Genomic DNA, 43,118 nt, shown 5'->3' on the forward strand with positions numbered 1-43,118 from the left:
TGGAGCCGTTCGACGCGCTGGTCGGTTTCCGGCCGCTGGACCGGACGGTCGCGCTGCTCGACGCGCTCGGTGCTCCTGCGTTGGAGGAGCTGACCGCCGCGCTGCGCGACGGCAAGCTGCGGGAGGCGTTCACGGACTTCATGGGCAGCGACCGGGACTCGATCCGTCCCTTGGTCGCCGCGCTGGCCGAAGCTTGTGAGCGGTACACCGGACAAGAGTTCGCACTCGAGGTGGAAACGCTCGCTCGGCTTGCGGTCGACTTCCCCGACGACCCGGGCGTCCTGGCGGCGCTGCTGCTCAACCGGGTGCGGCTGGAGCGGTTCGAGTCGGTGTACCTGCCGGCGGGCAACGTGCACGCCTACCTGCGCGGGACCGGGTTCGAGGTGATGGCGAACTCCGACAACGTGCTGCGCGGCGGGCTGACCAGCAAGCACATCGACGTACCGGAGCTGGTGTCGGTGGTCGACTTCGAACCGCTGGCCGATCCTGTGCTGCACGGTGTTGCCGTCGCGCCGGGCGTCACGGCGTACGAGACCGGTAGTCCGTACTTCGCGGTCCGGCGGGTGGACCTGACCGGCGGGGCTGTCGTCGTACCGGCCGAGGGTGCCCGGATCGTTGCGGTGGTGGACGGCGACGTGACGGTGGGTGCCGAGGGCACCGACGAGACCGAAGCGTTGTCCGGTGGTCAGTCGGCGTTCCTTCGAGGACCCGAAGGACCCTGTAGCCTGCGTGGTTCCGGCACGGCCTTCGTCGTGTCCGCTCGCTGAACCACTTCGGCGAAATCTTTGGCCCCCCTGAGTTGCTGGAGGACTGACCCACATGGCTGGTGGCGGTAACAAGGCCGTCGTCGCGGCACTGCTGGCGAACACCGGAATCGCGATCACCAAGTTCGCCGCCTGGGGCCTGACCCAGTCGGCCTCGATGCTGGCCGAGGCGATCCACTCGCTGGCCGACGCCGGCAACCAGGTGCTGCTGCTGGTCGGCGCCAAGCGCGCCAAGCGGCAGGCCGACGAGCTGCACCAGTTCGGCTTCGGCCGGGAACGCTACGTGTACTCGTTCATCGTGGCGATCGTGCTGTTCAGCGTCGGTGGGCTGTTCGCGCTGTACGAGGGGTACCACAAGATCCACGACCCGCACGGGATCGACGACTGGAAGTGGGTCCCGGTCGCCGTCCTGGTGGCCGCGATCATCATGGAGTCGTTCTCGTTCCGGACCGCGATCGTCGAGGCGAACAAGGTCCGCGGGCACGTGTCCTGGTCGCGGTTCATCCGCAACGCGCGCTCGCCGGAGCTGCCGGTGATCCTGCTCGAGGATTTCGCCGCGTTGACCGGTCTGGTGCTGGCGCTGATCGGCGTCGTCCTGACCCTTGCCACCGGCAACGGTGTGTTCGACGGCGCGGGCTCGATGGCGATCGGCGCGCTGCTGGTCGTGGTCGCGATCTTCCTGGCGATCGAGATGAAGTCCCTGCTGCTCGGCGAGTCCGCGACGCGGGAGGCCCAGCAGAAGATCATCGCCGCGATCGAGAGCGTGCCCGGCGTACAGAAGCTGATCCACATCAAGACGCTGCACCTGGGCCCGGAGGAGGTCCTGGTCGCCGCGAAGGTCGCGGTCGAGCCCGGCTCCGACGCCGCCGGTGTCGCGGCGACGATCAACGCGGCCGAGGCCGCGGTGCGCGAAGCCGAGCCGATGTCGCAGCACATCTACCTGGAGCCCGACATCTACGTCGAGGGCTACGTCCGCGAAGAGCGCCCGGCTGTCCCCGAGGCGCCCTCCCACTAGCTCCAGCGCGGAACCGGTCACCCCGGACACCAACTGGGGGCCTTGAACACGAAATATCGTGTCCGAGGCCCCCAGTTGGTGTCCGAGGTACCGGTTGGGTGCCGAGCAGGTGGGTCAGCGAGGGCGCTGGGCCGGGGGTGGGAGGACGCCGGAGCGGCCCAGCCACCTGAGAGCCCGCTCGCGGTCGATCTCGGCGGGGCTCGGGGGTGTGGTCAGGCGGCCGGTGCGGTAGCCGAGGTTGCGGAGGTCGGCGGCGACCGAGGGTTCGGCCAGGGCTTTCAGGGCGAACGCGAGGGCGGCCGGGGTCACGTCGTAGCGGTGCTCGAGCTCGAGGGCGAGCTTGACCGCGGCGAGGTCGCGGTCGTCGTACTGGCGCTGGGCCGAGCGGCTGGTGCGGGTGCGCGGGAGCAGGCCCAGGGTCTCGCGGTAGCGCAGCATCCGTGCGGTGGTGCCCAGCAGTTTGGCGGCCTCGGTGATGCGCATGCCGACATCTTGACATTTCGGTGTCAGGAACCGCCACTCGGTGGGTCACGCAGGGTCGCCTTACCGCTAGCCTCGTCGGCGAAGACCTCACCAACCGACACCCTCAGGGAGCGGCAACCGCATGACGTTCGACTACAAGGTGGCAGACCTCGGACTGGCCGAGTTCGGTCGCAAGGAGATCCGGCTCGCCGAGCACGAGATGCCGGGTCTGATGGCGATGCGCGCCCAGTACGGCGAGAGCAAGCCGCTGGCCGGCGCGAAGATCATGGGCTCGCTGCACATGACCATCCAGACCGCCGTGCTGATCGAGACGCTGACGGCCCTCGGCGCCGAGGTGCGCTGGGTCTCCTGCAACATCTTCTCCACCCAGGACCACGCGGCCGCCGCGGTCGTCGTCGGCCCCGAGGGCACCGCGGACGCCCCGGCCGGTGTCCCGGTCTTCGCCTGGAAGGGCGAGACGCTGGAGGAGTACTGGTGGTGCACCGAGCAGGCGCTGACCTGGCCGGACGGTGACGCCCCGAACATGATCCTGGACGACGGCGGCGACGCCACCATGCTCGTCCACAAGGGCACCGAGTTCGAGAAGGCCGGCGCCGTGCCGGACCCGTCGACCGCGGAGTCCGAGGAGTTCGCCGTCGTCCTGGCGCTGCTGACCCGCTCGCTGGAGCAGAGCAAGGACAAGTGGACCACGATCGGCGCCGGCATCAAGGGTGTCACCGAGGAGACCACCACCGGCGTGCACCGGCTGTACGAGATGCACAAGGCCGGCCAGCTGCTGTTCCCGGCGATCAACGTCAACGACTCGGTCACCAAGTCGAAGTTCGACAACAAGTACGGCTGCCGGCACTCGCTGATCGACGGCATCAACCGCGCCACCGACGTCCTGATCGGCGGCAAGGTCGCCGTCGTCGCGGGCTACGGCGACGTCGGCAAGGGCTGCGCGGAGTCGCTGCGCGGCCAGGGCGCCCGGGTCATCGTCACCGAGATCGACCCGATCTGCGCGCTGCAGGCCGCGATGGACGGCTACCAGGTCACCACGCTCGAGGACGTCGTCGGGATCGCCGACATCTTCGTCACCACGACCGGTAACAAGGACGTCATCACCGCCGACCACATGGCGCAGATGAAGCACCAGGCGATCGTCGGCAACATCGGCCACTTCGACAACGAGATCGACATGGCCGGCCTGTACAAGCTGGACGGTGTCGAGCGGGTCACCATCAAGCCGCAGGTCGACGAGTTCCGCTTCGCCGACGGTCACACCATCATCATCCTGTCCGAGGGCCGCCTGCTGAACCTGGGCAACGCGACCGGTCACCCGTCGTTCGTGATGTCGAACTCCTTCACCAACCAGGTGCTGGCGCAGATCGAGCTGTTCGTGAAGACCGCCGAGTACCCGACCGACGTCTACGTGCTGCCCAAGCACCTCGACGAGATGGTCGCCCGGCTGCACCTCGACGCGCTCGGCGTGAAGCTGACCGAGCTGACCAAGGAGCAGGCCGAGTACCTGGGCCTCCCGGTCGAGGGCCCGTACAAGTCGGACCACTACCGCTACTGAGTTCCTCCAGTACGCCGTAGCTCGAGGCGCCTCACCCTCCGGGGTGGGGCGCCTTCGCGCTGCCTGGCGTGGTCAGCGGCGCGAGTGGTCCACTGCCGGTCGCCCGGATTGGACCTTCTGCCGGCCGCCGGTCCGGCGCAGGCTGAGCACATCCGCGGCGCGCTCGCGCCGTACGAAAGGAGCTTGGCCGTGGCCGCATCGGTGCTCGACATGTCGGTGTCCCTGGACGGGTACATCGCGGATCTCAACGACTACCTCGGTGGCGAGGACGACCACCGGCTGCACAACTGGCCGGAGGGGGAGTTCCTCGACGAGTGGACTTCGTGCGGTGCGGTGGTCGCCGGGCGCCGGACCGCCGAGCTGATGGACCACTGGGGTGGGGACCACAACGGCGTACCGATCTTCGTGCCGAGCCACCGGCCGCCGAGTCCGGCGGCGCGCTGGGGGTACCCGCTGGTGACCTACGTGCAGGACGGGATCGTCAGCGCGATGGAGCAGGCGAAGGCGGCCGCGGGTGGGAAGGACGTGCAGGTCCGCGGCGGCTACACGGCGTCGCGCGCGTTGGAGGCGGGCGTGCTGGACGAGATCCAGCTGCACCAGATCCCGGTACTGCTCGGTCAGGGGCGGCGGTTGTTCGACGTACTGCCGGAGCTGATCGAGCTGGAGATCGTTCGGGTCATCGACACACCGGAGGCGACTCATCTGCGGTACCGGGTACGACGGTGACGTCGGGCAGATCCGGTACGGCGGCCGACGCGCTGGTCAGCGTGAAGCGGTCGTCGTCCTCGTCCATCGCGGCCAGCAGACGGGTGCCGTCGGCAAGGATCACCGTCCACAGGCCCGGGGGTTCGGTGTCGCCGTACAGGACCATCGCCCGGAAGTGCGCGGCGAAGCGGGTGGCGAAGTCCAGGTGGTCGAGGTGGCGGGTGCGGTCGGCGTCGACGCCGAGGGTGAGGCTGGCCGCGAAGTGGCCCTGGACGGGTTCCCAGGTGCAGAAGGCGGCGAAGACCAGGTCCGGCGGGACGCCCGCGAGCTCGTCGTCGACGCGGTCGGCGGGGGCGACGAACAGGTCGGCGTCGGTGACCGCGAAGGTGTCGCGCAGGAACGGCCGGAGCTCCGCCCCGTCGACCGGGCGGGAGATCAGCAGGTCGTAGCCGCCGCAGCTCATCGGATCGCGGCGAACAGGTGCTTGTCGGCGACCTGGCCCAGGACCGCGACCTCGGCGAAGCCGGCCTTGCGGAACGCCTCGACGGTGTCGGTGAGGGTGATGTCGCGGCCCTTGTGGCGGTCGGCGAAGCGGGTCTCGCGCTCGGTCAGCAGGGCGGTGAACGCGGGCTCGGCGGCGGCTGCCTTCCACCAGGTCTCCCAGTCCTCGACGCCGTTCGCGTGCGAGGTGGACCAGATCTGGTCGCGCAGTTCGACCGCGAGGGCGTCGAGGCGCGGGACCTCGGTCGGGCCGAGGCGCATCGTGTCCGCGTTCAGGAAGATGCCGCCGGGGCGGATGCGCTGGGCCAGGGTCTGGGCCAGCGTGGTCAGGTCCGCGGGGTCGAGCCAGTGCAGGGCCGTGGCCGAGCAGACGGCGTCGAGCGACTGATCACCCAGTACGCCGTCCCAGCCGGGCGCGCGCAGGTCGGCCTCGGCGAAGCTCACCCGGTCGGAGGCGACGGCCTGCCGGGCGATCTCCAGCAGGAACGGGTCGAGGTCGACGCCGGTGATCTCCGCAGCCGGGAAGCGTTCAGCCGCCCGGGCGGAGATCGAGCCGGGGCCGCAGGCGAGGTCGAGGAAGCGGGCCGGCGTACCGGTGATCCGTTCCACGACGTCGAGCATCAGCGCGAACTGCTCCTCGCGGTCGGGCAGGTAGCCGGCCTGCTGGTCGTCCCACCGCGCGAGCCAACCGGTCCAGTCGATTCGTTGCTGCGACATGGTCGCAAGACTAGAACCACTGGCTCGATTCCCCGCTGCCGGGGGCGTGCCAGCCTTGGGGGTTCACCTGCTCACCACGAGGAGGTACGGGCGGAGGAACAACTACTTGAGGTGGTCCGCCGTACGCAGGTTGGTACTGGGTGTAGGGGTTCGGCGGTGCGAACGGTCCAGTGTGTGCAGCCGGACGATGAGCCGCCAAGCGATCCAGCTCTCGGCGCCGGCGTTCGGCCAGTACTGCGGACAGGAACGCCGGGGACGAGATCGGCACCGGCGGCGCTGGTGCGGTCAGGCCGCCGACCTTGAACGCCAGCGCATCGCCCAGCGCGACCTGCGCCGCGGGCTCCAGCTCCTTGTAGCGCGCCAGGTACTCGCGCGACGTGTTGGCCAGATCGTCGGACAGCCGCGAGAGCTCCAGCGACTGCGCCCACTGCACCAGATGACCCGGCACGAACAGCGGCGGCGACGCCATCGGCTGGTGGCGCTCGCGAATCACGACCGTCCCGGCGACCATGTCGCCGATCCGCTTGCCCTGCTTGTTCATCAAGCTCGCGACGATCCCCGGGCCGGCCGCGAACCACGGCGCGAAGTCGACGAAGATCCACAGCAGCGACCTGACCAGCGCGTGCCGGAAGCGGATCGACGAGCCGTCGTCGCGGACCACGCGCAGACCGAGCAGCATCTTGCCGACCGTCCGGCCGCGGGTCAGCGTCTCCATCACCACGCGGTAGCCGACCAGGACCAGCAGCAGTACGACGAACACCAGCGCCACCCCGAGCGCCTCGCTCGCGCCGCCGAGCAGGAAGCCGAACAGCGTCAGGAACAGGACGACGAGCACGATCACCTGCAGGGTGAAGTCGATCGCGCAGGCCAGCGCCCGGGTCGGCATCCGGGCGATCCGCACCTGCAGGACAACCGCTTCCCCCGTGACCAGCTCAGCCACCCTCGCCCCCTCCCACATCTCCCGAGACAGCTTAGTGCCCTGCGTCGGGGATTCTTTGGCGCTTGCGGCGCCCAGGCACGCACCTCGCGGCACTGGCCGAGCATCCACGATGCTTCGCATCGAGGACGCCCGTCCAGCACCGCGATGCACGCACCTGAACACCGCAATCGCTCAAACAATCCCCGACGCAGGGCACTAGTGTCGCCTATCCCAGGTCATCCGACCCCGAAATGCGGGACACTCGACCGACCACGGGTACGCCGGGGCGACACGGACAGGAAGGCCGGGGGATGGACGTCGAAGCCTACGTGTCGGTCCACCAGCCGCAGTGGGACCGGCTGGCCGCGCTCACCCGCCGGCAGCGCCGCCTGACCGGCGCCGAGGCCGAGGAGCTGGTCCAGCTCTACCAGCGCGTCGGCACCCACATGGCCGCGCTCCGGGCGGCCGGTGCCGACCCGGTGACCGTCGGTCGCCTCTCCGGCCTGATCGCCGACGCCCGCGGCGCGGTGACGGGTGCGCAGGCTCCGGTCTGGCGCGACATCTCGCGGTACTTCCTGGTCAGCTTCCCCGCGGCTCTCTACGTCTCCCGCCGCTGGTGGCTCACGATCGGGTTGCTGTTCTACCTGGTCGCCGCCTGGGTCGCGTGGCGGATCCTGGTGAACCCCGATGTGCTCGACTCGGTCGCGCCGCCGGAGGCGATCCAGCAGCTGGTCGACAAGGACTTCGCGTCGTACTACTCCGAGAACCCGGCGCAGGACTTCGCGCTCCGGGTCTGGATCAACAACGCGACGATCTCCGCCGCCGTGCTGGCGATCGGCGTACTGATCGTGCCGGTGGCGTTCGTGCTGTGGAGCAACGCGACCAACCTCGGGGTCAGCGCCGGCGTGATGATCGGCCACGACAAGGGCGACGTGTTCTTCGGCCTGATCACCCCGCACGGCCTGCTCGAGCTGACCGCCGTGTTCGTGGCGTCGGCCGCGGGTCTGAGGCTCGGGTGGTCATGGATCGCGCCCGGTCCACGGACCCGCATGCAGGCACTGGCCCAGACCGGTCGCGCGACGGTCGGGATGGCGATCGGCCTGGCGGTGATCCTGCTGATCACCGGGATGATCGAGGCCTTCGTGACACCGTCGCCGCTGCCGACCGCTGTGCGGGTGGGGGTCGGCATCGTCGTCGAGGTCGCGTTCTTCGTCTACGTGTGGACGCTGGGTCGCCGGGCGGTCCGGCTCGGCGAGTACGGCGACGTCGAGGAAGCCGACCGCGAGGCGACCGCTCCAGTCTCGGCCTGATCGTTTAGGGCGGGGTACGTGATCCGCAGGACGGGGACCGCCAGCCACGTCGTGAGGAGCAGGATGAGCACCGCCAGTCAGGCCCAGAACAGCCGGGTGTACGACTATGCGATCACCGTGGGGCTGATCGCGTACGGCGTCGTCTACCTGCTGGTCGCGTGGATCGCGCTCCAGCTCGCTTTCGGGAAGTCGTCGGAGGAAGCCTCGCAGCAGGGCGCGTTGCAGGAGCTCGCCGACAAACCGCTCGGTGGCGTGCTGCTCTGGGTGGTCGCGCTGGGACTCTTCGCGCTCGTGGTCTGGAAGGGGCTCGAGCTCGCGTACGGGCACCTGGACACCGAGAAGAAGGTCTCGTCGGCCGGTCGTCTCGGGATGTACCTCGTGCTCGGCGTCAGCGCGATCAGGGTCGCGGTCGGGTCGGGTGGCGGCGGCAAGTCCAACCAGCAGTCGATGACCGCGAAGCTGATGGAGAACGGCGCCGGCCGGGTGCTCGTCGTACTGATCGGGCTGGTCATCATCGGCGTCGGTGTTCGCCAGCTGTACAAGGCGTACACGACGAAGTTCACCGAGGACCTGGTCGGTGGCGTCTCGCGCACCACGATCCGGCTCGGCCGGGTCGGGTACGCCGCCAAGGGCGTCGCGTTCTTCGTCGTCGGCGCGCTGTTCGCCTGGGCCGCGATCGACTACGACCCGAGCAAGGCCGGCGGCCTCGACACCGCGATGCGCACGATCAAGGACCAGCCGTTCGGCACCGTGCTGCTGACCGTGATGGCGCTCGGCCTGGCCTGCTTCGGTGTCTACTGCTTCAGCTGGTCACGCAACGCCAAGCACTAAAGGGTCCCTCCCGTGGTCTGGTGGGCGAGGTTGGACGCCGGGCCACGGTAGAACGCCCTGATCCGGTACGACGCCTTGCGCTCGGACGGGAGCGTGCTCAGCTCGGTGAAGGTCGTGCCGGGGTCGATGAAACCCGCCACCCGGTACGCCGGTTGCCCGTCGGGCTTGATCTCCAGCAGGAAGCCTTCCTCGTCGGTGGCGTTGTCCTTCCAGGTCACCCGGACCAGGTCGCCGCCGGCCGACTTCACGGCCACGTCGGTCGGCGTACCGGCCTCTGCGCGCACCGATCCCGGCTGGGCCTGCTTGCTCTCGGCCCGGAAGATCGTTGTCGAGGGCAACTGAACGGCGACCGCTTCGGAGGCCGGGCCGAGCACCGGCGTGACCCGGTAGTAGAACGGCGTCTTCGGCATCAGGTCCGGGTGCTGGAAGGTGTGCTGATCCGGCCCGAGGAAGTTGAGGATCGTGTACTGCCCGTCCTGCTCGGTCGCGAACTCGACGATCGTGCTGGTCGCGGCGTCCGGCGTACCGGACCAGTCGAGCGTGATGTCGACCGGTGAGGTGAGGGTGGCGGTGAGCTGGAGACCGGTGGCGGCCGGCTGACCGGTTGCCGAGCAACCGGTCAGCGCAGCCACCGCCAGTGCAGCGACGGCGAGTCGGAGCACTACTTCCGCCAGAACTTCACGCCGCTCCAGACCGTGGTGATCGGGCCGGAGCCGCTGTCGGTCCGGTAGGAGCCGAACTTGTCGTAGAAGTTGCCGCCGGGGCTGCCCATGCTGTGCCGCTGCGACCCGTTGATGTAGGTCCGGTGGCCGCTGCCGACGACGTGCACGGTGTTCACCCGGACCGTCGTCCCGACCGGGGCCGCGCCGTTCTGGATGGTGTCGCCGCCGACCCGGTAGAGCCGGCCGCCGCGCTCGACGGCGAGCATGAAGAACGGCCCGGCGGCGCTCTCGTTGAAGGTCTGCTTCAGCGAGATCCGGGTGCCGCCCATCGAGCTGATCCGGAAGTAGCCCTCGAACTGGCGGGATCCGCTGGAGTAGGTGGCGTAGCGGCGCTCGGCGCGCTGGTCGCCGCTGCCGGTCGAGCAGGTGAGCTGGAAGGTCAGCCCGTTGATCTGGCCGCAGCCGCGTTCCTGCTCGGTGAACGACGGCGAGTAGCTGGTCCAGCCGCCGGGCTCGACCTCGGCGGAGGCGGTCGGCACCGCGATCGCCGTACCGGCCACGACGGCGGCGGTTGCGCAGAGCGCGCGAAGGGTTCGTCTCATGGGGGCACCTCATCGGATAGTCATTCGGGGCGGTAATCACTGTCCGCATGCGTTGGCTCACCATAGGGCAAACGTTTACCAGTCCAACAGTGGTCTGGATGGGAATTTATGGAACTTGGTTCCATCTCAGCTCGGGAACGAACCTAGGTAACTTGTTGACAGTGAACCTCGAATTGGTGTGGCTTTCTCTCTAACACAAGCGCTTCTGGGTGGAAGGTGCGTGGCAGATGAGGAAGTGGTTCGCGGGGCTGGCGGCGGTGGCGCTGCTGGCGATCGGGACGGCGCCGGCGCAGGCGGCCGAACCGGGCAAGGCCAAGGTCGTGCGGGTCGGCGCGACCCAGTCGATGGACTCGATGAACCCGTTCCTCGGGGTCCGGCTGGTGTCGACCTCGATCTTCCGGTGGACCTACGGGTTCCTCACCGTGCCGGACGCCAAGACGCTGCAGCCGAGCGCCGACCTGGCCGAGTCCTGGACGACGTCGCCGGACGGGCTGACCTGGACGTTCAAGATCCGCCAGGCGAAGTGGTCCGACGGGCAGCCGATCACCGCCGACGACGCGGCCTGGACGTTCAACAAGATGATGACCGACGACGGCGCGAAGACCGCGAACGGCCCGGCGGTGGAGAACTTCGCGAGCGTCACGGCGTCCGGCCAGGACCTCACCATCAAGCTGAAGTCGCCGCAGGCCTCGATGCTGGAGAACCCGGTCCCGATCATGCCCAAGCACGTCTGGGAGAAGGTCGGCGACATCGGCAAGTTCGACGCCGAGACCTACCCGGCGGTGAGCAGCGGCCCGTACGTCGCGGTCGAGCACAAGAAGGACCAGTACGTGAAGCTGAAGGCGAACCCGGAGTACTGGCGGGGTGCGCCGAAGATCGACGAGCTGCAGGTGATCTTCTACGACAACCCGGCGGCCGCGGTGGTCGGCCTGAAGAAGGGTGACATCGACCTGCTCGGCCGGCTCGCGCCGCCGGACTTCGAGGCGCTCAAGGGCGACCCGAACGTGGTGCAGTGGAACAACGAGGGCCGGCGGTCGTCGTACCTGCAGATCAACCACGGCGCGACCACCAGCGACAACAAGCCGATCGGTGACGGGCACCCGGCGCTGAAGGACCCGAAGGTCCGGCAGGCGCTGCACTACGCGATCGACAAGCAGAAACTGGTCGACGAGGTGCAGAACGGGCTGGCCAAGCCGGCCGACGGCTCGATCGTGCCGCCGATGTACAAGGACTTCTTCTGGCAGGCCGAGGGCGACAAGAAGATCAGCTTCGACCTGGCCAAGGCCAACGGGATCCTCGATGCCGCGGGCTACAAGAAGGGGGCCGATGGCATCAGAACGATGCCGGACGGCTCGCGCAAGCTGCAGTTCCGGTTCAGCATCCACACCGACACCCCGATCGAGGACAAGCTCGCGGAGTACCTGACCGGGTGGTTCAAGGAGCTCGGCATCACGCTGACCACCAAGCGGCTGGACTCCAGCAAGTTCACCGAGGAGACCGGTACGACGGCCCTGTTCGACATCGCCATCAGCGGCTGGTCGGTCAACCCCGACCCGGAGGAGGTGCTGGCCACGCACCTGTGCAGCCGGCGCCCGACCGCGTCCGGTGAGGGCGGCGGCACCGAGTCGTTCTACTGCGACCCGCAGTTCGAGCAGCTCTACCAGCAGCAGCTCAAGGAGCTGGACCGGACCAAGCGGGCCGGGATCATCAAGCAGATGGAGGAGCGGCTCTACACCGACGCTCCGGTCATCGCGCTCTACTACCCGAACGACCTCGAGGGCTACCGCAAGGACCGGATCGCCAGCATCACGCCGATCCCGGAGGTCAACGGCATCCTGTACGGCGGCAGCGGCTACTGGCCGTTCTACACGGTCGAGGCGGTGACCGCCGACACCGCGGAAGAGGGCGGGACCAACACGGGTCTGATCGTCGGCGCAGGCATCGGTGTCGTCGTACTCGCCGGCGTCGTGCTGCTCTTCCTGCGCCGCAACGGCAAGGCCGCGGACGACCGCGAATGACAGTCGCCCCTTCGGCCACCCAGGAACTGGAGGAGAGCCCTGCCCGCCACGGCATGCTGCGGTACGCCCTGAGCAAGGCGGGTGGGGCTCTGCTCAGCATCTCGATGGTGATCGTGGCGACGTTCTTCCTGTTCCGGCTGCTGCCGGGGGACCCGGTCCGTGCGCTCGCGCAGGGCCGGAACATGACCCCGGAGCAGCTGGACCTGGAGCGGCACCGGCTCGGGCTGGACAAGTCGCTGCCCGAGCAGTTCTTCCAGTTCGTCAAGCAGACGGTGCAGTTCGACCTCGGGACGTCGTACGAGTACAAGCGGCCGGTGCTCGACCTGATCGGGGAGCGGATCGGCTCGACGCTGCTGCTCACCGGGACCGCGCTGGTGATGGCGGTCAGCCTGGGGATCTGGCAGGGCGCCCGCGCGGGCTGGAAGCCGGGGAGCAGGTTCGACAAGTTCTCCACGGCGATCTCGCTGGTGCTGTGGTCGGTGCCGACGTTCTGGCTCGGGCTCCTGCTGCTGATGGTGTTCGCGGCCGGCGTCGGCCCGATCCCGGGAATCTTCCCGACCCGCGGCATCGAGAGCGTCGACGCGCCGGACGGTTTCGCCTACATCCTCGACGTGGCCAAGCACATGGTGCTGCCGTGCCTCACGATGGTCGCGGTCGTGTACGCCCAGTACCTGCTGGTGATGCGGTCCTCGGTGCTCGACGAGGTCGGCCAGGACTACGTCACCACGGCCCGCGCGAAGGGCCTCAAGGACGACGACGTACGCCGTAAGCACGCCGTACCGAACGCGCTGCTGCCGACCGTGACGCTGGTCTTCATGCGGATCGGCTTCGTCGTCGGCGGCGCGGTCACGGTCGAGGCGATCTTCAGCTGGCCGGGCCTCGGGCAGCTGTTCTACGAGGCGATCCGGGTGCCGGACTTCACGCTGATGCAGGGCACCTTCCTGCTGATCACGGTCTCGGTGATCGTGATGAACACGCTCGCCGACGTCGTCTACCACCTGCTCGACCCGAGGGTGAGGTCCGCATGAGTGTCACCTGGACCCGGCGGAAGCGTTCCCTGCAACGGTTCTGGGCCGATTTCCGGCACCACCGGGCCGGTGTGGCCGGCCTGGCGATTCTGGTCGTGGCCGTCCTGCTCGCGCTGATCGCGCCGCTGTTCATCGACTCCGGCGTGACCAACGTGGTCAGCGGGACCGGCGAGAAGATGGCGCCGCCGAGCTGGGACGCGCCGCTCGGCACCGACGAGTCCGGCCGGTCGGTGCTGCTGATGATCTGGTGGGGATCGCGGACGTCGCTGCTGATCGGCTTCCTCGCGGCCCTGCTGAGCATGGTGATCGGGACCGTGCTGGGCATCGTCGCCGGGCACTTCCGGGGCTGGATCGGCGCGGTCGTACTGCGGATCACCGACTGGTTCCTGGTGCTGCCGTCGCTGGTCACCGCGCTCGTGCTGGCCGCGATCCTCGGCGGCAGTACGGCGACGATCGTGGTCGCGATCGGTGTCACCTCGTGGCCGTCGACCGCGCGCCTGATCCGCGCCCAGACCCTCGCGGTGGAGGCCCGGCCGTACATCGAACGCTCGACCGCGCTCGGCGGCGGGCACTGGCACATCGCCACCCGGCACGTGCTGCCGAACGTGGCGCCGCTGCTGCTGGCCAGCACCACGCTGGAGGTGGCGAGCGCGATCGTCACCGAGTCCACGCTGGCCTTTCTCGGGATCAGCGCCAACAAGACCTCCTGGGGGACCATGCTGCGCGGCTCGTACGACTGGGGCGCGGCGACATCGGGCGCGTGGTGGTACATCCTCGTACCGGGTCTGTGCATCGTCGCGGTGGTGATGGCGTTCACGCTCTGCGGGCGAGCGCTGGAGACGGTGCTGAACCCGCGGCTGCGGGGTGCCCGATGAGCCTCCTCGAACTCGACGAGCTGTCGGTCACCTACCGAATTTCTGGTGGTGGTGAAGTTCCTGCTGTCCGAGGTGTCTCGCTGGATCTCAACGCCGGCGAGGCTCTCGGCGTCGTCGGCGAGTCCGGCTCCGGCAAGTCCTCGCTGGCGATGGCCATCCTCCGCCTCCTCCCTCGCGACGCGCGGGTCGGCGGCAAGATCCTGCTCGACGGCGACGACGTCCTGACCATGTCCTGGGGCAAGCTCCGCGCGGTCCGCTGGGCCGAGGCGTCGATCGTCTTCCAGGGCGCCCAGCACGGCCTCAACCCGGTCCGCCGGGTCGGCGAGCAGATCGCCGAACCGCTGCTCGTCCACAAGCTCGCGGCCCCCGAGAAGGCCCGCAAGCGCGTCGCCGAGCTGCTCGACCAGGTCGGCCTTCCGGCCTGGCGCGCGAAGAGCTACCCGCACGAGCTGAGTGGTGGCCAACGGCAACGAGTGATGATCGCGATGGCGCTGGCCTGCGAGCCGCGCCTGATCATCGCCGACGAGCCGACCACCGCTCTGGATGTCATGGTCCAGGCGCAGGTCCTGACGCTGATCCGCGAGCTGGTCGCCGCCGAGGACATCGCGCTGCTGATGATCTCCCACGACCTGTCCGTACTCGCCGATCTCTGCGACCGGCTCGCGGTCATGTACGCCGGCCGCGTGGTCGAGGCCGGTCCGTCGAGCGGTGCGTTCGCGCACCCGTACAGCCGGGCCCTGTCGGCGGCGTTCCCGACGATCGGCGACCCGGCGTCGCGGCTCGCCCCGAAGGGACTCGGCGGCGATCCACCGGACCCGGCCGCGCTGCCGCCGGGCTGCGTCTTCCACCCGCGCTGCGCGGTGGCGCTGGAGACGTGCTCGACGGTCGAGGTCGAGCTGCGGCCGGCGGGCGACCGGCGTACGGCGGCGTGCGTGCTGGTCGGGGAGGCCTGATGCTCGAGGCAAGGAACCTGTCGGTCGAGTTCGCGGCCCGCGGACGGCGCGCGCGGGCCGTCGACGGGGTGAACCTGGCCGTCGGCGCGGGCGAGATCGTCGCGCTGGTCGGCGAGTCCGGCTGCGGCAAGACGACGCTCGCGCGGACGCTGCTCGGGCTGGAAAGGCCGGCCGGCGGCCAGGTCCTCTACAACGACGAGCCCCTGAGCTACCGGCCTCGCGACCTCAAGTCCTACCGGCGTCAGGTCCAGCTCGTCCTCCAGGATCCCACCGGTTCCCTCAACCCGCGGCAGACCGTGTACGAAGCCGTTGCCGAGGGCCCGCGAATCCACAAGCTGCCGGACGAGGAGAAGGTGGTCGCCGACGCGCTCTCCCGTGCCGGTCTGCGGCCGCCGGAGCGGTTCTTCCTGCGCTACCCGCACGAGCTGTCCGGCGGTCAGCGCCAGCGGGTGGTGATCGCGGGCGCGCTTGCTCTGAACCCTCAGGTCCTGATCGCCGACGAGCCCGTCGCGTCCCTCGACGCTTCGGTCCGCGGCGAGATCCTCGCGCTGCTGCTCAAGCTGCGCGACGAGCTCGGGCTGTCCGCGCTGGTCGTCACCCATGACCTCGGGCTGGCCTGGAACATCGCCGACCGGGTCGCGGTGATGTACCTGGGCCGGATCGTCGAGTCCGGGCCGACCGAGCAAGTCCTGCAGAACCCGCAGCACCCGTACACCAAGGCGCTGCTGTCGGTGCTGCCCGAGTCGCCGGAGAAGATCGTGCTCACCGGCGAGCCGCCGGACCCGACCCGGATCCCGTCCGGCTGCCGCTTCCACCCGCGCTGCCAGGTGGTCGTCGCGGAGTGCCGCACGGAGCCGCTGGAGATCCTGCCCGCCGCTGTGTCGCAGCAGGCGGCGTGCCATCTCCTTAAGCTGGACGGGTGAGAGTCCACTCGGTCAACCACGACACCCGGCACCGGTTCAGCAAGCCGCCGGTGCCCGAGATCACGCTGATCGAGGGCATCGGCGTCGAAGGCGACGCGCACTCGGGCGCCACCGTCCAGCACCTGCACCTGATCAAGCTCGACGCCTCGGCGCCCAACCTGCGCCAGGTCCACCTGATCCAGGCCGAGCTGTTCGCCGTACTGGCTGAAGCCGGCTACGAGGTCGGCCCGGGCGATCTCGGCGAGAACGTCACGACGGACGGCGTCGACCTGCTCAACCTGCCCACCGGCACCGAGCTCCACCTGGGCGACACCGCCGTCGTCACCCTCACCGGCCTGCGCAACCCGTGCACGCAGATCAACAAGTTCCGCAAGGGGCTGCTGAAGACGATGCTCCACAAGGACGCTGCCGGCGAGGTCGTGCGCCTGACCGGCGTGATGTCCGTGGTGAACCAAGGCGGAGTGGTCCGGCCGGGCGACCAGCTGAAGGTCGTCTACCCGTCCGAACCGCACCAGCCGCTCGATCTGGTCTGACCCAAGCTCTGTCACTCGTTGCGGCTAGAGGCGGCCGGCTTTCTTCAGCGCCAGGTAGGTGTCGGCCAGCGCCGGGGCGATCTGGTCCGGGTTCTCGTCGACGACCGTGACGCCGGCTCGGGTGAGTACCGCGGTGACGCGTTCGCGGTCGAGCCGCGAGCGGGCGGCCGAGGCAGCGCCGTACAGCTCGATCAGGTCGGCGCGGGCGGCTTCGAGCTCGTCGAGGCGCGGGTCGGCGACCGAGGCCAGTACGACGACGTGGCGGCGCAGCAGCGGGCCGATGACGGGGAGCAGGGACTCCTCGATGACGGCCGGCTCGAGGCCGGTCAGTAGGACGACGAGGGAGCGCTGGCCCAACCGCTCCAGCGTCTGCGAGACGACGACGCGGAAGTCCGTCTGCACCAGCTCGGCGTCGACGTTGGCCAGCGCGTTGACGAACGACGGCAGCACGTCCTCCGGCGCCGGACGCCGTACATCGGCCCGGACCGCGGAATCGCAAGCCAGCAACGAAACCCGGTCACCAGCCCGCGTCGCCAGCGCCGCGAGCAGCAGCGCGGCGTCCATCGCGTGGTCGAGCCGCGGCGCGTCACCAACACGACCCGCGGACATCCGCCCGGAGTCGATCACGATCGCCACCTGCCGGTCCCGCTCCGGCCGCCAGGTCCGCAGTACGACGCTGCTGCGCCGCGCGGTCGCCCGCCAGTCGATGCTGCGCACGTCGTCGCCCGGCACGTAGTCGCGCAGCGAGTCGAACTCCGTCCCCTGCCCGCGGACGAGCAGCGCGGTCCGCCCGTCCAGCTCCCGCAGCCGGGCCAGCCGTGACGGCAGGTGCTTGCGGCTGTTGAACGGTGGCAGTGCCCGCACAGTCCACGGCACGTCGTGCGACCCCTGCCGTCCAGCAAACCCCAGCGGCCCAACAGACCGCACAGTCACCCGATAGGCCTTCCGGTCACCACGCCGCGTCGGCACCAGATGCGTCATCAGTCGCCGCCGCTCACCACCTGGTAGATCCAGCTTGTGCGGAGGATCCAGTACGCCGGCCGAAGGCGGCCAAGCGTCCCGAAGCAACCCCCTCACCCGCCGACCCGGATTGGCGACCAGCAACGTCACAACAGCCTGCTGCCCGAGCCGCACCGCCGTGTCCCCGTCCCTGCTGAGCTGCAGCCGCCGCGGCGACCCAGCGAGCAGCAGGTCGACCAGGCACACCACCAGGACGACAGCAACGACCAGACCGACACCGGACCAGTTCGGCATCGCCAGAGCGACGAAGACGACTCCCAAGCCGGCCAGCAGACCGGCCCGGCCCGTGACGACCATCAGCGTGGAACCGGAACGGTGGCGAGCACGCTCTCCAGTACGGCGTCCGCCGTGACGCCCTCCAGCTCGGCCTCCGGCCGGATCTGCACCCGGTGCCGCAGGCAAGGACGAGCCATCGCCTTCACGTCGTCCGGGATCACGTAGTCACGTCCGGACAGCCAGGCCCAGGCCCTGGCGACCGCCAGCAGCGCGGTGGCACCACGCGGCGACACCCCGAGCTGCAACGACGGCGACTGCCTGGTCGCCCGGCACAGGTCCACGACGTACGCCAACAGGTCCTCCCGTACGGCGACCCGGCGTACGGCGGCCTGCCCGGCGAGCAGGTCCTCCGGCCCGGCCACCGGGCGGATCCCGGCGGCGACCAGGTCCCGCGGGTCGAACCCCTGCGCGTGCCGGGCCAGTACGGCGATCTCGGCGTCCCGCGGCGGGATGTCCAGCGTCACCTTGAGCAGGAACCGGTCGAGCTGGGCCTCCGGCAACGGGTACGTGCCCTCGTACTCGATCGGGTTCTGCGTCGCGGCGACGACGAACGGCGACGGCAGCTTGCGCGGCTCGCCGTCGACGGTGACCTGCCGCTCCTCCATCGCCTCCAGCAGCGCGGCCTGGGTCTTCGGCGGCGTCCGGTTGATCTCGTCGGCGAGCAGGATGTTGGTGAACACCGGGCCGGGCCGGAACTCGAACTCGCTGGTCTTCGCGTCGTACACCAGCGACCCGGTGACGTCACCGGGCATCAGGTCCGGGGTGAACTGGACCCGCTTGGTGTCCAGCCGCATCGCCATCGACAGCGCCCGCACCATCAGCGTCTTCGCCGTACCGGGGACGCCCTCGAGCAGGACGTGGCCACGGCAGAGCAGGGCGAGCACCAAGGCGGTGACGGCGGTGTCCTGGCCGACGACGGCCTTGCCGATCTCCGTGCGCAGCTCGACCAGAGCCTGGCGGGCCCGCTCCGGGGTCACCTCAGCGGTCCGTTGTGCTTCCGCCGTCACGGGCTACCTCCTGGGTCAGTACTTGCAGAGCGTCGGACAGAGAAATGAGTGCGGCGTCGTCGACCGGAGGCCCGCCGTAGAGGATGTCGTACAGCATCGCCGGGTCCAGACTGGTCCGGGCAGCGAGCGCACTGACCACTGCGGTCGGGTCGGCCCGGCGGGGGATGCCGTGGACCTTGTAGATCTTGCCGAGCGCCGACTCGCGCAGCGCGGCAGCAGCGCGGTCCCTGGCGCGTGAGCGCCGGTAGAGCCGGGCCCGGCCCTCGGTGGTCTCAGCAGCGTGTACGACGACCGGCAGCGGCTCCGGCACGACCGGACCGAGCCGGCGGCCTCGCCAGAGCGCGACGACGAACACCGCGAAGGCCAGCGCCCAGGCGATGTACCGGACGTCCGGCGGGATCAGCGGCGGCCCGTCGCCGGTGCCGGCGTCGTCGAAGTCCGACGACTCGTACTGCGGGAGGTACCAGACCAGCTCCGAGTGGGTGCCGAGCAGGTTGAGCGCGAGCGCCGCGTTGCCGTCGTCGGCCAGCTCGGCGTTCGTGAACGACTGCTGGGTGCCGACCACGTCGACGGTCCGGCCGGCGCGCTCGATCCGGACCAGCGTGGAGTTGATGCCGTCGCCGTAGCAGGACTGGGCCTGCCGAGGGGCTGTGTACGTCGTACCGCGGACCGTCACCGTGCCGGCCTTGAGCGCCGCCGGCAGGTCGCAGCCGGGGGAGCGGCTGCCGGCGGGCAGCGTGGAGCTGGCGTTCTCGATGCCGGGAGCAAGCGTCTCCAGCGCCTCGCGGCCGGGCCGGACCAGGATCAGGTGCTCCCAGCCCGACGCGTCGATCCGGCGCCAGTCGCTGCTGCTCAGGTTCCCCGACGGGCCGATCAGCAAGGCCCGGTCGGCTCCGCTGCCCACCGCGTCGTCCAGGTTCTCCGTGCCGGTCACCTGGACGCCGTGGTCCTCCAGCAGCGTCGCCAGCGCCTTGGCGCCACTGCCCTCGGCCGAGTCCGGGCTGAACGGACCAGAGGTCCGAGCAGCCGTCAGAACCATCAGCACGACCACACCGAGCACGATCACGGCTGTCGCCAGCAGGGGGATCCGGAGCGCTCGCCAGCCTTCGCCGACGCTCCGGCCGACCGGTGTGCTCATCCCTGGACCAGCGCCCTGGTGGAGACCCGGCGGGCCGCCTCGTCGGCAGCCACCACCTTGGCGTAGCGCTCCGGCGTACCGGGGCGGTTGCCGTAGACAACCTCCGTGAACGCGTCAGCCGCTGGGTGCAGCGGGTCGCGCAGCGCAGGCACGGCGCGACCGGCGTCGGCTGCTGCCTCGTACGCCGTACGCCCGGCTCTCTCGTCGAGCACTGTGCGTTCCGTCAGCTCGGCAACACAAGCGCGGAACCTGCTGCGTACTGCCGACCTGTAGTCACCCGCAGCGGCCTCCTGCTCTGCCTGCGCGCGGTACTGGGCAGCACTGCGTGGACGCTCGGTGTCGAACACTGTCTGGCTGGCCTTGCCTCCTGACGTCCGCAGCACACCAGCGCGCCACAGCACGACCACCACGACCAGGGCGATCAGTCCGAACAGCAGGATCAGCCCGGTGCGCCCGTTGGTGCTGGGACTCACCAGACCGTCCAGCAGGTCGGCGATCCACTCGAACACCTTCTGGACCGCCCTGCTGACCAGGGAGTCGCCCGCCTGGCCGTAGACCGGCTTGGACAGCTCCCGGGCCGCCTCGGCGGCCGCGTCTTCCCGGCTGATGTCCACCGGGGGCTCGAAAGGAATCAACGTTGCCACTCCGTCGGTCCGGGCACGGTCGGCCGCAGCGAGGGCCGCATCCACAGGTCGAGCCCCTCACGGCGGACGCGGAGGTCCAGGTAGATCAGCGCCTGGACGGCGGACATGAAGGCCAGGCTGGCGATCAGCGTGGCCACGGTCGCCGTACCGGCAGCGGCCGCGACGGCGATCCCGACGATCAGCGCGGCGTCGCCCTCGCTGCTGTCGACCCAGCTGCCCAGCGTCAGCACCAGCGTCGTCACGCCGAACTGCAGCGCGTAGCTGACAATGTTGACCACAACACCGCCGAACAGCAGCACACCGAAGACCCGCCAGAACCTGCCCTTGACCAGGTACCAGGAACGCTTCAGCGCGCCCCAGACGCCAACCCTGGCAGGGACGTAGAGGCCGATGTCGGGCGCGTGCTTGCCCTCCATCAGCACCACGGTCCCGGACAGCACCAGCCGGATGCCGAAGATGATCACCAGCACAGCGCCGATCAGGATCATCGCCAGTGCGACGAGTCCGGCCACGTCCGAGGAGATCGCGGCGTCGGCGCCGAGCCCGACACCGAAGACACTCAGCCCCCAGCCCGCCAGCAGTACGACGAACGACAGCGACTGCAGCAGCCCGACACCGGCCAGCGCCGGCAGCGCCGGCCGGACCAGCCGCAGCAGCTCCCGCGGCCCGAGCCGCCGGCCCAGCTGACTGCGGACCGCGGCCAGCGCGATGATCCCGGCCAGCATGCTCGACACCACCGCGAACAGCACCAGCTGCACGCCGTACATCAACAGGAGCGCGGCGCCGGCCTGCTCCAGCGGGTCGTCCTCGCCGAACAGGGCGCCGATCCCCCCGGGCACCGTCAGCTGGGTCAGACCGGCCTGTACGGCGGCCAGCGCGATCCCCGCCAGCACCGGCAGGCCCAGCATGATCGCCTTGTTCTCCGAGATCGTCCGGGCCGCGTTGTCCAGCAGGTCGGCCGGCAGCCAGGGCCGCAGCGGGTCCCCGCCGCCGTCGCGCACCCCGAGGTCGTCGCGCACGCCGTACCTCCCCTCGCGTCCCCGCCCCGGGTTGTCCCCCGGGCACGACTTGCACCATGATCACCCCCCGGGCGGTCCACGGACCCGCATTGCCGGGGGCTCGCCCGGCGATCCGGCGTGTGCACTACCTGGGGAATGGGACACTATCCGTAGTGCGGCCCCGAGTCGCACCACCTGATTCGACGAACCGGACCGGCAGACGGCAAGCGGCAACGGCAGGCAGGGAGCAGGGCGTGGCAGAAGGCAACCGGACGATGCGAGGACGCGTTCTCATCGTCGACGACGACACGGCGTTGTCGGAGATGCTCAGCATCGTGCTGCGCAACGAGGGCTACGACACCTATCTGTGTGCGACCGGTGACAAAGCGGTACCGGCGTTCCGGGAGTTCAAGCCCGACCTGCTGCTGCTCGACCTGATGCTGCCCGGCATGGACGGGATCGACGTCTGCCGCGCGATCCGGGCCGAGTCCGGCGTCCCGATCGTGATGCTGACCGCCAAGAGCGACACCGTCGACGTGGTGCTCGGACTGGAGTCCGGCGCCGACGACTACGTGGTGAAGCCGTTCAAGCCCAAGGAGCTGGTGGCCCGGATCCGGGCCCGGCTGCGCCGGATGGACGAGCCCGGCCCGGAGTCGCTGACCATCGGCGACCTCACCATCGACGTCGCCGGGCACTCGGTGAAGCGCAGCGGCGAGACCATCCAGCTCACCCCGCTGGAGTTCGACCTGCTGGTCTGCCTGGCCTCCAAGCCCTGGCAGGTGTTCACCCGTGAGGTTCTGCTCGAGCAGGTCTGGGGGTACCGGCACGCCGCCGACACCCGGCTGGTCAACGTGCACGTCCAGCGGCTGCGCTCCAAGATCGAGAAGGACCCCGAGCACCCGGAGATCGTGGTGACCGTCCGCGGCGTCGGCTACAAGGCGGGTGCGGACTGATCGAGTACGGCCGCGACGACGCGTCGCAGGCGGACAAGCCGGACACCGCACCGGAGCCTCGCGGGACCGAGATCGAGCTCACCGCCGCCGGGCTGGACTGGCACGCCCAGCCGGCGCCGTTCTGGCGCACCCACCCGGCCCGCTGGCCGGACATCTGGCGGCGCTCGATCCAGGCCCGGATCGTCACCGGCACGCTGCTGATGTCGACCGTCGTCCTGATCCTGGTCGGCTGGGTGATGATGAGCCAGGTCACCGACGGCGTCCTGGAGTCGCGCCGGACCAGCGCCCAGACCGAGGCCGCCGCGCAGCTGAACGCGCTGTCCAGCTCGATCAACGCCGCCGACCCGGCGACGATCACCCAGAAGCTGACCGAGCTCGTCCAGAACTCCAACCGGGCCGGCCTGTACGACGTGGTCCTGATGCCCACCGACAACTCCGGCTCGGTCCTGATCCAGCAGACCGGCGGCGTGGTCAGCAACTCGGTGCCCCAGGAGCTGCAGTCGTCGGTCGGCAGCGACCCCACCGTGCTGTGGGACACCTACACGCTGATCAACTACGAGGGCAGGCCGAGCGCACCGGGCCTGGCGATCGGTTCCCAGGTCCGCGTCGACTCCACCGGCGAGCGGTACGAGGTGTACTTCCTGTTCCCGCTCACGGCCCAGCAGGAGACGCTGGACGTCGTACAGCGGGCTCTGCTCACCGCTGGTCTGCTGCTGGTCGTGCTGCTGGGTGCGGTCGCCTGGCTGGTCACCCGGCAGGTCGTGACCCCGGTGCGGATGGCCCGGCGGATCGCTGAGCGGCTGGCGGCCGGCAAGCTCGAGGAGCGGATGCAGGTCCGCGGTACCGACGACCTGGCCCGGCTGGCGGTCTCCTTCAACAAGATGGCCAGCAACCTGCAGCAGCAGATCCGCCGCCTGGAGGAGCTGTCCCGGCTGCAGCGCCGGTTCGTCTCCGACGTCTCCCACGAGCTGCGCACACCGCTGACCACCGTCCGGATGGCCGCCGACCTGCTGCACGAGACCCGCGACGAGTTCGACCCGATCAGCCGCCGCTCGGTCGAGCTCCTGCAGAACGAGCTGAACCGCTTCGAGGAGCTGCTCGCCGACCTGCTCGAGATCAGCCGGTTCGACGCCGGCGCAGCCGCCCTCGACCTCGAGGACGTCGACCTGCGCGACATCGTCGCCCGGGTGCTGGAGAACCACGAGACCCTGCTCGAGCGCAAGGGCTGCGAGGTCCAGCTCGACATGCCCGAACCGTGCCGCGCCCAGGTCGACGCCCGCCGGATCGAGCGGATCCTGCGCAACCTGATCGGCAACGCGATCGAGCACAGCGAAGGCCGGCCGATCCTGATCAGTACGGCGACCGACGACGACGCCGCCGCGGTCGCCGTCCGCGACCACGGCATCGGCTTCCGCGCCGAGGAGGCCGAGATGGTGTTCAGCCGGTTCTGGCGGGCCGACCCGGCCCGCGCCCGGACCACCGGCGGGACCGGTCTCGGCCTGTCGATCGCGCTCGAGGACGCCCGGCTGCACGGCGGCCGCCTCGACGCCTGGGGTGCGCCCGGCGACGGCGCGTACTTCCGCCTCACCCTGCCCCGCCGCCCGGACGTCACCCTGTCCGGCTCCCCGCTGCCCGCGCGCCCCTCCGACGCGTCCCGGGTGGTCCCGGAGATGCTGGTCGACGTCGGAGCGCCGTACCAGAAGCTGACCGGTGGTGACGACCTGTGAAGCGACGAGCGACGCCAGCAGCGCGTACGGCGAGCCGGCGTTGGTCGGCGCCGGGATCCGCTGCTCGGGTGCTGGGCGCTGGGCTGGCCGTCGTACTGGTGGCTGCCGGGTGCGCGTCCGTGCCCACCGAGGGCCAGATCCGCAACGGCAGCAAGAACGCGGCCGCCGCGTCCGGCGGCCGGGTCGGCGTCGAGGCGCAGGTGCCGCGGACGAACGCGAAACCCGCCGCGCTGGTCAGTGGGTTCGTCGAGGCGATGTCCGACTTCAGCAACTACGACACCGCGCGCCAGTACATGACGCCGGCCGCGGCGGCGAAGTGGGAGCCGGAGAAGGGGATCACGGTCTACGACCAGTCCTCGACCAAGGCCCTCACCCAGGTCCCCGGCACCAACACGATCCGGCTCCGCGCCCCGATGGTCGGCACCATCGACGCCCGCGGCAGCTGGTCGTCCGCGCCCCGCGGCGCGATGGTCGACTTCAACTTCACCGTCCAGCAGGCCGACGGGCAGTTCCGCGTCTCCAGCGTCCCCAACGGGACCTTCCTGCCCAACAACCAGCTCGAGTCGCGGCTCGAGCCGTACGCGCTGTACTTCGCCAACCGCGACCGCGACATGCTCGTCCCCGACCCGATCTTCCTGCCCCAGCTGCCGCCCGGCCAGGTCGCGACCCGGCTCGTCCAGGAGCTGCTCAAGGGCCCGACCAACCGGCTCGGCAACGGCGTCGGCACGGCCGCGCCGCCCGGTACGCAGGTCAACGTCTCGGTACCGGTCGAGCTCGGTGAGGCGACCGTCGAGCTGAGCAAGTCCGCCGCGGGCCTGTCCGCCGCCGACCGCGGCGTACTGGCCGCGCAGATCATGTGGACGCTGCGCCCGATCAGCACCCGGGTGCGGATCACCGTCGACGGCGCAGGCCTGGTCGAGAACAGCACCGACGCGCTCCAGTTCGCCAACTACGCCCAATTCGACCCGACGGTGCCGATCCCGCAGATGAAGGAGCTGTACGGCGTCGTCAACCAGAAGATCGTCCGCGCCAACCTCGACAGCGCCACCACCATCGGCATCACCCGCCTCGACGACAGCCTGCTCTACCGGTACGCCGCCGAGAGCTTCGCCGTCGACCCCCGCGGCGAGACCGGCGCCGTGGTGACCGAGACCGGCGGCGAGAAAGTCGTTGCCATCGGCCCGTTGGATGCCGCCACCGACGACGACGACAAGGTCGACCTGGTCCCGACCGACGGCACCGTCCTGCGCCCCAGCTTCGACAGCCAGGACAACCTGTGGATCCTCGACCGCGCCGCCGGCGACACCCCGCGGCTGCGGGTCCGCTTCAAGGACGGCAAGCTCGCCGAGGTCCGCACCACCTTCCAGGGGCGCACACCGGTCCAGCTCCGGATGGCGCCGGACGGCGTACGGGCGCTGCTGGTGATCCGCGAGAAGAACGGCCAGAACACGGTCGAGACCGCGACCGTCACCACCGACGACGCCAAGCGCCTGCAACTGAGCCAGCCGCGACCGCTGCAGGTCCCGCTCTACGACATCACCGACGCCACCTGGAACCAGCTCGGCGTCCTCGTCTCCGGCCGCCCCACCCCGACCGGCGCCCGCCAACCCTGGCTCGTCAACGTCGACGGCTCCGCGCCTCGCATCATCCCCGGCTCCCCGAACAACGCCTTCCAGTCGGACGTCCTGGCATCGAACCCGAACATCGACACGCTCCCGGTCGTCCGCGACACCGAGGGTGTCACCCACTGGCAAAGCAAAGACCTCAACTGGTCAGAACTCGAGGAAAACGACCAGCCGATCAAGATCACCCCGATCTACCCGGGCTGATCCCTGTCGGGATTTGCCCCCATGCGGTCGGTGGGCGGGTGCTTCGAGCCCACCCGCCCCCTCTGTCTCAGGCTGCGTGGTTCGTGGTGATCCCTGTCAGGTGGCGCCTCCACGGAGTTGGTGGCTGGACGTGAGCGAGCCCGCGCGCCTGCCCGCCCCCTCTGCGTCGCGGTGCGTGGTTGCGGGTGATCCCCGTCGGCTTCTGCCCCACGCGGTCGGTGGGTGTGGGCGTGTCCACGTCGACACCCACCACCGACTAACCACCACCAGCCACGGCGTGTCGCGCCGACACGCCGGTGCTGCGGGAGGTTGGACAGTGGTGGGCGTCGGCGTTCGGTCCGAGGCACGCCGAAACGCAAGGGCCGACGTCGATCTGGTTCGACGTCCGGTCCGAGGCGCGCCGAAACGCACGGGCCTGCGGGATCATCGATGCTGCCGTCAGGATCAGCAGCATGATCTTGCAGACGAATCGCCTCGAACTGGTGCCGCTCGGGCCCGAGCACGCAGACGACCTGTGGAGTGTCTACTCCGACCCCCAGGTCGCGCGGTACGTCGGCGGTGACTCCCTGACCCCGGAGTCCACCCGTGCGCAGACCGAGCGGTGCGCGCGGGAGTGGGCGGAGCGCGGGTACGGGCAGAGTGCGGTGATCGTGAAGGAGACCGGGCAGCTGGTGGGTCGCATCGGGCTCAGTCATTGGCCCGAGTGGCAGGAGGTCGAGCTCGGCTACGCGCTGCGGCAATCGGCTCAGGGGCAGGGGTTGGCCCGCGAGGGTGCGAGGGCCTGGATCGAGTGGGCGAGGGGGAATCTCGCCGACGACCACCTGACCGCCGTCATCCATCCCGACAACGCTCCGAGCGCTCGCCTGGCCGAACACCTCGGGTTCACGCTCGGGCGCCAGGACACCGTCAACGGCATCAAGGTGAACGTCTTCTGTCTCCCGCTTCGGTGATTCAGGCTGGAGAAGGAAAGGTTCGGCGCGGCTCCTGACACAGGGAGACATGTCAATCGAACGAGGTACGAAGCTGCCGCCCTGGGCGGGTGCCTGATGGCTGTCACCAGGGGGTTCGTCGGGCGGCGCTCGGCGGAGTCGTCGCGGGTGCCGCCGGGGCAGTACGAGACGCGGGACTTTCCGGTGCTGTCGGCCGGGCCGACGCCGACCACGCGGCTGGAGGACTGGGACTTCACGATTCGCGGTGCGGTGGACGAGCCGGTGTCGTGGTCGTGGGCGGAGTTCCAGGCGTTGCCGCGGGAGAAGATCACCGTCGACATCCACTGCGTGACGAAGTGGACGCGGCTCGACATGATGTGGTCGGGGGTGCCGATCGACACGTTCCTCGACGGGGTGTCGACGCCGGCGGTGCATGCGCTGGCGTTCTCCGACGGTGGCTACACCACGAACGTTCCGCTCGCGGACCTTCGCGGAGGGAAGGCCTGGATCGTCGACCAGTACGACGGGAAGGCGCTCGACCCCGAGCACGGTGGGCCGGCCCGGCTGCTCGTGCCGCACCTGTACTTCTGGAAGAGCGCGAAGTGGGTCCGCGGGCTGACGCTGATGACCGAGGACCAGCCGGGATTCTGGGAGAGGTACGGCTATCACAACTATGGAGACCCGTGGAAAGAGCAGCGGTACTACGGCGACTGAGCTGGCAGACCGGAACGGTGGTCGGGTCGAGCTTCGAGACGCCACGGGTGAAGACCATCACGCTGGCTGTCCCGGGCTGGCCCGGGCATCGCGCGGGGCAGCATCTCGACGTACGGCTGACCGCGCCGGACGGTTACCGGACCGAGCGGAGCTACTCGATCGCGTCCGGGCCGGAGGACGAGAACGTGTCGATCACCGTCGAGCGGCTCGACGACGGTGAGGTCTCGCCGTTCCTGGTCGACGAGCTGCGCGCGGGCGACGAGCTCGAGTTCCGCGGGCCGATCGGCGGGCACTTCGTCTGGGACGGCGACACCGCGGCGCCGTTGTTCCTGATCGGTGGGGGATCGGGCGTGGCGCCGTTGCGGGCGATGCTGCGGCACCACCGGGCGCGGAACAGCGAGGCGCCGGTTCGATTGCTGTACTCCGCGCGCTCGCGCGAACTCCTGATCTACCGTACGGAGCTCAGCGAGCTGGGCGCCGATGACCTGATCGACGTCGCGATCACGCTCACGCGGGAGGCGCCGGACGACTGGGACGGGCACCGCGGCCGCATCGATCCGGCGCTGCTGGCCGAGACGGGCTGGCCGGTCGGCGTACAGCCGCTCACCTACATCTGCGGGCCGACCGCGTTCGTCGAGACGGCGGCCCGCGGCCTGGTGGGCCTGGGCCACGATCCAGCCCGCATCCGCACCGAACGCTTCGGCGGGACAGGAGGCTGACCACGATGGAACCCGTTGACGGCAACGCCATCGCCGGTGTCATGCACGACCTTTTCGCGCACGACATGACCACGGTGGAGTACCGGTGCGCAGGCTGCGGCAATGCTGGGGTGATAGCCGAGCTGGTCGTGTACAGGTCCGGCCCCGGCACTGTCGCGCGGTGCCGGGGCTGCGACGCGATCCTGCTGATACTCACCGAGCGGCGCGGGATGCACTGCCTCGACCTGCCCGCAATGACGATCCAGGAAGGTGCTCATGGCTGAACAGCTGCAGGGAATCGAAGCGGAGGACGGCGGGATCGTTGCCGCCGGCGACATTCCGGGGGCGGTGACCGCCGGCCGGCTGCGGTACGCCGACGGCGCGACCCAGGTCTTCACCAGCGACGGACGGACGACGTACTCCGAACGCGGTGGCGACAGCGCCGGGGAGTGGTCGGTCGACGGCGACGGGCGGTTCTGCTCGTTCTGGCCGCCGTCGTACCGGGCCTGCTACACGCTGCGCTGGATCGTCGAGGACCGGCGGATCGTCGGGCTCGCCTTCACCGGGCTGAACGACGGGGTGACGTTCGAAGGCCGCTACACAGTGGACTAGATCGACCAGTTAACTCCTCGGCGACGAGTAGACTATGGCTGAAATGGACGGTATCGTCCATCTTGTTCTTGTATCAGCCGCTACGGACGATCTCTGGAGAGCGAAGTGGTCGAGTCCCTGCCCCAGACGCGGTCCGTCTCCGCCGAGGCGGCGGCGGAGAACCGCGCCTGGGTCAGCGACCTGAGCAGCACCGGCGACCGGCGCGAGCTCGCCAGCCGGCGCCTGTACGACGTACTCCTGCGCGCGGCCCGCTCCGAGGCGGGCCGCCGGGCCGCGCGGCTGCGGCTGGCCGGTCCCGAACTGGACGACATCGCCCACCAGGCGGCCGCGGACGCGCTGCTCGCGATCTGCGGCAAGGTCGAGACGTTCCGCGGCGACTGCAAGTTCACCACCTGGGCGTACAAGTTCGTGATCTTCGACGTCGGGGCCAAGGTGAACCGGCACTTCTGGCAGCGCGCCGGGGTCGCCTTCGACGAGGAGGACTGGGAGCGCCTTCCGGCCCGGCTCGGGGTCGGGCCGGAGGCGCACGCCGAGAGCCGCGACCTGATGGCCGCCGTACGCCGTGCTGTCGACGAGACGCTGACGGCCAAGCAGCGCACGGTCTTCGTCGCCCTGGTCCTGAACGGCATGCCGACCGACGTGCTCGCCGAGCAGCTCGGCGCGACCCAGAACGCGATCTACAAGACGATGTTCGACGCCCGCCGCAAACTCCGCACCGCCCTGATCGCCGCGGGCTACCTGCAGGAGCACCAGCCCGCGTGAGAACATCGCGACACAGGGCGGGAGGTTCAGATGGCAGTCGTCAACCGCGGCTTCGAGGGACGAGGTAACTCCGGCGAGCGCGAGCTTCCGCCCGGGCAGCATCTCACCACTGACTTCCCGGTGCTCTCCACGAGCGTCACCCCGCTGATCCCGAAGGACAAGTGGGAGCTGACGCTCACCTCGGAAACCGGCGCCGAGCGCCGGTGGACGTGGCGCGACCTGCGCGCGCTTCCCACCGAGTCGGTGGTCGCCGACATCCACTGCGTCACCCGGTGGTCCAAGCTCGACACCACCTGGGAAGGCGTCTCCGTCGACACACTGCTCGCCGACGTGAGCACGGAGGCGACGCACGTCCTGGCGAGCTCGTACGGCGGCTACACGACCAACCTTCCGCTGACCGACCTCCTGGGCGGGAAGGCCTGGATCGTCCACCGGTACGACGGGAAGGACCTCCCCGCGTTGCACGGTGGTCCGGTCCGGCTGCTCGTGCCGCATCTGTACTTCTGGAAGTCGGCCAAGTGGCTCAACGGTCTGCGGTTGCTGCGGCGCGACGAGCCCGGTTTCTGGGAGCGGGCCGGGTACCACAACCACGGCGACCCGTGGCGCGAGGAACGCTACGAGTTCGACTGAGCTACCTGATCACGTCGTGGTAGAAGCTCTTGATCTCGGCAACGATCTCCTGGAGGCGGTCCTCGAGGGCGTAGTGGCCGGAGTCGAGGCGGATCAGGCGGGCGTCGGGGAGATCGCGGAGGTAGGCCTCGCCGCCGGCCGGGGTGAAGAAGTAGTCGCCCTGGCCCCAGAGGACCAGGGTCTTCGGTTGGTCGCGGCGGAACCGGCGCTGCCAGGCGGCGTACCGGGCGGCGTTCGTGCGGTAGTCGTACAAGAGGTCGAGCTGTACCTCGCGGGCCCACGGTCGGGTGAGGTGACGCAGCTCGAGGTTCCAGCTGTCGGGGCTGATCCTGGCCGGGTCCGGATGGCCGGTGAGGTGGACCGACTTGAGTGTCTGTGGGGCGAGCAACGCCTCGACCGGCGCGGTGTCGCGGGTGGTCCAGAAGCCGTTCCGCACGTGCTCCCAGATCGGAGTGAACCCCTCGTCGTAGCTGTTGGCGTTCTGGATGATCTGCCACTGCAGCCAGTCGGGGTGCAGGGAGATCAGCCGGTTGCCGATCGGGCCGCCGTGGCCCTGCAGGTACAGGCCCATCGGGCCGGTGAAGCCGATCGCGAGCAGCGCCTCGTCGACGATCTCGGTGAGGCTGTCGAAGGTGTAGTCCCAGCCGGCCGGATCCGGGCTCTCGGAGTTGCCGAAGCCGGGGTAGTCGACCGCGAGCAGATGGAATCGATCAGCCAGCGCCGGCAACAGACACCGGAACTGGTACGACGCCGCGGCCGACCCGCCGAGCAGCAGTACCTTCGGCGCACCCGGCCGGCCCGCTTCGCGGTAGAAGATCTCGAGCCCGCCCGCGGACACGGTCCGAAAACTCGTCATCGGCACTCCCCAGACTCCGTACGCCGTCCTCAGGAGACTTGGTGTCGGTGCGGCGCGGAGGCTTACCTCGCTCGCGCGGTTACGGTCCGAGGAGGAAAGGCCCGAAGCGGAGGCGCCCGCCGCCTGACCCGGATAGGCTCGTCGTGTGCCCGGGACCGTGCAGGACGCCGACCGCCGTCTCACGGCGCGCGGCGCGGCCACGCGGGCCCGGATCGTCGCGGCCGCCGACGAGCTGATGTCGCTCAAGGGCGCCACCGCGACCACGCTCGACGACGTGATCGCGGCGAGCGGGACCAGCAAGTCGCAGCTCTACCGGCACTTCCCCGACAAGAGCGCGCTGGCCCTGGCCGTTGTCGCGCGGCGTGGCGGCCGGGTGCTCGAGCGGGAGGAGCAGTACCTGCAGCGGGTCGACTCGTTCAGTGGGCTCGACCGCTGGTGCCGGGCGATTCTCCAGCGCGTCACCGTACGCCGGGGAGCCCGTGGCTGCGAGCTCGGCGCCCTGTCGACCGAGGTCTCCGACCACGACGAGGCGGCCCGGATCGATCTCGACGAGCACCTGACCACCTGGATCTCTCTGCTGACCGCGGTGCTGGAGCGGATGCGGGCGAACGGCATGCTCGCCGAGGACGCCGATCCGCGCACGCTGGCGACCGGGATCATGGCCGCGCTGCAGGGCGGGTACGTGCTGGCGCAGGCCGCCCGCGACCCGGGGCCGATGCGGATCGCGCTCGAGCTGGCGATGGACTCGGTCCGGGTGCACGCGAAGGTACCGGCGCGTAGGTAAGAAGCGGTCGCCGTCCGTGCTCCAACAAGCATGTTCACAGGCGAGAGACCCCGAAGACCGTTCGATGGCCGAGTCGCCCTGGTCACCGGGGCCGGCGGCGCCGTCGAGCGGGCGATCGCCGAGCAGCTGGGGGCGGCCGGTGCGGCGGTGGCGGTCGTCGCGCAGTCGCCGGCCCGGGTGGACGCCACGGTCGCGGCGGTCCGCGGGGCCGGTGGCGAGGCCGACGGGTTCATTGCGGACCTGAGCGATCCCGAGTCGGTGCCGGCGCTCGTCCAGGGCGTCGGGCAGGTGTTCGGCGAGGTCGACATCCTGGTCAACCACGCGGCGACGGTCGCGCCGCTCGGCGGGGTCAGCGCCCTCGAGCCGGCCGCCGTCCTGCACGCGTTCACCGTCAACGTCGCGAGTGTCGTGGTGCTCGCGGGGGCGGTGATCCCGCCGATGCTCGATCGGGGCTGGGGCCGGATCGTCAACGTGTGCGGTTCGGTCGGCGACCTGGTCTCCTGGCCCGGTGGCAACATCTACGCGGCCTGCGTCGCCGCGGTCGAGGCCCACACGGTCAACCTGGCCGCGGAGCTGGCCGGTACCGGGATCACCGTGAACGCACTGCGGGCTCAACGACCCGGTACCGCGCTGCAGAGATGGCTGGGCGGTGTCGATCCCGAGGCGGTCGACGATCCGCTGATCCGGCGCTTCATCGTCAGTGTCACCGAGCAGGGGACGGGCGAGTTCGCCGTACCGCTGGTGGATCACCTGGTCACGGCACAGACCGGCCGCATCTGGAGCTAGAGCCACCCGGCTCGCCGGAAACCGGCGTACAGGGCCGAGCATCCGGCGGCGATCAGCCCGAGGACCACGAAGTAGCCGTACTGCCAGTGCAGCTCGGGCATGCTGTCGAAGTTCATCCCGTAGATCGCGCAGACGACCGTCGGGCCGGCGGCGATCGCGATCCACGCCGAGATCCGGCGCATGTCGTCGTTCTGCTGCACGGAGACCCGCGCCGCGTGCGCGTCCAGGGCGGACCCGAGGAGCTTGTCGAGCGAGTCGGTCTGCTCGCAGACCCTGGCCACGTGACCGGCGACGTTGCGGAAGTAGACCGCGGCGTCCGCGTCGACGGGCAGCGTCGCGGTGCTGGCGAACTGCTCGATCGGCTCACGCAACGGTACGACGGCCCGGCGCATCTCCAGCACCTCGCGCTTCAGCATGTAGATGCGCTCGGCCTCGCTCGTGCAGCGTTCGCCGAAGACCGCCGTCTCGATCGCGTCGACGTCGGCCTGGATGGAGCCGGTCACCGATGCGTAGGTGTCGACGACCGCGTCGCAGATCGCCCACAGCACGGCCGCCGGGCCGTGGGACAGCGCGGCCGGCATCTCGTCGAGGGTGGCGCGGGCGCGCCGCAGGTCGCGGCGGTCGCCGTGCCCGACGGTGACCACGTAGTCGTGGCCGAGGAAGACGGTGACCTGTCCGGTCGTGACGGCTTGGACGTCGTCGAGGTAGCGCAACGTGCACAGTACGACGGCCATCGCGTTCCCGTAGCGCTCGAACTTCGGGCGCTGGTGCGCGGCCTGGGCGTCCTCGACCGCCAGCTCGTGCAGGCCGAACAGGCGCTGGACGTGGCGCAGCTCGGCGTCCGTCGGCTCGTGGAGATCGATCCAGGCGAACGCGGCGCCGGTCCGGTCCCCGGCGACGACGTCGGGGAGGCCCGTACGCCGGTCGCCGCCGGCGTACAGCTCGCTGTGAACGATCATCGGCCTCCCTTCCCGAGCACCCGGTTGGTGAGTGTCGATTCGCCTTGCTGTCTTACCGATCCGGCGTAAGACGCCGGACCGGACCGACACAGACGAGGTGAACTCGACGCGAAAGGGAGTGTGTGATGGGGAACTTCGACGGACGCAAACTGGTGGTGATCGGGGGCAGCAGCGGCATGGGCCGGCAGACCGCCGTGGACCTCGTGGCGCAGGGCGCCAAGGCGGTGATCGTGGGCCGCAGCCAGGCGAAGGTGGACGAGACGGTCGCCGAGCTCGGTGCCGACCGGGCCTGGGGAATCACCGCGGACCTGGCCGACCGCGACCAGGTCGAGGACGTGCGCAAGCAGCTGGCCGAGGACCACCCGGAGACCAGTCTGCTGGTGAACGCGGCCGGGTTCTTCATCCCGAAGAGCTTCCTGGACTACGAGGGGACGGACTACGACGCCTACCTGGAGCTCAGCCGGGCGACGTTCTTCCTGACCCAGACCGTGGTCCGCGGGATGCAGGTCGCCGGGAACGGCGGCTCGATCGTGAACATCGGTTCGATGTGGGCGCACCAGGCGGTCGCGGTGACTCCGGCCACCGGGTACTCGATGGCGAAGGCCGGGCTGCACGCGCTGACCCACAACCTGGCGATGGAGCTGGCCGGCGAGGGCATCCGGGTGAACGCGGTCGCGCCGGCGGTCGTCGCGACGCCGCTGTACGAAGGCTTCATCCCGAAGGACCAGCTGGCGCAGGCGATCCAGGAGTTCGACGCGTTCCACCCGCTCGGCCGGGTCGGTACGGCGGGCGACATCGCCTCGGCGATCAGCTTCCTGCTGTCCGACCAGGCGAGCTGGATCACCGGCGCGATCCTGAACGTCGACGGCGGCGTGATGGCCGGGCGGAGCTGATCGGACGCGCGCGCCGGGTAAGACCGGCGCGCCGCGGCGACACCATCGAAGGACCGGCGTGAGGAGGCCCGGATGAAGATCCTGCTGGACGACGAGCGTGCCCGGATCGTCGAGAACGCGGAGCTGGGGTACTACGAGCTCCGGTTCCGGACCGAGACCGCCGGCACGCTCGACTACCACGACGTGGACGGGCGGCGGGTCTTCGGGCTCACCCAGGTCCGGGCCGACCTGCGCGGGCGCGGGTTCGCGACACTGCTGATCCGGACCGTGTTCGACGACCTGGCGGCCTCGGAGGCCCAGGTCACCAACTACTGCCCGGCGATCGACCGCTTCCTGCGCAAGCACCCGGAGCACCATCGGCTGGTCGACGTACTGCAGCCGGGGATGTCGGATCGGCACGAGCTGGCGCGCACCGGGATCGCGGAGTCGCGGCTGGACGCGGCGCTGCGCTCCGAGCACGCGCGGCTGCACGACCTCGCCGCGGTGCCGAAGAGCCACGAGATCGCCTCGCACCATCGGCGGCACGGCGCCGACCTGTTCACGGCGTACACGGCTCAGCACCTGGCCGCCTCCGCCGACGTACTGCTCCGGCAAGCCAGGAACTGGCCGGCCGACGAGGTGTCGCGCTACCTGGGCAACCTCCGGAAGCTCGAGCAGTCCCTGCGTGTGCTCAAGGGCCGCCAGTACGGCGACCGCCGGTACCTGGAGCTGGGCCACGACGAGGTCTGGATGGTGATCGACAGACTCCTCGCCGAGCACGAGGCCCTCGAACGCGTCGTCGCCGCCCGGATCGCGGCCGACTCCGACAGCGACGCCCTGGCCGCCCACGCCGAGGAGCTGCTCGTCGCGCAGGACCACTCACCGACGCGCTCGCACCCCAACTCCCCGCACAGCGGCGTCGCCGGCCGCATCGCCCGTCGCCTGTGGCGGTTCGCCGACAGCACCGCCGACGACCTCGAAGGCCGCGTCGTCCCGGCCCGCTACCGCCGCCACCCGAAACACGACTCCGCCTTCTCCCACTACCTGCGCGGCACCCAGATCGACGAACTGCTGCAGGACTGAAGGATCTACCGACCGGCTCGTGAGCGGCCGGCTGCAGTGATGGTGAACAACGCGCACAGTAGCGCTAGTACGCCGTACCCGAAGGCGATGTGGGGCGGCGAGTAGACGGTGGACAGCCGGGCGGAGATCAGGCTCGGTAGCGTGGCGCTGCTGTAGCTGAGGAGATAGATCGTCGAGAAGATCGGCGCTCGGTCAGCGGGGGCGCTGCCGGTGAGCAGGCCGCGGGTGGCGGCGCTGATCGCGACGCCTTGAGCGGCTCCGGCGACGATGGACGCGGCGATGAACAGCGGCAGGGTGTGGGTGGTGATCGCGGCGAGCAGCCCGATCCATCCGGTGAGGAACGCGATCATGCCGATCCGCTGCGCCGTAGCCGGTGAGAAGCGGCCGCTGAGGGGCGCGCCCAGGGCGCTGGGGCCCATGTAGGCAGCGAAGACGAGTCCGAGGACGAGTGCGTTGCCGGTGCGGAGGTCTTCGGCGACCAGAGCGGGCACGAACGCTTGGTAGAACGCGCCGGTGGCCCACGTTGCCAGCAGCACCGCCGCCGCGACGGGGAGCAAGGCTCTGACTCTGGACGGTACGCCGACGCTGGGCCGCAGCGATCGCCGAGCGCCCGGGATCGGGGTGACCGTCTCGGGGCTGATGGCGATGAGGAGGACGGACAGCAAGAGCAGACTGATGACGACCAGGTAGATCAACTCCCGCGGCCACGGCCCGTACTGGACCAGCGCGCCGGAGGTGGTCGCGCCGACGGCGAGGCCGAACATGACTGTCTGGCTGGAAGCGACGGAGGCCAGCCACGCCGGTCTCGGGGGAGCGGCGTCGACGACGTACGCGGTGAGGCTGCTGCTCGCCAGCCCGGCGCCGAGGCCCATCAGGAACCGGCCGCCGATCAGTACGCCGATGTGGTGCACCTTCAGGAGCAGCACGCAGCCGGCGATGAGCAGCGCGAGGCTGGTGATCGCGACCGGGCGCCGGCCCAGATGAGTGGACAGGCGCCCCGTCACGAGCAGCGTGGTGAGAGTCGCCGCCGAGTACGCGACGACGGTCAGCGAGATGCCGCCGTTCGTGAAGCCCTCTTCCGCCCGGTAGAGGTTGAACAGCGGGATGGTCGAGCCGACGGCCGCGAAGGCGGCGATCAGCGAGAGCACCGCGGAGGCGAAGGCCAGTGATCTGTACGGCGTTCGCATCGTTCTACCTCCGGTCGAGGGGACGAGAGGTTGGTGGCGGATCCGTGCTGATTCTTACCTGTACCGGCTAGCTGGCGGCGATGCCCTCCGCGCCGGCGGCGTTCGGGACGACGGTGGTGCTGATCTTGGTGAGCGATCCGTTGGCGCCGATCCGGAACGCGTCGACAGCGCCGGCCTTGCCGGTTTGGACGTAGAGGTAGCGCCGGTCCGGGGTGACCGCGGCGTCGACGGTGCCTTCGCCGGTGGTGGTGTTGCCCAGGGCGACCGGCGAGCCGTCGCGCTCGGCGCGGTAGCCGGACAGCGAGTTGCTGCCCGCGTTGGACACGTAGTAGTTGCCTCCGGCAATGACAATCCAGCAGGTCGCGGCCTGGCCGGTCGGGGTGCGGTCGAGCAGACGCAGGCCGTGCCCGACGGCGTACGTCGCGACGGCGTTCGGGCCCGCCTCGGCCACGACCAGGTGGCCGTAGCGGTCGAAGTCGGCCGCGAACGGGACGTTGCCGGCGTCGTCGACGACGGTGGGCGTCTTCGCCAGCCCCAGGCCGTGCCGGCCGAACACGAGCAGGCTGTGGGTCGCGGCCTTGGTGGTGACGATGACCGAGGAGCCGTCCGGGGTCACGACGACCTGGCCGGGAGTGTGCGTGAACTCCTGCGGTCCCTTGGTGACGGGCAGGCCGAGGGAGCGATGCGTCAGCGGCACCAGGTGCCCGAGTACGGCGAGGTAGCCCTGGACGGCGCCGCCGGCGCGCGCGTTCAGGACGTACACCTCGGCGCCGTGCACGGCGACGCTGACGGGGAAGGTTCCCCCGGAGCCGACGACCTGGCGGCGTACCAGCCGGTCGCCGACGACACCGAAGACGGTGACGGTGTTGCTGCCCGCGTTGACGGCGTACAGGGTTCGGTGTGCCTTGTCGTAGGTGAGCGATCCCTGCGAGGCGAGGCGGTCGACCACCGCGCCTTCCAGGCTGCCGCCACGGCCGCCGGTCGGGTACGTCCCGGCCTTGTGCAGCGAGCCGTCGGACGACCGGCGGTAGGCCACGACCTGGTTGCCCGCAGGGTCGTCGTTCTGGACGAAGACCATGCCCTGCGACGCCGAAGCAGGCGCCGCCGCCGCGGGGGTGGCCGCGAGTCCGAGCGCGAGCGCGGAGACCGCCAGGACGGAGAGAGTGCGTTTCATCGTTCTCCTCGAATCGATTGGGGTGATTCGAGTTCCGGTGTCGCTGCGGCGAGCAGCCCTTACCCGGCGGCGAGAGATCGGTTGAGAATTCATCTACCGGCAGCTCCCGGCCGGAGCCCGCTCAGGTGGTCGACCGGGCCTCGGCGGCGTCCTCGCCCCAGCTGGCGAGGATTCTGAGTGCCTCGGCCGACTTCGACGCCGGCTCGGCGTGGTAGACCGACAAGGCCTGGTCCTGGTCGTCCGGCAGGGTGAAGGTCTCGTAGCCGACCCACAGCTCGCCGACCAGAGGATGGCTGATCCGCATCCGGTCGTGGGTCTTGCGCTTCACGTCGTGGGCGGCCCACAGCTCGCGGAACGGCTCGCTGCGGATCGACAGTTCGCCGACGAGCTCGTCGAGCAGCGGGTCGCCGGGGTGGCGGCCCGCGTCCAGGCGGAGTTGGCCGACGACGTCGGCGGCCTTCCGGGGCCAGTCGGCGAAGAGATCCCGGGCCGCCGGGTCCAGGAAGACGATCCGGGCCCAGTTCCGGTCGCGCGGCGCTCGCGCCGCCCAGTCGCCGAAGAGGGCGGACGCCGTACGGTTCCACGCCAGTACGTCGGTACGCCGCCCCCACACGTACGCCGGAGTGCCGTCGATCGCGTCCAGCATCAGCTGGAGCTCCGGGCGAACCCGCTGGCGTCGCGGGGCTGTAGGCCGCTGCCGGCGGGGCTGCGCGAGGTGCAGCAGGTGCGAGTGCTCGGCTTCGGTCAGCCTCAAGGCGTTGGAGATCGCATCCAGCACCTCCACCGACACATTGCGTGCGTTGCCCTGTTCCAGCCGCGTGTAGTACGCGACCGAGACCCCGGCGACCTGTGCCAGCTCCTCGCGACGCAGCCCGGGGACCCGCCTCCGGCGCCCGTACGACGGCAGCCCGAGGTCGCCGGGCTGCAACCGGGCCCGGCGGGTGCGCAGGAACTCGCTCAGCTCGCCCGGATCGTTGCCCATGACCCCAGTATTGCGCCGTACGCGCGGCTGAGCCTGTCCCTGCCAGTGGTACGAAAACCGGTGGCCTGGGTAGCCCCCGAACGCCGACGCACGCTGACAGTCGTGAACACCACCACTCTGACCCCGCCGGTCACGACCCGGCTTCCTGGCAAGGCCCTGTTCGGGCTGTTCCTCAGCGGTTTCATCGGCATTCTGACCGAGTGCCTGCCGGCCGGTCTGCTCCCCGAGATCGGCGCGACCCTGCACACCGACGTCGCGCTGACCGGACAGATCGTCACGATCTACGCGCTGGCCACCGCGCTCGCGGCGATCCCGTGGTCCCGGCTGACGGCGAGTTGGCCGCGTCGCAACGTGCTGCTGGTCGCACTGGCTGTCGTCGGCGTCACCAACGCGCTGACCGCGATCTCCACCAGCTACGCGCTGACGATGGTCATCCGGTTCGCCGCTGGTGTCGGCACCGCGCTGATCTGGCCGCTGCTCGCCGGGTACGCCGCCCGCCTCGCTCCGCAAGGGCGGCAGCGGCGGGCGATCGCGATCGCCCTGGCCGGTACGCCGCTGTCGCTCGCGCTCGGCGTACCGGTTGGCACCTGGCTGAGCCACTTCGGTGGCTGGCAGGTCGCGTTCTGGACCGCGACCGGGCTCGCGGTGCTGAACGCGGTGTGGGTCGTACTGACGCTGCCGAACCTGCCGGGGCAAGCGGCCGACGAGCGGTTCACGGTCCGGCAGGTCCTGGTGATCCCGGGCCTGCGGACGATCCTCGTCGCGACCGCGGCGTACATGGTTGCCCACAACATCGTTTACACCTACGTCACCGACTTCCTGGACCACGTCGGGATGAGCCGGCAGACCGGCTGGGTGCTGTTCGCCTTCGGTGTGACGGCGGTGCTGAGCGTGCTGCTGGTCGGTGCCCACATCGACCATCACCTGCGCAAGCTGGTCGTCGGCAGCACGCTGCTGTTCGCGGTCAGCGTGCTGGTGCTCGCGGTGCTGTCCGGTACGCCGGTGCTCGTGTACGTCGCGGCCGCGGCCTGGGGCTTCGCGTTCGGCAGTTCGCCGAGCCTGTTCATCGCGGCCGTGATCGACGCGACCGTCCCGGCCTCGGACGTCGCGCAGTCGGTGACGATCACGGTGATCTCGTCGTCCATCGCGCTCGGCGGCTTCCTCGGCGGGGTGCTGATCCCCGGGCTGGGCACGATGTCGCTGACCTGGGCGGCGCTGCTGCTCCTGGTCGTGGCGGCGGTCGCGGTGCTCGGCGGCCGGCGGTTCGCCTTCCCGCCGGGCGCCTGACTGTCCGCTTCCGGTCGTCCGGCATCCGGGACCGGCGGCGACCGGTGGGCGGACGGTTCTTAGCATGGAGGTAATGACAAAGTCCGAGGGCACCCGATGTCCTCCGTCCTGAGCGCGTTCTTCACGCTGGTCGCGGTCGCCGTGCTCGGGTACGTCGTCGGCCGGGCCGGCGTGCTGCGCAGCGAGGACGAGCAGGTGCTGTCCCGGCTGGCGTTCTTCGTGGCCACTCCGGCGCTGATGTTCGCCACCGTGGCCCGGGCGGACCTGAACGCGATCTTCTCGCCGGTGCTGCTGACCAGCCTGTCCTGCGTGCTGGTCGTCGTCGTGCTGTCGGTGACCGTGACGGCCCTGGTCCGGCACCGCGACCGGGCCCAGGCCACGATCGGCGCGCTCGCCGCGTCGTACGTGAACGCGGGGAACCTGGGGATCCCGGTCGCCGTCTACGTGCTCGGCGACGGCGCGCTGGTCGCGCCGATCGTGCTGTTCCAGCTCCTGGTGATGGCGCCGGTCGCGTTCGCCGTACTGGACGGTTACCGGCAAGGCTCCGGCCGGAGGGTGTCGCTGCGGACCGTCCTGACCCGCCCGCTGCGCAACCCGCTGACCGTGGCGTCGCTGCTGGGCCTGCTGGTCGCCGCTGTCGGCTTCGACCCACCGACACTTCTGATGCGCCCGGTCGAGCTGGTCGGCGCCGCCGGCGTCCCGGTCGCGCTGATCGCGTACGGGCTCAGCCTGAGCGGGCGGACCAGCACCCGCATCGGCCCGGCCCCGGACGTGGCCCTGGCGGTCTCGCTCAAGATCGTCCTCCAGCCCGTCATCGCGTACGCCGTCGGTCGCTGGGTTCTCGGCTTGGAGGGCCACGCGCTGCTGGCGCCGACCCTGCTCGCAGCCCTCCCGACGGCACAGAACGTTTACGTGTACGCCGTGCACTACCGGACCGGTCAGCAGCTGGCCCGGAGCACGGTCATGCTCACGACGCTGCTCGCGATCCCCACGATGACGCTGATCACCGGGTTGCTCGCCTGAGGTTTTCCACAACCCCGGTTTGTCCGGGCGGGACTCCGAGGCGCAGGGTTCGGGGGTGGGACTCCGGGACGCGTGGGTGGATCTCCTCCTCGGCGGCTCCTGCGCCGGCTGCGCGCGCCCCGGCGTCACCCTGTGCCTCGGCTGCCGCGCCGAACTGGCAGCCCTCACTCCGTTTCCCGCCGCGCCAACGCCTGTGCCGCCCGGATTCCCGCCCGCGACCGCCTGCGCGCCGTACGAAGGTGTCCTCCGCCGGCTGCTCCTCGAGCACAAGGAGCACGCCCGCTACGCCCTCGCCGAGCCCCTCGGCCGGACCCTCGCGACCGCTGTCGCCGCGGCGATCTCCCCAGGTCGCGCCGCCTGGCTCTGCCCGATCCCCTCGGCCCGCGCGACCGTCCGCGCCCGCGGTCACGAACCGCTGCGCCGGATCGCGATCGTTGCCGCCCGCCACCTGTCCGAAAACGGGTACGACGTCCGTCTGGCGGCGGCTCTCAAGCTGCTCCGGCGGCCTGCGGACCAGGCCGGGCTGTCCGCGCAGGAGCGGATCGCCAACGTGGAAGGCGTCTTCGGCGTGCGTTCGCGCTGGGCTGAAACCCTGACAACTCAACCGGTCCTGCTGGTCGACGACGTGCTGACCACCGGTTCCACGCTCAGCCAGGCCGCCGGAGCCTTGGAAACAACGGGAATCGCGGTGCTCGGATCCGCCGTGCTGGCCGCGACCCGGCGGCACGCGACGCCCGGTTCATGAGAACTTCCCTACCGGTTTTCGCCGAAGCCGACTAGCGTTGGCCTATGACACCCGCTAGGGCTTGTCGGGCAGTGAAGTGGCGCAGGACCGGATCAGCCGGATTCCTGGCCACGGAGTCCGACCGGCTTGTGAGCGGGTGTTCTCGTTTCGGGCACCTGCCGACAGGTAACGGGGGTCCCGAGACGTAAAAGAAGTCGCCGATCGATGGAGGTTTCCGTGGACGTCGTTGTCAAGGGTCATCACTGCGAGGTCAGTGACCGCTTCCGGCAGTACGTCGAGGAAAAGCTCGCCAGGATCGAGAAGGTCGATCACCGGGTGCTGCGATGCGAGGTGGAAGTCAGTCAGGAGAAGAACCCGCGACAGCACGATCGGGCGATGAGGGTCGAGCTCACCATGTACACCAAGGGCCCGGTGGTCCGGGCCGAGGCGTGCGGGGAGACCAAGCAGGCGGCGTTCGACGTCAGCCTGGACCGGCTGCGGGCCCAGGTCCGCAAGGCCGCCGACCGCCGCCGCGTGCACCGCGGCGAGCACGCGCCCGAGGGCCTGCGGCACGTGAACGCCAAGCAGACGTTCAACGGAGCCGACGTGGTGGTTGAGGAGACCGCCGAGGACGAGATCCCGACCCAGAAGTTCGGCTCGCTGACGGTGACCGGTGACGGCCCGCTGGTGATGCGCGAGAAGACCCACACCGCCAAGCCGATGTCGCTCGACCAGGCCCTCTACGAGCTCGAACTGGTCGGCCACGACTTCTACCTGTTCGTCGACGCCGACGAGAACCAGCCCAGCGTCGTCTACCGCCGCCGCGGCTACGACTACGGCGTGATCCGCCTGGCCGTCTAGCCCGGCCGGTCGCACTCGGCGAGCAGCCGGCGGGTCCGCAGTACGCCGGTGCCGTTGGCGGAGCGATCCGCCGTACCGAGTGCACGGAGCAGCAGCTCGCGGGGGGGCGGAGGGCGCCCCCGAGGCCGGTCCCGCGCGGCCCGCCCGCGCGCGACCGCGGGCAGCCCCCTCGGCGGCGGCGGCGCGGCGGACGCCCCCGCCGCCCG

General features: G+C 70.1%; 47 protein-coding genes (1 of these 47 running past the window's edge). 30 read left to right on the plus strand and 17 right to left on the minus strand.

Features of this window, described 5'->3' with window-relative positions:
* Window positions 1-767, plus strand: the 3' portion of a protein-coding gene (manA, locus tag AB0M01_RS34145) for a mannose-6-phosphate isomerase, class I (protein WP_363676619.1). 406 nt of this gene lie to the left of the window's left edge; 767 of the gene's 1,173 nt are visible here — the last part of the coding sequence; the start codon falls outside the window, past its left edge; the stop codon is at window positions 765-767.
* Between the two features lie 52 nt (window positions 768-819).
* Complete coding sequence (locus AB0M01_RS34150) at window positions 820-1,779, plus strand: cation diffusion facilitator family transporter (RefSeq protein ID WP_363676620.1); 960 nt, start codon at window positions 820-822, stop codon at window positions 1,777-1,779.
* Between the two features lie 114 nt (window positions 1,780-1,893).
* Here the strand turns inward: AB0M01_RS34150 and AB0M01_RS34155 are convergent, their stop codons facing one another.
* Window positions 1,894-2,262, minus strand: coding sequence for a MerR family transcriptional regulator (locus tag AB0M01_RS34155; RefSeq protein WP_363676621.1), 369 nt, complete (start codon window positions 2,260-2,262; stop codon window positions 1,894-1,896).
* A 121-nt stretch (window positions 2,263-2,383) separates the two neighbouring features.
* Here AB0M01_RS34155 and ahcY point away from each other — a divergent pair, with 121 nt between their 5' ends.
* Both ahcY and AB0M01_RS34165 read left to right on the plus strand, forming a co-directional pair.
* The gene (gene ahcY, locus AB0M01_RS34160; RefSeq protein ID WP_363676622.1) at window positions 2,384-3,820 is read left to right on the plus strand and encodes an adenosylhomocysteinase; all 1,437 of its coding nucleotides are present in this window, start codon (window positions 2,384-2,386) and stop codon (window positions 3,818-3,820) included.
* Between the two features lie 189 nt (window positions 3,821-4,009).
* The gene (locus tag AB0M01_RS34165) at window positions 4,010-4,546 is read left to right on the plus strand and encodes a dihydrofolate reductase family protein (RefSeq protein ID WP_363676623.1); all 537 of its coding nucleotides are present in this window, start codon (window positions 4,010-4,012) and stop codon (window positions 4,544-4,546) included.
* Here AB0M01_RS34165 and AB0M01_RS34170 read toward each other — a convergent pair.
* From AB0M01_RS34170 to AB0M01_RS34180, 3 genes are read right to left on the minus strand one after another with little or no spacing between them, the layout of a single operon-like run.
* The gene (locus AB0M01_RS34170; protein WP_363676624.1) at window positions 4,497-4,988 is read right to left on the minus strand and encodes a hypothetical protein; all 492 of its coding nucleotides are present in this window, start codon (window positions 4,986-4,988) and stop codon (window positions 4,497-4,499) included. The genes AB0M01_RS34165 and AB0M01_RS34170 overlap by 50 nt on opposite strands.
* The gene (locus AB0M01_RS34175; RefSeq protein ID WP_363676625.1) at window positions 4,985-5,743 is read right to left on the minus strand and encodes a class I SAM-dependent methyltransferase; all 759 of its coding nucleotides are present in this window, start codon (window positions 5,741-5,743) and stop codon (window positions 4,985-4,987) included. Before AB0M01_RS34175 ends, AB0M01_RS34170 begins: the two co-directional genes overlap by 4 nt.
* Before the next feature lie 10 nt (window positions 5,744-5,753).
* On the minus strand, window positions 5,754-6,683 hold the full coding sequence (locus AB0M01_RS34180; RefSeq protein WP_363676626.1) for an RDD family protein: 930 nt from the start codon (window positions 6,681-6,683) through the stop codon (window positions 5,754-5,756).
* 290 nt (window positions 6,684-6,973) lie between these two features.
* On the opposite strand from AB0M01_RS34180, the gene AB0M01_RS34185 reads away from it, so the two are divergent.
* Both AB0M01_RS34185 and AB0M01_RS34190 read left to right on the plus strand, forming a co-directional pair.
* Complete coding sequence (locus AB0M01_RS34185) at window positions 6,974-7,972, plus strand: stage II sporulation protein M (protein WP_363676627.1); 999 nt, start codon at window positions 6,974-6,976, stop codon at window positions 7,970-7,972.
* 63 nt (window positions 7,973-8,035) lie between these two features.
* Entirely contained in the window at window positions 8,036-8,803 is a 768-nt protein-coding gene (locus AB0M01_RS34190) for a DUF1206 domain-containing protein (protein ID WP_363676628.1), read from the plus strand.
* Here AB0M01_RS34190 and AB0M01_RS34195 read toward each other — a convergent pair.
* Together AB0M01_RS34195 and AB0M01_RS34200 are read right to left on the minus strand one after the other, a co-directional pair.
* A complete protein-coding gene (locus AB0M01_RS34195; RefSeq protein ID WP_363676629.1) occupies window positions 8,800-9,465 on the minus strand; it encodes a hypothetical protein in 666 nt (221 codons plus the stop codon). The two genes, AB0M01_RS34190 and AB0M01_RS34195, sit on opposite strands and share 4 nt — an antisense overlap.
* The gene (locus AB0M01_RS34200; RefSeq protein ID WP_363676630.1) at window positions 9,465-10,067 is read right to left on the minus strand and encodes a hypothetical protein; all 603 of its coding nucleotides are present in this window, start codon (window positions 10,065-10,067) and stop codon (window positions 9,465-9,467) included. The genes AB0M01_RS34195 and AB0M01_RS34200 overlap by 1 nt, the downstream gene beginning before the upstream one ends.
* A gap of 227 nt (window positions 10,068-10,294) precedes the next feature.
* Between AB0M01_RS34200 and AB0M01_RS34205 the strand changes: the two genes are divergently transcribed.
* Genes AB0M01_RS34205 through AB0M01_RS34230 form a run of 6 tightly spaced genes read left to right on the plus strand, consistent with a single transcriptional unit; the run spans window position 10,295 to window position 16,397 of the window.
* The gene (locus AB0M01_RS34205; protein WP_363676631.1) at window positions 10,295-12,085 is read left to right on the plus strand and encodes an ABC transporter substrate-binding protein; all 1,791 of its coding nucleotides are present in this window, start codon (window positions 10,295-10,297) and stop codon (window positions 12,083-12,085) included.
* Complete coding sequence (locus AB0M01_RS34210) at window positions 12,082-13,113, plus strand: ABC transporter permease (RefSeq protein ID WP_363676632.1); 1,032 nt, start codon at window positions 12,082-12,084, stop codon at window positions 13,111-13,113. The genes AB0M01_RS34205 and AB0M01_RS34210 overlap by 4 nt, the downstream gene beginning before the upstream one ends.
* Window positions 13,110-13,988, plus strand: a complete 879-nt coding sequence (locus AB0M01_RS34215) for an ABC transporter permease (RefSeq protein ID WP_363676633.1) — start codon at window positions 13,110-13,112, stop codon at window positions 13,986-13,988. The genes AB0M01_RS34210 and AB0M01_RS34215 overlap by 4 nt, the downstream gene beginning before the upstream one ends.
* On the plus strand, window positions 13,985-14,941 hold the full coding sequence (locus tag AB0M01_RS34220) for an ABC transporter ATP-binding protein (protein WP_363676634.1): 957 nt from the start codon (window positions 13,985-13,987) through the stop codon (window positions 14,939-14,941). The genes AB0M01_RS34215 and AB0M01_RS34220 overlap by 4 nt, the downstream gene beginning before the upstream one ends.
* On the plus strand, window positions 14,941-15,864 hold the full coding sequence (locus AB0M01_RS34225) for an ABC transporter ATP-binding protein (protein WP_363676635.1): 924 nt from the start codon (window positions 14,941-14,943) through the stop codon (window positions 15,862-15,864). Before AB0M01_RS34220 ends, AB0M01_RS34225 begins: the two co-directional genes overlap by 1 nt.
* Window positions 15,861-16,397, plus strand: coding sequence for an MOSC domain-containing protein (locus AB0M01_RS34230; RefSeq protein WP_363676636.1), 537 nt, complete (start codon window positions 15,861-15,863; stop codon window positions 16,395-16,397). Before AB0M01_RS34225 ends, AB0M01_RS34230 begins: the two co-directional genes overlap by 4 nt.
* A 24-nt stretch (window positions 16,398-16,421) precedes the next feature.
* Here the strand turns inward: AB0M01_RS34230 and AB0M01_RS34235 are convergent, their stop codons facing one another.
* From AB0M01_RS34235 to AB0M01_RS34255, 5 genes are read right to left on the minus strand one after another with little or no spacing between them, the layout of a single operon-like run.
* Window positions 16,422-17,714 carry a DUF58 domain-containing protein gene (locus tag AB0M01_RS34235; protein WP_363676637.1) on the minus strand — a complete coding sequence of 431 codons (1,293 nt, stop codon included), beginning with the start codon at window positions 17,712-17,714 and terminating at the stop codon, window positions 16,422-16,424.
* A complete protein-coding gene (locus AB0M01_RS34240; protein WP_363676638.1) occupies window positions 17,714-18,700 on the minus strand; it encodes a MoxR family ATPase in 987 nt (328 codons plus the stop codon). Before AB0M01_RS34240 ends, AB0M01_RS34235 begins: the two co-directional genes overlap by 1 nt.
* The gene (locus tag AB0M01_RS34245; protein ID WP_363676639.1) at window positions 18,672-19,838 is read right to left on the minus strand and encodes a DUF4350 domain-containing protein; all 1,167 of its coding nucleotides are present in this window, start codon (window positions 19,836-19,838) and stop codon (window positions 18,672-18,674) included. Before AB0M01_RS34245 ends, AB0M01_RS34240 begins: the two co-directional genes overlap by 29 nt.
* Complete coding sequence (locus AB0M01_RS34250; RefSeq protein ID WP_363676640.1) at window positions 19,835-20,452, minus strand: DUF4129 domain-containing protein; 618 nt, start codon at window positions 20,450-20,452, stop codon at window positions 19,835-19,837. Before AB0M01_RS34250 ends, AB0M01_RS34245 begins: the two co-directional genes overlap by 4 nt.
* 17 nt (window positions 20,453-20,469) lie before the next feature.
* Window positions 20,470-21,501, minus strand: coding sequence for a hypothetical protein (locus tag AB0M01_RS34255; protein ID WP_363676641.1), 1,032 nt, complete (start codon window positions 21,499-21,501; stop codon window positions 20,470-20,472).
* Window positions 21,502-21,755: 254 nt separating this feature from the next.
* On the opposite strand from AB0M01_RS34255, the gene mtrA reads away from it, so the two are divergent.
* The 10 genes from mtrA (at window position 21,756) to AB0M01_RS34305 (ending at window position 30,334) form a co-directional block, all read left to right on the plus strand.
* Window positions 21,756-22,433 carry an MtrAB system response regulator MtrA gene (mtrA, locus tag AB0M01_RS34260; protein ID WP_077013824.1) on the plus strand — a complete coding sequence of 226 codons (678 nt, stop codon included), beginning with the start codon at window positions 21,756-21,758 and terminating at the stop codon, window positions 22,431-22,433.
* 167 nt (window positions 22,434-22,600) lie between these two features.
* Window positions 22,601-24,160 carry an MtrAB system histidine kinase MtrB gene (mtrB, locus tag AB0M01_RS34265; protein WP_363676666.1) on the plus strand — a complete coding sequence of 520 codons (1,560 nt, stop codon included), beginning with the start codon at window positions 22,601-22,603 and terminating at the stop codon, window positions 24,158-24,160.
* Window positions 24,161-24,228: 68 nt separating this feature from the next.
* Complete coding sequence (locus AB0M01_RS34270; RefSeq protein WP_363676642.1) at window positions 24,229-25,989, plus strand: LpqB family beta-propeller domain-containing protein; 1,761 nt, start codon at window positions 24,229-24,231, stop codon at window positions 25,987-25,989.
* A gap of 452 nt (window positions 25,990-26,441) precedes the next feature.
* Complete coding sequence (locus AB0M01_RS34275; protein WP_363676643.1) at window positions 26,442-26,939, plus strand: GNAT family N-acetyltransferase; 498 nt, start codon at window positions 26,442-26,444, stop codon at window positions 26,937-26,939.
* Between the two features lie 96 nt (window positions 26,940-27,035).
* Window positions 27,036-27,632 (plus strand): sulfite oxidase-like oxidoreductase, encoded by a 597-nt coding sequence (locus tag AB0M01_RS34280; RefSeq protein ID WP_363676644.1) that lies wholly within the window; start codon window positions 27,036-27,038, stop codon window positions 27,630-27,632.
* Window positions 27,602-28,351 carry a ferredoxin reductase gene (locus AB0M01_RS34285; RefSeq protein ID WP_363676645.1) on the plus strand — a complete coding sequence of 250 codons (750 nt, stop codon included), beginning with the start codon at window positions 27,602-27,604 and terminating at the stop codon, window positions 28,349-28,351. The genes AB0M01_RS34280 and AB0M01_RS34285 overlap by 31 nt, the downstream gene beginning before the upstream one ends.
* A 5-nt stretch (window positions 28,352-28,356) precedes the next feature.
* Window positions 28,357-28,614 (plus strand): DUF6510 family protein, encoded by a 258-nt coding sequence (locus AB0M01_RS34290; RefSeq protein WP_363676646.1) that lies wholly within the window; start codon window positions 28,357-28,359, stop codon window positions 28,612-28,614.
* The gene (locus tag AB0M01_RS34295) at window positions 28,607-28,942 is read left to right on the plus strand and encodes a hypothetical protein (protein ID WP_363676647.1); all 336 of its coding nucleotides are present in this window, start codon (window positions 28,607-28,609) and stop codon (window positions 28,940-28,942) included. Before AB0M01_RS34290 ends, AB0M01_RS34295 begins: the two co-directional genes overlap by 8 nt.
* 105 nt (window positions 28,943-29,047) lie before the next feature.
* Window positions 29,048-29,704 (plus strand): sigma-70 family RNA polymerase sigma factor, encoded by a 657-nt coding sequence (locus tag AB0M01_RS34300; RefSeq protein WP_363676648.1) that lies wholly within the window; start codon window positions 29,048-29,050, stop codon window positions 29,702-29,704.
* Window positions 29,705-29,734: 30 nt separating this feature from the next.
* A complete protein-coding gene (locus AB0M01_RS34305) occupies window positions 29,735-30,334 on the plus strand; it encodes a sulfite oxidase-like oxidoreductase (RefSeq protein WP_363676649.1) in 600 nt (199 codons plus the stop codon).
* A 1-nt stretch (window position 30,335) separates the two neighbouring features.
* Here AB0M01_RS34305 and AB0M01_RS34310 read toward each other — a convergent pair whose 3' ends face one another.
* Window positions 30,336-31,190, minus strand: a complete 855-nt coding sequence (locus tag AB0M01_RS34310; RefSeq protein WP_363676650.1) for an alpha/beta fold hydrolase — start codon at window positions 31,188-31,190, stop codon at window positions 30,336-30,338.
* Between the two features lie 145 nt (window positions 31,191-31,335).
* Here AB0M01_RS34310 and AB0M01_RS34315 point away from each other — a divergent pair, with 145 nt between their 5' ends.
* Together AB0M01_RS34315 and AB0M01_RS34320 are read left to right on the plus strand one after the other, a co-directional pair.
* Window positions 31,336-31,974 carry a TetR family transcriptional regulator gene (locus AB0M01_RS34315; RefSeq protein ID WP_363676651.1) on the plus strand — a complete coding sequence of 213 codons (639 nt, stop codon included), beginning with the start codon at window positions 31,336-31,338 and terminating at the stop codon, window positions 31,972-31,974.
* Between the two features lie 30 nt (window positions 31,975-32,004).
* Window positions 32,005-32,760, plus strand: coding sequence for an SDR family NAD(P)-dependent oxidoreductase (locus tag AB0M01_RS34320; RefSeq protein ID WP_363676652.1), 756 nt, complete (start codon window positions 32,005-32,007; stop codon window positions 32,758-32,760).
* On the opposite strand, the gene AB0M01_RS34325 is transcribed toward AB0M01_RS34320, so the two are convergent.
* Complete coding sequence (locus AB0M01_RS34325; protein ID WP_363676653.1) at window positions 32,757-33,719, minus strand: magnesium and cobalt transport protein CorA; 963 nt, start codon at window positions 33,717-33,719, stop codon at window positions 32,757-32,759. The two genes, AB0M01_RS34320 and AB0M01_RS34325, sit on opposite strands and share 4 nt — an antisense overlap.
* Before the next feature lie 125 nt (window positions 33,720-33,844).
* On the opposite strand from AB0M01_RS34325, the gene AB0M01_RS34330 reads away from it, so the two are divergent.
* Both AB0M01_RS34330 and AB0M01_RS34335 read left to right on the plus strand, forming a co-directional pair.
* Window positions 33,845-34,612, plus strand: coding sequence for an SDR family oxidoreductase (locus AB0M01_RS34330; RefSeq protein ID WP_363676654.1), 768 nt, complete (start codon window positions 33,845-33,847; stop codon window positions 34,610-34,612).
* Window positions 34,613-34,684: 72 nt separating this feature from the next.
* Window positions 34,685-35,674, plus strand: coding sequence for an N-acetyltransferase (locus AB0M01_RS34335; RefSeq protein WP_363676655.1), 990 nt, complete (start codon window positions 34,685-34,687; stop codon window positions 35,672-35,674).
* A gap of 5 nt (window positions 35,675-35,679) precedes the next feature.
* Here the strand turns inward: AB0M01_RS34335 and AB0M01_RS34340 are convergent, their stop codons facing one another.
* From AB0M01_RS34340 to AB0M01_RS34350, 3 genes are all read right to left on the minus strand, one after another.
* A complete protein-coding gene (locus AB0M01_RS34340) occupies window positions 35,680-36,861 on the minus strand; it encodes an MFS transporter (protein ID WP_363676656.1) in 1,182 nt (393 codons plus the stop codon).
* Window positions 36,862-36,928: 67 nt separating this feature from the next.
* Complete coding sequence (locus tag AB0M01_RS34345; RefSeq protein ID WP_363676657.1) at window positions 36,929-38,035, minus strand: hypothetical protein; 1,107 nt, start codon at window positions 38,033-38,035, stop codon at window positions 36,929-36,931.
* Between the two features lie 121 nt (window positions 38,036-38,156).
* Entirely contained in the window at window positions 38,157-39,017 is an 861-nt protein-coding gene (locus tag AB0M01_RS34350) for a helix-turn-helix domain-containing protein (RefSeq protein WP_363676658.1), read from the minus strand.
* 102 nt (window positions 39,018-39,119) lie between these two features.
* Between AB0M01_RS34350 and AB0M01_RS34355 the strand changes: the two genes are divergently transcribed.
* From AB0M01_RS34355 to raiA, 4 genes are all read left to right on the plus strand, one after another.
* A complete protein-coding gene (locus AB0M01_RS34355; RefSeq protein ID WP_363676659.1) occupies window positions 39,120-40,304 on the plus strand; it encodes an MFS transporter in 1,185 nt (394 codons plus the stop codon).
* 96 nt (window positions 40,305-40,400) lie between these two features.
* Complete coding sequence (locus AB0M01_RS34360; protein WP_363676660.1) at window positions 40,401-41,327, plus strand: AEC family transporter; 927 nt, start codon at window positions 40,401-40,403, stop codon at window positions 41,325-41,327.
* 55 nt (window positions 41,328-41,382) lie between these two features.
* Entirely contained in the window at window positions 41,383-42,072 is a 690-nt protein-coding gene (locus AB0M01_RS34365; RefSeq protein ID WP_363676661.1) for a phosphoribosyltransferase family protein, read from the plus strand.
* 216 nt (window positions 42,073-42,288) lie between these two features.
* Window positions 42,289-42,912, plus strand: coding sequence for a ribosome-associated translation inhibitor RaiA (gene raiA, locus AB0M01_RS34370; RefSeq protein ID WP_363676667.1), 624 nt, complete (start codon window positions 42,289-42,291; stop codon window positions 42,910-42,912).
* Here the strand turns inward: raiA and AB0M01_RS34375 are convergent.
* On the minus strand, window positions 42,909-43,118 hold a 210-nt coding region (locus AB0M01_RS34375), incomplete at its 5' end, for a hypothetical protein (protein ID WP_363676662.1). The genes raiA and AB0M01_RS34375 overlap by 4 nt on opposite strands.

The organism is Kribbella sp. NPDC051770, from assembly GCF_040681455.1.
GTDB lineage: Bacteria > Actinomycetota > Actinomycetes > Propionibacteriales > Kribbellaceae > Kribbella.

Coding starts and splice junctions, on each gene's coding strand:
- AB0M01_RS34150 (WP_363676620.1), top strand. CDS start 820: ATGGCTGGTGGCGGTAACAAGGCCGTCGTCGCGGCACTGCTGGCGAAC.
- AB0M01_RS34155 (WP_363676621.1), bottom strand. CDS start 2,262: ATGCGCATCACCGAGGCCGCCAAACTGCTGGGCACCACCGCACGGATG.
- ahcY (WP_363676622.1), top strand. CDS start 2,384: ATGACGTTCGACTACAAGGTGGCAGACCTCGGACTGGCCGAGTTCGGT.
- AB0M01_RS34170 (WP_363676624.1), bottom strand. CDS start 4,988: ATGAGCTGCGGCGGCTACGACCTGCTGATCTCCCGCCCGGTCGACGGG.
- AB0M01_RS34175 (WP_363676625.1), bottom strand. CDS start 5,743: ATGTCGCAGCAACGAATCGACTGGACCGGTTGGCTCGCGCGGTGGGAC.
- AB0M01_RS34185 (WP_363676627.1), top strand. CDS start 6,974: ATGGACGTCGAAGCCTACGTGTCGGTCCACCAGCCGCAGTGGGACCGG.
- AB0M01_RS34190 (WP_363676628.1), top strand. CDS start 8,036: ATGAGCACCGCCAGTCAGGCCCAGAACAGCCGGGTGTACGACTATGCG.
- AB0M01_RS34200 (WP_363676630.1), bottom strand. CDS start 10,067: ATGAGACGAACCCTTCGCGCGCTCTGCGCAACCGCCGCCGTCGTGGCC.
- AB0M01_RS34205 (WP_363676631.1), top strand. CDS start 10,295: ATGAGGAAGTGGTTCGCGGGGCTGGCGGCGGTGGCGCTGCTGGCGATC.
- AB0M01_RS34210 (WP_363676632.1), top strand. CDS start 12,082: ATGACAGTCGCCCCTTCGGCCACCCAGGAACTGGAGGAGAGCCCTGCC.
- AB0M01_RS34215 (WP_363676633.1), top strand. CDS start 13,110: ATGAGTGTCACCTGGACCCGGCGGAAGCGTTCCCTGCAACGGTTCTGG.
- AB0M01_RS34220 (WP_363676634.1), top strand. CDS start 13,985: ATGAGCCTCCTCGAACTCGACGAGCTGTCGGTCACCTACCGAATTTCT.
- AB0M01_RS34225 (WP_363676635.1), top strand. CDS start 14,941: ATGCTCGAGGCAAGGAACCTGTCGGTCGAGTTCGCGGCCCGCGGACGG.
- AB0M01_RS34235 (WP_363676637.1), bottom strand. CDS start 17,714: ATGGTCGTCACGGGCCGGGCCGGTCTGCTGGCCGGCTTGGGAGTCGTC.
- AB0M01_RS34245 (WP_363676639.1), bottom strand. CDS start 19,838: ATGAGCACACCGGTCGGCCGGAGCGTCGGCGAAGGCTGGCGAGCGCTC.
- mtrA (WP_077013824.1), top strand. CDS start 21,756: ATGCGAGGACGCGTTCTCATCGTCGACGACGACACGGCGTTGTCGGAG.
- AB0M01_RS34275 (WP_363676643.1), top strand. CDS start 26,442: ATGATCTTGCAGACGAATCGCCTCGAACTGGTGCCGCTCGGGCCCGAG.
- AB0M01_RS34280 (WP_363676644.1), top strand. CDS start 27,036: ATGGCTGTCACCAGGGGGTTCGTCGGGCGGCGCTCGGCGGAGTCGTCG.
- AB0M01_RS34290 (WP_363676646.1), top strand. CDS start 28,357: ATGGAACCCGTTGACGGCAACGCCATCGCCGGTGTCATGCACGACCTT.
- AB0M01_RS34295 (WP_363676647.1), top strand. CDS start 28,607: ATGGCTGAACAGCTGCAGGGAATCGAAGCGGAGGACGGCGGGATCGTT.
- AB0M01_RS34305 (WP_363676649.1), top strand. CDS start 29,735: ATGGCAGTCGTCAACCGCGGCTTCGAGGGACGAGGTAACTCCGGCGAG.
- AB0M01_RS34310 (WP_363676650.1), bottom strand. CDS start 31,190: ATGACGAGTTTTCGGACCGTGTCCGCGGGCGGGCTCGAGATCTTCTAC.
- AB0M01_RS34320 (WP_363676652.1), top strand. CDS start 32,005: ATGTTCACAGGCGAGAGACCCCGAAGACCGTTCGATGGCCGAGTCGCC.
- AB0M01_RS34325 (WP_363676653.1), bottom strand. CDS start 33,719: ATGATCGTTCACAGCGAGCTGTACGCCGGCGGCGACCGGCGTACGGGC.
- AB0M01_RS34330 (WP_363676654.1), top strand. CDS start 33,845: ATGGGGAACTTCGACGGACGCAAACTGGTGGTGATCGGGGGCAGCAGC.
- AB0M01_RS34335 (WP_363676655.1), top strand. CDS start 34,685: ATGAAGATCCTGCTGGACGACGAGCGTGCCCGGATCGTCGAGAACGCG.
- AB0M01_RS34340 (WP_363676656.1), bottom strand. CDS start 36,861: ATGCGAACGCCGTACAGATCACTGGCCTTCGCCTCCGCGGTGCTCTCG.
- AB0M01_RS34345 (WP_363676657.1), bottom strand. CDS start 38,035: ATGAAACGCACTCTCTCCGTCCTGGCGGTCTCCGCGCTCGCGCTCGGA.
- AB0M01_RS34350 (WP_363676658.1), bottom strand. CDS start 39,017: ATGGGCAACGATCCGGGCGAGCTGAGCGAGTTCCTGCGCACCCGCCGG.
- AB0M01_RS34360 (WP_363676660.1), top strand. CDS start 40,401: ATGTCCTCCGTCCTGAGCGCGTTCTTCACGCTGGTCGCGGTCGCCGTG.